Origin of the sequence: Bradyrhizobium genosp. SA-4 str. CB756, from assembly GCF_000473125.1 — a bacterium.
Classification (GTDB): Bacteria; Pseudomonadota; Alphaproteobacteria; order Rhizobiales; family Xanthobacteraceae; genus Bradyrhizobium; species Bradyrhizobium arachidis.
Genome location: NZ_KI421499.1, coordinates 9276620 through 9325444, shown reverse-complemented (window position 1 = coordinate 9325444; position 48825 = coordinate 9276620). Strand labels below are relative to the sequence as shown.

At 63.5% G+C, this 48825-nt stretch carries 45 protein-coding genes, 1 tRNA gene and 5 pseudogenes (1 of these 51 running past the window's edge); 18 read left to right on the top strand and 33 right to left on the bottom strand.

The genetic code is table 11. The annotated features are described in order from the left end of the window. The first annotated feature begins 246 nt into the window (after positions 1 to 246). Both BRAGE_RS0145090 and BRAGE_RS0145085 read left to right on the top strand, forming a co-directional pair. Positions 247 to 459 carry a hypothetical protein gene (locus BRAGE_RS0145090; RefSeq protein WP_027565091.1) on the top strand — a complete coding sequence of 71 codons (213 nt, stop codon included), beginning with the start codon at positions 247 to 249 and terminating at the stop codon, positions 457 to 459. Positions 460 to 570: 111 nt separating this feature from the next. Next, a complete protein-coding gene (locus tag BRAGE_RS0145085) occupies positions 571 to 867 on the top strand; it encodes a hypothetical protein (RefSeq protein ID WP_141263470.1) in 297 nt (98 codons plus the stop codon). A 166-nt stretch (positions 868 to 1033) separates the two neighbouring features. Here the strand turns inward: BRAGE_RS0145085 and BRAGE_RS0145080 are convergent, their stop codons facing one another. Then, positions 1034 to 1258, bottom strand: coding sequence for a hypothetical protein (locus BRAGE_RS0145080; RefSeq protein WP_027565089.1), 225 nt, complete (start codon positions 1256 to 1258; stop codon positions 1034 to 1036). Between the two features lie 281 nt (positions 1259 to 1539). Between BRAGE_RS0145080 and BRAGE_RS0145075 the strand changes: the two genes are divergently transcribed. Together BRAGE_RS0145075 and BRAGE_RS0145070 are read left to right on the top strand one after the other, a co-directional pair. Then, positions 1540 to 1803 carry a hypothetical protein gene (locus BRAGE_RS0145075; protein ID WP_035730715.1) on the top strand — a complete coding sequence of 88 codons (264 nt, stop codon included), beginning with the start codon at positions 1540 to 1542 and terminating at the stop codon, positions 1801 to 1803. 424 nt (positions 1804 to 2227) lie between these two features. After that, positions 2228 to 2911: a helix-turn-helix domain-containing protein gene (locus tag BRAGE_RS0145070; RefSeq protein ID WP_027565087.1), complete on the top strand. Its 684-nt coding sequence runs from the start codon at positions 2228 to 2230 to the stop codon at positions 2909 to 2911. 524 nt (positions 2912 to 3435) lie between these two features. Here the strand turns inward: BRAGE_RS0145070 and BRAGE_RS0145065 are convergent. After that, positions 3436 to 3615, bottom strand: a complete 180-nt coding sequence (locus tag BRAGE_RS0145065; RefSeq protein WP_035730713.1) for a hypothetical protein — start codon at positions 3613 to 3615, stop codon at positions 3436 to 3438. A 1157-nt stretch (positions 3616 to 4772) separates the two neighbouring features. On the opposite strand from BRAGE_RS0145065, the gene BRAGE_RS0145055 reads away from it, so the two are divergent. From BRAGE_RS0145055 to BRAGE_RS57455, 4 genes and pseudogenes are all read left to right on the top strand, one after another. Then, positions 4773 to 4991 (top strand): DUF6894 family protein, encoded by a 219-nt coding sequence (locus BRAGE_RS0145055; protein WP_027565084.1) that lies wholly within the window; start codon positions 4773 to 4775, stop codon positions 4989 to 4991. Between the two features lie 1166 nt (positions 4992 to 6157). After that, complete coding sequence (locus BRAGE_RS51260; protein WP_051378339.1) at positions 6158 to 6469, top strand: ribbon-helix-helix domain-containing protein; 312 nt, start codon at positions 6158 to 6160, stop codon at positions 6467 to 6469. A 150-nt stretch (positions 6470 to 6619) separates the two neighbouring features. Next, positions 6620 to 6823 (top strand): annotated as a pseudogene (locus BRAGE_RS57835) (hypothetical protein); the annotation flags it as partial. Between the two features lie 102 nt (positions 6824 to 6925). Beyond that, the gene (locus BRAGE_RS57455; protein ID WP_231164421.1) at positions 6926 to 7252 is read left to right on the top strand and encodes a LysR substrate-binding domain-containing protein; all 327 of its coding nucleotides are present in this window, start codon (positions 6926 to 6928) and stop codon (positions 7250 to 7252) included. A gap of 319 nt (positions 7253 to 7571) precedes the next feature. Here BRAGE_RS57455 and BRAGE_RS51250 read toward each other — a convergent pair. From BRAGE_RS51250 to BRAGE_RS0145015, 5 genes and pseudogenes are all read right to left on the bottom strand, one after another. Further along, a pseudogene (locus BRAGE_RS51250) lies at positions 7572 to 7757 on the bottom strand (DUF2274 domain-containing protein); the annotation flags it as partial. A gap of 109 nt (positions 7758 to 7866) precedes the next feature. Continuing rightward, entirely contained in the window at positions 7867 to 8292 is a 426-nt protein-coding gene (locus BRAGE_RS0145030) for a CopG family transcriptional regulator (protein ID WP_027565186.1), read from the bottom strand. Between the two features lie 6 nt (positions 8293 to 8298). After that, positions 8299 to 8514 (bottom strand): annotated as a pseudogene (locus BRAGE_RS0145025) (conjugal transfer protein TraG); the annotation flags it as partial. 4 nt (positions 8515 to 8518) lie between these two features. Next, positions 8519 to 9437, bottom strand: a pseudogene (locus BRAGE_RS52015) (relaxase/mobilization nuclease domain-containing protein); the annotation flags it as partial. A 546-nt stretch (positions 9438 to 9983) separates the two neighbouring features. Beyond that, on the bottom strand, positions 9984 to 11048 hold the full coding sequence (locus tag BRAGE_RS0145015; RefSeq protein WP_027562538.1) for an IS110 family transposase: 1065 nt from the start codon (positions 11046 to 11048) through the stop codon (positions 9984 to 9986). Between the two features lie 640 nt (positions 11049 to 11688). On the opposite strand from BRAGE_RS0145015, the gene BRAGE_RS57450 reads away from it, so the two are divergent. Both BRAGE_RS57450 and BRAGE_RS57445 read left to right on the top strand, forming a co-directional pair. After that, positions 11689 to 12147 (top strand): hypothetical protein, encoded by a 459-nt coding sequence (locus BRAGE_RS57450; protein WP_231164143.1) that lies wholly within the window; start codon positions 11689 to 11691, stop codon positions 12145 to 12147. A 168-nt stretch (positions 12148 to 12315) separates the two neighbouring features. Beyond that, positions 12316 to 12870 (top strand): tyrosine-type recombinase/integrase, encoded by a 555-nt coding sequence (locus BRAGE_RS57445; protein ID WP_231164144.1) that lies wholly within the window; start codon positions 12316 to 12318, stop codon positions 12868 to 12870. Positions 12871 to 13084: 214 nt separating this feature from the next. On the opposite strand, the gene BRAGE_RS0145000 is transcribed toward BRAGE_RS57445, so the two are convergent. The 3 genes from BRAGE_RS0145000 to BRAGE_RS0144990 all read right to left on the bottom strand — a co-directional run bounded on the left by BRAGE_RS0145000 (position 13085) and on the right by BRAGE_RS0144990 (position 14638). Then, positions 13085 to 13161: transfer RNA gene (locus BRAGE_RS0145000), tRNA-His, on the bottom strand. Between the two features lie 198 nt (positions 13162 to 13359). Then, complete coding sequence (locus BRAGE_RS0144995) at positions 13360 to 13794, bottom strand: phasin (RefSeq protein ID WP_027565117.1); 435 nt, start codon at positions 13792 to 13794, stop codon at positions 13360 to 13362. A 460-nt stretch (positions 13795 to 14254) separates the two neighbouring features. Beyond that, the gene (locus BRAGE_RS0144990; RefSeq protein WP_027565116.1) at positions 14255 to 14638 is read right to left on the bottom strand and encodes a phasin family protein; all 384 of its coding nucleotides are present in this window, start codon (positions 14636 to 14638) and stop codon (positions 14255 to 14257) included. Between the two features lie 319 nt (positions 14639 to 14957). On the opposite strand from BRAGE_RS0144990, the gene BRAGE_RS0144985 reads away from it, so the two are divergent. Then, positions 14958 to 18368: a PAS domain-containing sensor histidine kinase gene (locus BRAGE_RS0144985; protein ID WP_027565115.1), complete on the top strand. Its 3411-nt coding sequence runs from the start codon at positions 14958 to 14960 to the stop codon at positions 18366 to 18368. Between the two features lie 196 nt (positions 18369 to 18564). On the opposite strand, the gene BRAGE_RS0144980 is transcribed toward BRAGE_RS0144985, so the two are convergent. The 11 genes and pseudogenes from BRAGE_RS0144980 to BRAGE_RS56310 all read right to left on the bottom strand — a co-directional run bounded on the left by BRAGE_RS0144980 (position 18565) and on the right by BRAGE_RS56310 (position 30307). Further along, positions 18565 to 19737, bottom strand: a complete 1173-nt coding sequence (locus tag BRAGE_RS0144980) for a thiolase family protein (protein ID WP_027565114.1) — start codon at positions 19735 to 19737, stop codon at positions 18565 to 18567. A 344-nt stretch (positions 19738 to 20081) separates the two neighbouring features. Next, positions 20082 to 21671 carry a phosphoglycerate dehydrogenase gene (gene serA, locus BRAGE_RS0144975; RefSeq protein WP_027565113.1) on the bottom strand — a complete coding sequence of 530 codons (1590 nt, stop codon included), beginning with the start codon at positions 21669 to 21671 and terminating at the stop codon, positions 20082 to 20084. Positions 21672 to 21946: 275 nt separating this feature from the next. After that, on the bottom strand, positions 21947 to 23119 hold the full coding sequence (locus tag BRAGE_RS0144970; protein WP_027565112.1) for a phosphoserine transaminase: 1173 nt from the start codon (positions 23117 to 23119) through the stop codon (positions 21947 to 21949). A 79-nt stretch (positions 23120 to 23198) separates the two neighbouring features. Next, positions 23199 to 23405, bottom strand: coding sequence for a hypothetical protein (locus tag BRAGE_RS0144965; RefSeq protein ID WP_027565111.1), 207 nt, complete (start codon positions 23403 to 23405; stop codon positions 23199 to 23201). 255 nt (positions 23406 to 23660) lie between these two features. Beyond that, positions 23661 to 24125, bottom strand: coding sequence for a GNAT family N-acetyltransferase (locus BRAGE_RS0144960; protein ID WP_027565110.1), 465 nt, complete (start codon positions 24123 to 24125; stop codon positions 23661 to 23663). 137 nt (positions 24126 to 24262) lie between these two features. Continuing rightward, positions 24263 to 24852: pseudogene (locus tag BRAGE_RS51235) on the bottom strand (glutathione S-transferase family protein). Positions 24853 to 24927: 75 nt separating this feature from the next. Beyond that, on the bottom strand, positions 24928 to 25818 hold the full coding sequence (locus BRAGE_RS0144950) for an outer membrane protein (RefSeq protein ID WP_027565109.1): 891 nt from the start codon (positions 25816 to 25818) through the stop codon (positions 24928 to 24930). A gap of 170 nt (positions 25819 to 25988) precedes the next feature. Then, complete coding sequence (locus BRAGE_RS0144945) at positions 25989 to 26825, bottom strand: outer membrane protein (RefSeq protein WP_027565108.1); 837 nt, start codon at positions 26823 to 26825, stop codon at positions 25989 to 25991. A gap of 227 nt (positions 26826 to 27052) precedes the next feature. Further along, the gene (locus tag BRAGE_RS0144940; RefSeq protein WP_027565107.1) at positions 27053 to 28303 is read right to left on the bottom strand and encodes an MFS transporter; all 1251 of its coding nucleotides are present in this window, start codon (positions 28301 to 28303) and stop codon (positions 27053 to 27055) included. 267 nt (positions 28304 to 28570) lie between these two features. Then, a complete protein-coding gene (gene glmM / locus BRAGE_RS0144935; RefSeq protein WP_027565106.1) occupies positions 28571 to 29917 on the bottom strand; it encodes a phosphoglucosamine mutase in 1347 nt (448 codons plus the stop codon). Positions 29918 to 30139: 222 nt separating this feature from the next. Next, positions 30140 to 30307, bottom strand: a complete 168-nt coding sequence (locus tag BRAGE_RS56310; RefSeq protein WP_167336552.1) for a hypothetical protein — start codon at positions 30305 to 30307, stop codon at positions 30140 to 30142. A 104-nt stretch (positions 30308 to 30411) separates the two neighbouring features. On the opposite strand from BRAGE_RS56310, the gene BRAGE_RS0144925 reads away from it, so the two are divergent. Next, complete coding sequence (locus tag BRAGE_RS0144925; RefSeq protein ID WP_027565105.1) at positions 30412 to 31548, top strand: alpha-hydroxy acid oxidase; 1137 nt, start codon at positions 30412 to 30414, stop codon at positions 31546 to 31548. A 227-nt stretch (positions 31549 to 31775) separates the two neighbouring features. Here BRAGE_RS0144925 and BRAGE_RS0144920 read toward each other — a convergent pair whose 3' ends face one another. The 9 genes from BRAGE_RS0144920 to BRAGE_RS0144875 all read right to left on the bottom strand — a co-directional run bounded on the left by BRAGE_RS0144920 (position 31776) and on the right by BRAGE_RS0144875 (position 42063). Beyond that, positions 31776 to 32717 (bottom strand): IS110 family transposase, encoded by a 942-nt coding sequence (locus BRAGE_RS0144920; protein ID WP_028146463.1) that lies wholly within the window; start codon positions 32715 to 32717, stop codon positions 31776 to 31778. Between the two features lie 291 nt (positions 32718 to 33008). Then, positions 33009 to 33614 (bottom strand): hypothetical protein, encoded by a 606-nt coding sequence (locus BRAGE_RS0144915; RefSeq protein WP_027562979.1) that lies wholly within the window; start codon positions 33612 to 33614, stop codon positions 33009 to 33011. Between the two features lie 98 nt (positions 33615 to 33712). Next, positions 33713 to 34339: a hypothetical protein gene (locus tag BRAGE_RS0144910; protein ID WP_027562980.1), complete on the bottom strand. Its 627-nt coding sequence runs from the start codon at positions 34337 to 34339 to the stop codon at positions 33713 to 33715. A 56-nt stretch (positions 34340 to 34395) separates the two neighbouring features. After that, positions 34396 to 35229, bottom strand: coding sequence for a shikimate dehydrogenase (locus tag BRAGE_RS0144905; protein ID WP_027562981.1), 834 nt, complete (start codon positions 35227 to 35229; stop codon positions 34396 to 34398). 85 nt (positions 35230 to 35314) lie between these two features. After that, positions 35315 to 37069, bottom strand: a complete 1755-nt coding sequence (locus BRAGE_RS0144900) for a SulP family inorganic anion transporter (protein WP_028146511.1) — start codon at positions 37067 to 37069, stop codon at positions 35315 to 35317. Between the two features lie 82 nt (positions 37070 to 37151). Beyond that, a complete protein-coding gene (locus tag BRAGE_RS0144895; protein ID WP_008566993.1) occupies positions 37152 to 37424 on the bottom strand; it encodes a helix-turn-helix domain-containing protein in 273 nt (90 codons plus the stop codon). Positions 37425 to 37741: 317 nt separating this feature from the next. After that, entirely contained in the window at positions 37742 to 39790 is a 2049-nt protein-coding gene (locus tag BRAGE_RS0144885; RefSeq protein WP_027562983.1) for an elongation factor G, read from the bottom strand. A 200-nt stretch (positions 39791 to 39990) separates the two neighbouring features. After that, positions 39991 to 40473, bottom strand: a complete 483-nt coding sequence (locus tag BRAGE_RS0144880) for a DUF992 domain-containing protein (RefSeq protein WP_027562984.1) — start codon at positions 40471 to 40473, stop codon at positions 39991 to 39993. Between the two features lie 387 nt (positions 40474 to 40860). Beyond that, on the bottom strand, positions 40861 to 42063 hold the full coding sequence (locus BRAGE_RS0144875; RefSeq protein WP_027562985.1) for a pyridoxal phosphate-dependent aminotransferase: 1203 nt from the start codon (positions 42061 to 42063) through the stop codon (positions 40861 to 40863). Between the two features lie 647 nt (positions 42064 to 42710). Between BRAGE_RS0144875 and BRAGE_RS0144870 the strand changes: the two genes are divergently transcribed. The 6 genes from BRAGE_RS0144870 to BRAGE_RS0144845 all read left to right on the top strand — a co-directional run bounded on the left by BRAGE_RS0144870 (position 42711) and on the right by BRAGE_RS0144845 (position 46915). After that, the gene (locus BRAGE_RS0144870) at positions 42711 to 43361 is read left to right on the top strand and encodes a glutathione S-transferase family protein (RefSeq protein ID WP_027562986.1); all 651 of its coding nucleotides are present in this window, start codon (positions 42711 to 42713) and stop codon (positions 43359 to 43361) included. Positions 43362 to 43515: 154 nt separating this feature from the next. Then, entirely contained in the window at positions 43516 to 43692 is a 177-nt protein-coding gene (locus BRAGE_RS56305; RefSeq protein WP_167336551.1) for a hypothetical protein, read from the top strand. Positions 43693 to 43764: 72 nt separating this feature from the next. After that, positions 43765 to 43923, top strand: coding sequence for a hypothetical protein (locus BRAGE_RS55535; protein ID WP_035730709.1), 159 nt, complete (start codon positions 43765 to 43767; stop codon positions 43921 to 43923). Positions 43924 to 44140: 217 nt separating this feature from the next. Continuing rightward, positions 44141 to 44947, top strand: coding sequence for a PAS-domain containing protein (locus tag BRAGE_RS0144855; RefSeq protein WP_027562987.1), 807 nt, complete (start codon positions 44141 to 44143; stop codon positions 44945 to 44947). Between the two features lie 307 nt (positions 44948 to 45254). After that, the gene (locus BRAGE_RS0144850) at positions 45255 to 45710 is read left to right on the top strand and encodes a GNAT family N-acetyltransferase (protein ID WP_027562989.1); all 456 of its coding nucleotides are present in this window, start codon (positions 45255 to 45257) and stop codon (positions 45708 to 45710) included. Between the two features lie 263 nt (positions 45711 to 45973). Further along, positions 45974 to 46915, top strand: coding sequence for an aldo/keto reductase (locus tag BRAGE_RS0144845; protein WP_027562990.1), 942 nt, complete (start codon positions 45974 to 45976; stop codon positions 46913 to 46915). A 31-nt stretch (positions 46916 to 46946) separates the two neighbouring features. On the opposite strand, the gene BRAGE_RS0144840 is transcribed toward BRAGE_RS0144845, so the two are convergent. The 3 genes from BRAGE_RS0144840 to BRAGE_RS0144830 form a co-directional block, all read right to left on the bottom strand. Further along, positions 46947 to 47270, bottom strand: coding sequence for an antibiotic biosynthesis monooxygenase family protein (locus BRAGE_RS0144840; RefSeq protein ID WP_027562991.1), 324 nt, complete (start codon positions 47268 to 47270; stop codon positions 46947 to 46949). 87 nt (positions 47271 to 47357) lie between these two features. Then, positions 47358 to 48575, bottom strand: a complete 1218-nt coding sequence (locus BRAGE_RS0144835; RefSeq protein ID WP_035732083.1) for a DUF1501 domain-containing protein — start codon at positions 48573 to 48575, stop codon at positions 47358 to 47360. Between the two features lie 2 nt (positions 48576 to 48577). Continuing rightward, positions 48578 to 48825, bottom strand: partial view of a DUF1800 domain-containing protein gene (locus BRAGE_RS0144830; RefSeq protein WP_027562993.1) — the final stretch only. 1309 nt of this gene lie beyond the right edge of the window; only the last 248 of its 1557 coding nucleotides appear in the window; its start codon lies off the right edge, out of view; the stop codon is at positions 48578 to 48580.

Here is a 48825-nt window from a genome sequence, read left to right as displayed (position 1 = left end):
CGCGCAGCCTCTCGCTCCACAGCGTCCATGTTAAACAACTCTGGGATCCAGAACGATCGGCCGCAGGCGCCGCTCTGGAACAGCTCCTGCGGCCGGGGCCGCGACGTTCCGCACGATCGGCGCGACAGGCCAATTTGCCAGCACAGAGGTCCACCAGCGTGAACCGGCGAGGTGCGGCAATGAGCACCCCGCAGTGTCTCGCCGTTCTTAGGAACACTCCCTCAAACCGATGCTTGAGCGATTATCATGTTGGTTCTATCGCCAGAGGTACGTAGGATTCTGCGGCGGGCCCGGCTCTACGGCTACCTGATCGAGCGAAACGGCCAGATCTATCAGTTGGCCGCCTTTCATCCAGTTTGCACGAAAGCGTTTGCACTCAGGTTGGTCGAGGGCGGCTGGCTGACGAAGAACGGCGATCGATACGAGCTGACTACCCAGGGGCGTGAAGCGCCGGACTGAATTCCGGCGGCAGCCAACAGGCAGTGAACTCGGGCGTCTATTCTTTTCGGTACGGGTGATTAACGGAGTACAGGCGCGCGAGCGTGAACCCGCGGCTAAGGAGTAGAGATATTGGCGGAGACTGCATGGCTATCGCCGGTCGCAATGCTGAAGTTGCCCCACTGGCTGATGATCGCAGGGGCGTTTCTTGTGGTCGCCGGCTTTATTGGTGTTCTCGTCGGCGCAAAGAAAACAAAGAACACGGTCTACGTGAATACACATCCCGACGCTGCTGCCGACACGCCGCGCCGGCAGATGGCGCCTTTGCCAAAGCTTCTCGATTCTAAAAGAAGCCCCCGCAAGGACGACGACGGCAGGACATTAAGAGAGCAAGGCCCTAGCGTGAAGCGGCGCAGCAGAGGCACATAAAAACGGCTCCAGTCTTGGGGGGCCGGAGCCGCTATTTCCAGTCTTCTGACCACGGAGTCGGGGACGGGCGGCCAGAAGCGAACGGTAAACCCTTGGACCTGGAGATCGGTTCCTCGGCCGGTCAACAGGGAAGCGAAGGCCCGCCCAGGCCGTCAATTGAGGCGGCTCAACGCGCGCGTCGTTCTTCATCCTCGATAGCGGCGAGCATATCGTACTGCTTGGCCAGTCCTATGAGGCTCTTCGCGATGTTCCTAAGTACGGTGGCGGTTCGTGGAGTGACGCCCGCCACCTCCGCCTTGCTCCGATAATCCATCGCTAGCGTCAGACATTCTTCGGCAGTCCGCATTCCAAGCCCCGTGCGCATCGAACTGAGATTGGCGATGTACTGCAACGGATGACTCAGGAAAGTTCACAAATGAACTTAGGGCATCTCAGTTCAAGGCTCACCAGCGTGAACCGGCGGCCCTGCTCTCGTCACCGGCCAGCCGGCGGGCGTGCGCCCTACTTTGAAGCTTGCTGAAATCAAGGGGCCGCAGCGATCGAGTTCGCAGCCTTCTTCGCCGAGGCCTCGACCGAGAAGAACCGCTGCTCGCAGCCAGCTGGTGGCCTTGCGTACCACCAAGATATCCGCCACTAACCCGCTTTCATTGGCCGGGGGAGCGCTGATTGAAGATGACTGGAGAACGTCCCTACTCTGACCCAGGAGCCGCGGCGCGCAAGCTGGTGGAAATCGCCGCTACCACGCCTGCCGTGCAGGACGGCCGGATCTACATCGAGCGGATCAACGCGCAATTCGTGGCCCTCTTGAAGGGCAGTCGTGGCCATCCGGAGTTCGGGAACGGCCTCCGATATGCAATCGAGCGAGGCTGGCTCGAGCTTCACGAGAGCGGAACTTACGCCAGGTTGCTCAACAAAGACGGAGCGCGGCCTCTCTGAAGCGACATGTCAGCTTACCCCCGACAGCGGCGTAGGAGCTGACATTGCACGAGGTCCGAGAAGGGCAGAAGCAGACCTCAGCCGAACCGGATAGTAAAAGTCCGGGCTTTTGATCTAGCTCAAAAGAACTGACCGGCGCTCCAGCAGCATGCCGGTATGAAGGCCGCCCGCAGCCCAAAGGTACGCAGGCGCCGACTTGGTCGTAGCGCGAGCAGGACCGAGGAAGCTCTGCGCGTGATTTCCGAGTACGCGAAGGAGTTGCGGAGACTAATTGAGAAGCTTCGGCGGCGTCTAAATTGAGGGAGAAACCGCTCATTCCGCGCCTGAATTCCCCTGTACCTTGGTACAATGTTCCTTAGTACAGGCGCCAATTACGCTCCTACTGGCAACTACGGTTCTACTGGAAAGTGCGATGGAGCGACCCATGTTTCTGCGCACCACTCGAAACAGTAAGCCCCACATCAATACGCTCGGCGACTTCGGTATAGCGAGCCATTCAGGCGCCGCGGTAAGCCTGAACGAAATCACCTATAGAAAAGGCACGGAAGTTTACGGCGAAAAGGAGCCGGCCGAATACGTCTATCAAGTTAAAAAAGGCGCCGTGCGAACATACAAGCTGCTCTCCGATGGCCGACGGCAGATTGGCGCGTTTCACTTGGTGGGAGATATTTTTGGTCTCGCCGATGACGATGCCCACCGGTTCACTGCGGAAGCAATCATTGAGACCACACTGCGGTTGATCAAGCGTCAGACGTTGGAGACGGTCGCCGAGACCAACAACCTCATAATTCGCGAACTCCTCAGCATGGCTACGCTGAATTTGAAGCACGTCGAGGACCATATGTTGCTCTTGGGTCGCAAAGACTCAATTGAAAGGGTGGCCGCTTTTCTCGTGGAAATGGACGAACGCGTAGCTTCGCAAGTTATGGCTCTCCCGATGACGCGACGGGATATCGCCGATTATCTCGGACTGACGCTAGAGACTGTATCTCGCGCCTTGTCCAAAATGCGCCGTGTGGGACTACTCGACTTCGTGGGCTCGACGCAGCGTAAAATCATTATCCTGGATCGGGCGAGACTTCGCGCAGCTGATTTCCAGCGTCAGTGAGTCGCCCGTCCGCTGCCGCGAGCAACCGGCATACTCTGATTGAGCAGAAAATATCTGCTTAGACCCGGGAAGCGGACCGCCCTAGGACACCGACTGAAGTGAAACAAAAACGCCGCCCGCTTGAAAATCAGCGCAGGCGGCGGCATTCCAGCCCCGGGAGGGAGATTGTAAAATCCAATCTTATATGTCTGGCTGGGGCGCTCCAACGTTCAACGCGACACCCGCGGAGGGGGATCAAGACACCAGATGTCGCCGGACTTCGCCGGGCTGCATGTTCAATGAAGCTGTCAGGTCCGCATCCAGCTCCCGTTCAACTAGGCTCGCTGCCCAGCCTTCCGGAATGGCGTCTAGCACTCGATCAACAGCGGCGCCTCGCTCCGTCGCTGCTAGCCAGAGCTGGCGTTCGCCGCTGTCGGTTGTGACCCGAACCAAATAAACCTGTTGCATCCGCTATAAGCAACAAAACGGGCTTGGGTTTCTAGAGCCCCTGTAGAGGGGAAAAGAGGCCGCAAACTGAGGCGGCCTTACTGCCTTGTGTGGTGCTTGAGCCTAACGACGTGTCGTTCTAGCTGCCAAACATCAAGGTCGTGCCCATCGAGCAATTGGGCCGCCTTCTCTTTGGCTTCTTCGTCGTTGGCGCAATCCAGCTCATGCACGCCGGTAATGCGCCCGTCATCATCGATGATGTAAGCGCGGTAATCCATGGCAGTCGTTCCCCCGATGGAACGATTATACCACCGTGACTGAAAACAACATAGGACAGGTGGAGTCAAAATACGGACAGCACCCGACCTTACTTCTTACGGTCCTGTGCTATGGCCTCAAGGGTCTGGCCGGATCGATTTAGAACGGCCGTGCTTTCGGCAAGGACCGCGGAGCTGCGGGCCAAGGCTTCGAATTGGGACTTAGAGATTGGGTCCCGAGCCCGATCTGCGGCCCGGGCGAAGCGATCTGCCAATTCCAAGTATTCCGCTGGTGTCATCATAGCCGCCAGGGAAAATGCAGATACAACGCGCTCGTTCCGGTGAAAGCAGCGCTCTCGCTCGCTTCGGCCTCCCGCCACAAACAAGGGCCGCTGCTCTGGTACAGCGGCCCCCGACGGGTTTCAATCATTCCGAAATAAAATGGCTCGCCGGCCCCGGATCTAAAGAATTCGCTTTCACATATGTTAATCGAGCCCCAATCGCTCTGGAGCGCTGAGAGCCGCCAGGAGGTTGTCAACAGGGCGGCGACTCGCTTTTGCAGCTGAGGTCCTACCTTGGACTCTGGTCACTGGAGTCTCGCGTATGGCCTCGCCTTCGATTATTCCGAACGAATCGCTTGGATAAGGCCTTCTATCTGGTCTTAGAAGAGTACCGAGACGGCGCCGCGTCCGAAAACGGATGAAGGCATCGACCACCGGGCCTTGATCGAAGACCTGCTTGCCGGTCAGTACGGTCAGGTACTGCGTGTCGTCGCTTTCGCGCGATCGGCACGGCACGCCACCGACTGACAAGAAGCGCGTTTAGCGTGAGCCGGAACCCAGGGAGCGGAGTTGAGAGGGCCAGCACCGCTCTCCATCAGGAACTAGCATCTATTTCATCGCTTATGGGAGTCATAGCCGAACGACGGCCATCGCCGCTGCTGAGGCTACGGGCCCGGCCTCCTAGGCACACCGGGCCCATTCCTTATCGGCTATCAGCGTCTGCCTCTTATTTCCGCGCCTTGCACAACATTTTTTATGCCCCGTTAAGTCGAGCCGGCGTTTCAATGATGCGGGTCCTTGGGGCGACACCTCCACCGCGAGCCTCGCGCCATCCACCCGCGAGCCCCTGCCTGCCTTACTCTGGCGGGGGCTCTGCGCAGGGAGGCTCCAATCCCGATGCCCCTTTTTAGCTACAGGCTCATCGAGGCGCACTTTGTCGCGGACTTCGGCACGCATGACCTGCCTGGCGAAACGGAGGCGCAAATAGAGGCTATCAAGCTCGCTCGGTCGCTGCGCGAGGCTCGGCCGGAATTGGTTGGCAGATGCTATTCGATCGTCGTTCTCGATGATAAGGGCGTCACGTTTTGTAGCATTCCACTAGACGCCATGCTGTGATGGTCGATGAGCGACCTTGCGGCCCACGAGAATCTCCGCCAGGAAGCCGCACGGTGTGCCAGCCCTGAAGGCCACCCCAAGGAGGTATTGATGAGCGTTTGTCCTATTTGCGGATCTGATTCAGGTGAGCTTCCGAGAACTGGCGATGCCGAAGGCTTCGGTTGTCACCAACACGGACGGTTCAAGGTTTCGGATAGCGCCTTGCGGTCAGAGCCGAGCAAGAGCGCCTCACGAAGCAGTTGGGAAAGCGCGTTGGACAAGGCCAAGGGGCGTGTAAGGCCGGACGAGGTCCCAACAATCACAACATATGATTTTTAGTGATTTTTAGCTGCTCGCCATGAGGTAAACAATGGACCCGTATGCGGCCCCAAAAGCCGCCGCCCGCAGGCCGCTCGAGCTCGCTGCCCAGGTGAGCCGGTCCAGAACGGCCGCATTCATATCGAGAAGATCAACGCGCTCAATTCTCTTCACCATGAAGGCCACCGGCGCCGAATTTTGCGCCGGCATGGTATGCGGTTGAACGCGGCTGGCTCGAACTGCACGAGAGCGGGAACTTACGTGCCGCTAAACAAGACAGCTGATCAGATGTAATCGAAAACGGCCTCGCGCATCCCCTGGCTGGCACCTAATGCTGAGGCCGGCGCGTGCGAATCAGAACGCGCGCACTGCCAGATTCTCCCAAACTAAAGCGGCCGGGACACTAACAAACGTTGGTTGAAGTCTCTTTGCCGCGTCAGTCGAAGGCAATGCCTGGATGGCGTTCTTTTCGCAAGACGATGTGACATGATCGCCTGAAAATCAGGACACTCAGATTGCCATATTTTCCCGATATGTAACGCCTTGGTGAACGAAGCCGTTTTGACGGGGTCTCGAAACGCTCCGGAAACAAACCGCGCTCACTCTGAAGTTTGGAATTAAGAGGGGAGTCCAAAATGATTACTCCCAAAGTGATTGCATCCGCGATTGGTGCCGGAATTTTGTTTTCGATCTTTTCGGGAGAGTTCGGCGCAGATCTCGTTCTGGCCGTGGTCGCGTGCCTGACATAAGGCTCCCGGCCTGCGGCGGAAAGGACCTTGGCTCGTCGCCCGCTAGCGCGCAGGCTTCACGCAAAATGATGATCGTCACAAGGGCAGCGAGCGCAAAGCCATCGAGCGCCAGGAACAGCCATGAAATCGCACGTCGCGAAACGATCCATCATCGTCGGCGGCCATAAGACCAGCATCAGCCTGGAAGAGGCATTCTGGACGGCTGTGAAAGAGATTTCCCACCAGCGCGACATGTCGCTGTCGGATCTAGCCAGCGAGATCGAGCGCAACCTGCAGCATGGCAATCTGTCGTCTGCCATACGCGTCTACGTCCTTGGCTACTTCAAGAACCGCGCGGCTGACGCGATCACCCAGAAGGATCATGGGATACCGACAGCCGCAAAGTCGGCCCCGGCTGCCCCGGGCTGTGGCCCAACTACCAAGGAAACGTGAGGTCGCGGAGCGCCCGCCGAAGTCGGGCAGCAGATCGGCCCCGGTCTGGAGGCTTCGATCCGGGGGGTCTCAGGGCTGGGGCCGATCGTCCATTATCACCGGCAGGAAGTCCAATCTTGCATCGATGGCGACAGCTCGCATTAGACCAGGTTGAAAAGGCCGTCGTGTGAAGCGGCGGACGTTGTCCCACGCACGACCGCAGTAGCTCGCGCGCGTTCCGCGGTCCAAGGCGTTAATAATTTGCGAGGTGGGTGGGACGGTCGATGCGGGAAGCAAGCGAGTCTAAGAGCCGCAGAAGAACCTTCGATCAAGCACACCGTTCTCAGTCGCACAGTTAGCGAGCTCGAGCATCTCGTCGGAGCTTCTTTGTTCGAGCGCTCAAGCGGCGGGATCAAGCCTACTATCACAGGCCGAACGGTTCTCCGAATTGCACAGTCAATATTGGAGGAGCTTGACGTGCTCGTCGACGCCGGTCAGTCTAATGCTCGCGGTGACTCTGGCCACCTTGCCATAGGCTTCTGCACGTCCATCGCTAATGGAAAACTGCGGGATGCCGTAGCGGAATTCAAGAGACGGTTCTCGCAGATCGGGCTCGGAACGACAGAGCTCTCCCGTCTCCGCCTGATGACCACACTTCACAGCGGAGCCATCGATGTGGTCATCAGCCCGGGACGCCCACTTTCAAAAGAGACCAGCACGCTACGGCTTTGGAGCGAAAACATTGTGGCATTGCTGCCTCAGAACTACTGCCTTCTCGCGAAGTCATTTACTGGAGCGATCTAGTTAGTGAAACAAATCTCTTGAGCCAGCATGATCCAGGCCAGGAGCTGGAGGATATATTAGTCTCAAAGTTTCTTGCTCCAGATCGCCGTCCCTCGCTTTCGCGTCATAACGTCGGCCGTGGCGTTATCAAAAGTCTCGTAAGCATGGGAATGGGGCTGAGTCTGACAATCGAGTCCGATATCACAAAGACATTTGCCGGATTGGTATTTCGAGAACTGATGGACGGAACAGGGACAAGCCGGCTGAATTTCTATGCGCATTGGCGACCTGACAATGAGAACCCGGCTCTGAGGAATTTCCTCGATCTCCTTTCGGAGCGTTATTCTTCACCTCCGCGGGTCTTCTCCGACTGAATTGCCCGGCGCAGTTTCGCAAAGCCGCGGTCCGTGGCCATGAAGCGCGCCAGCATGGGTGCGATCAGCTTTGATGGATCGACGCTCTGCCGGCTTTCGCGCGCCAGAGCCTCCGCATAGGCGACGAGATCCCGATGGACTGACGCTGGAAGGCTCCCTCAGATGGGAGTGAATAGAAAGGGGACGGGATGACTTATCGCAACAAGCCCTTGCCGGCATCGTAGGACGGCGTAGAAAAAGAAGCGCTGGCGGAACGTTCAATCAAGCGTCGCTGCCCGGCTCGATACGCACGAAATCGTCCGGAATTTCGCGCAGGAAATTCTGACCCTTCTGCAAGCGGCGGCCGAGCGCTTCGACAAATCCTTCAAAGCGCTCGCGGCCCTTTGCCTGCGCGGCCGCCTGCGCGTCGTTGGGTAATGGCGGTGTGATCGTCAGCCAGAAGCGGATGAAGAGAGCTAGGGTCTCGGCCGTTAAACCAACGTCACGCTCGAGCCTCTGCATCTGACGCGACAGCCGATCAAGGCGCCGGGCAAACGCCGCTTCCCGCCTGTCCGCTCCGTCGGGCGAAAGAAAGCAGGCGACCGCAGCTTCCACGATGGAAGACCGGGATAGCTTCTTGCGATCGGCGAGCTCCGAGATCTGCTTCAGTAATTCTGGCGGGAAGTAGACGTTCATCCCGTCGCGCATATTGGCTCAGAGCTCCATACCGTCGTTTGGGTCCATGACGACTTGACGGGCAACACCGCGCATCTGTTGGCGTATGAGCCGGGTCTGACGGATGGCGTCCTCATCATCGTCAAGAACGGCAGCAAATTCCTCCGCCGGCGTCGGTTCGGTCGTCTCCTTGGCGATTGCGACGTGATCGGGGAGTTCAGGCTCACGACGCAGCCCGCTGTTCGCCGCAGCCTCGAGCAACCATCCATTCCCCCGGGGCGGGTGCCGCGGCAAGGCCCATCTTCTCCAGGTGCTGAAGGCGGCCGACCATCAGGCGTCGGATCTCGGGATCGGACTGGCCAGGGTTCTCGGGACGAAGATCGATAGAGCCGGTCTCATCTACCGCCAGCCGGATTTCCCGATCGAGCCGCGTCCATCGTTCCGCCGTGACTTCTCTCTCCATCGAATTCCGGATCTCGTGCTCAGGCTTTGGACCCAGTTCGATCGCGACCAATTCCTCGGCGCGTGAGCGAAGGCCCTGACTGATGTAGTCGCGGGAGATCACGAGATCCGTCCCCTTCTCATCTACTCCCCGAACGAGCAGATGGACGTGAGGGTTGTCGGTATTCCAATGATCGACAGCCACCCAATCGAGCCGCGTGCCGAGGTCGGTTTCCATTTGCCTGGCGAGGTCCCGCGTGAAGGCCTTGAGGTCGGTCATGTCACCGGCATCCTCTGGCGAGACGATGAACCTGAAATGATGCCGGTCGTCCTTGCAGCGTTCCGCGAAAGCCGCGCTATCGGCGCGGTCGCGGCCCTCATCGAACATCTCGGCCCGCTCGCCACTCCGGGTCACGCCATCGCGCTTCAGTTATGAAAGATGGGCTGTCAGCGGCGCCGAGCGGAAGGCTCTCCCTTTGTGACGAACCACGCGCGTCTTCACCACGACGCGCCGGGTTGGGCTGAATAATCTTGCGCGGCTGAACGCGAGGCGCCCGCGGCCGAACGTCGAGCGCCCGTAGGCCGCCAGACCGCCTGCCAGCCCCGGTCTGCCCCGAGTTATGTCCTGCCTTCTTCGCCGCCCGCAGCACCTGATTGATGAAGCTCTTTTGCTTCGGCGCGCGGGTACTGCGGATGCGCCCAGGCCGAATACGCAGGTCGCTGTCGCCCACGCTCACGGCAGGGCCTCCAAACTATCACAAGCACGCACAGTGCCGAAAACGCCTTTGATTGCCTTCGTCAAAATACAAGGCGCGGCACGCGCCCCGACCGACCGGCACGCCAGAACCCAAGCCATGCCAATGGCTTGCGGTTCGACCGGCGAGCCCCTTTTATCTCGCCTTCCTAATCGGGCGTTCAAAGTCAACTCATTCCTACGCTTTTCTTCGACTCTTCGCACTTCAGCCATTGCAGACTCCCTGCATCGACAACGCACACACGTCACCACATCGCGCTCGCGATCAGCATTCACCAGGCGGGGTCCATGCGTTCCTTCGCGTTCAGCACTTTGGCCGTCGCATGCTCTTCATCAGGTTCGTAAACAGGGCTGTCCAAGCAGTCTGGCGCTCTCATCACGTAGATGGCAGCAGGCAAGAGATAGCGGACATTCCCCGTTTCGCGGCCCCGCCAGGGGACGCTCACCGCGCGCGCGGATCTCTAGTCGTTACTCCTTCTCTCCATGCTGGCTGCAACACCAGCACCAATCTTTTGCGCCCCTGCTGCAACTACTGCGCAGGCCTCAAACGAAGTCGTTGCGTAACCTTGGCACCGAACCCGACGTGGAAGTCGGTCTGATTGATCCACATCCTGTGCAGGATGCTCGCAAGTTTGCGTGCGACCGCGACGATCGCGCACAGCATGCTCGACCGTTTGGCGATCCGCAGGCCCCAGGCCCGCAAGGCCGACCATTTCCTGACCCGCAACAGAAGGCTTGCGGCCGCCTCGCAGAGCGCTTCGCGAACTGCGACGTCGCCCTGTTTGGTAATTCGGCCTTCGAAGTCGATGGACGTTCCAGACTGGTGTCGCCCTGGCGTCAGGCCAAAATGCGCGCCAACCGTTCGAGATCGCGCAAAACGGAGAGGGTCATCAACACCAACCTTGAACGAAAGGGCGGCAACGGGACCGACGCCGGGTACGGTCATTAGTCGACGACAGATCGCATCATGCTGGACCACCTGCAGGAGCACCTTATGCAATCGTTCGTAGCCCTCGAAGATCGCTCGCCGCACGTCCAACATGGACTCAATCATCATGGAAAATACCGGATCGCTGTGCTCGATGAGCTCGCGGACCCGCGCTTCGTATTCCCCGCGGCCGACCGCTCCAACCATCAGACCGTACGCCCTCAGCGTGCCACGAATGTGGTTCTCAAGGTCGATCAGCTTGCGCTTGAGGAGCTTCCTGTTGGCCAGCAGCGAGCGCATCTTCTGCATCTCGATGTTCTTGACATGGACGGCGCGGTACCAGCCCAGCCGCATCATCTGCGCGATGCCGCGCGCATCGTTGCGGTCGGTCTTGTTGCGCATCGTTGACAGAGAAACGCGCATGTGGCGCGCCTCCACGACAATGACTGGAAGCCCAGCTGGCTGCAATTCGCGATGCAGCCAGATGCCTAGCGATGACGCCTCGACCCCCACTCTATCGAGGCGATCCGCGTAGCCCTCTACAGCGGAGCGGATCGCCTCTGGCTCCGTGCTGACTTTGACTTCGCGAACCGTGAGACCCTCGCCATCGACGATGCAAACGCTGGTTTCTTCCAGGCCGACGTCCAGTCCAACGTACAATTTCATCGGAGCTCTCCCTTGTTGCAACGACGTTCCAAGTCGTTGCACCAGGCTCCGGATTCGGCCACGACCGTCTTATCCCCGTGCACCGGTATCTCGAAGCCCGATTTGAAGAGCCTTCCTAATCGGGCGGGCATCCTACAGAGCAGATTGGAAACATCTCAGAATCTTCGATCGTGTGGATGCGCAACCTGAAACTAACAAGATCTCCCATTGTTGCGTCTCGCTGACACAAGAGCCAGGAATGTGCTGATGTGGCCGCAATCGTGCCTTTTTGCTTTGCCTGACGAGTGCAAAGCTTGGAGAAGAGGCGACCCAGCCCATACACATGCGAGCCCAAGTTCGCACGAGCGGCAACAGCCCAACCGATTGCGGCGATTCAAGTCAGGGTCGTGATGGCGCGCCAGATCGCATTGCCGCCAACGCTTCCTCCCCGGCTGATCGGCCGTGAGGCGGCCGCTGCGTATGTATCAGTTGCACCGAATACATTCGACGCGATGGTGCGAGAGGGTCGCATGCCGCCGCCGCGAGTTCTGACCTCTGGCCGCAAAGCGTGGGACGTGAGGTTGCTCGACAAGGCGATCGATAGCTTGCCTCTCGAGGGCACAATCACCAATTCCTCGGACGATGGTTGGGATGAGTAGTGATGCGTCGCAAGCTTCCTCCGAATGTGGAGAAGAATGTCGTCAAGGGGCATGTTTACCTCTCGTACCGTGTCGGCAAAGGACCACGGACAAAACTTCCCGCCGATCCCGCCTCGGACGAGTTTAAGCTTGCGTATGCCGCCGCGGTTGCCGGCGAGGCTGCGAGCCGGCCTATGATCACGAAGGATGCGGCGCGCTCGATCGGGGCCCTTATAACTTCCTATCTAAGCAGCGATGCGTTCAGCTCGCTCAGCGAAGGTAGCAAGAGCGGCTATCGAAGTCGCTTGGATCAGATCAGGCGCGATCATGGCCACCGCGCAGTAGCCGGTCTCACCAAGGATCGAATTGAGGAGAAGATTCTCAAGCCGCTTCACAAACAAGCCCGGTGCGAAGATAGATACGCTCAAGAAGCTCCGAATCCTCATCAGGCACGCCAAGGACCTGAAATGGCTCACGACTGATCCGTCCGATGGCATCAAGCGAGGGAAGTCAAAGGAGATACGGGCCTGGACAGATGCAGAGCTGGCGGCGTTCGAGAAGCGATGGTCCTTCGGAACAAAGCAGCGAGCTGCCTACGAGCTAATGCTCAACGTTGGTACTGCTCGCGTTGACATCATCTAACCACATGGATGCAAGCTGACGCGGAGGACTTCGAATATACGCGCCGCAAGACGGGGGTTCCTGTCCTGGTGGAGAAGGCAGACTCGCTGCGTCAAGCGCTCGCCGCGTTGCCCCGGAAACACGTTTGCATTCTAACAACCGAATATGGAAAGCCGTTCACCGTCGACGGGTTCAGCGGCTGGCTGAGAGCCGCGGTCACATCGGCCGGGATCGCAGATCTGAGTTGTCAGCCGCACGGTCTCCGCAAGACGTTCGGGCGACTGCTCGCAGACGCTGGAGCGACAGCGCACGACATCATGGCCGCGATGGGCCACTTAACTCTGGCCGAAGCCGAACGTTACACGCGCGAAGCGGATCGTAGGCGCGGCGGACGGCGCGCGATCGTAAAGCTCGAGGACCCACAAGGCGAACAGAAAACCCCAAACCCATTCTACAGGTTTGGGGAAAGTGGCAAAAACGATAGGAAAATCAAAATGAAGAAGAAGGCCTTGGCGCTCCTAGGGGAATCGAACCCCTGTTTCAGGCTTGAGAGAGCATTGGTATCAACGCTCGTAACAAGTTGAATTCGATCAACCGGCGCATCCGAGACGATGCCGGTGCGAGTCAGTTCATCTTCATTCACACCGACCGGACTAAGTGGCATCTGGACCACGTGCCTAGCACGTGAATTTCGGTCGGGCGCAAGCGAGCGCAATGCACCGGCGCTCTGGTGGTAGCTATCTGGTAGCTACAACAACTCATAAGCCCTCGACGATCGTCGTAAGTATTTGATCTTTTTGGTACAGTTGGGTGGGCTCGAACCACCGACCTCCTGTTCCACAGACAGGCGCTCTAACCAACTGAGCTACAACTGCATCCTTGCGAGCCGCGCCTTGGGACGCCCTGGGAGGGCCGGTCACCGAGGGGGCTGGACGGGGCGGAAACTAGGTGCAACGGGGGTTTTTGGCAAGGCCGCAAAACCCGATAATTCCCGCCTTAAGCAACGTTATTTCCAGAACAAAACCCGGGCCTCGCGGCCCGGGTTTCCTAGAGCGTGCGATCCGCCGTTTTGATCAGGCGGCGGGCTTGTAGAGCTTCGAGGCGCTGGCCTTGATCGGCTCGGCGGTCTCGTTGGCGATGCGCTGGGTCAGCTCGACCAGCTCCTTGGCCTGGGCCTGGAAGGTCTCGAGCTGGGTGCGGGCGTGGCCGGTCCACAGCGTGAACGCATCGGCGGGGTTCTTGGCGGCGAGCAGCTCCTGGGCGAAGTCCAGCGAGGCCGAAGAGTTGGCCTTCATGAACTCGACCAGCTTGGCGGTGTACTCGCTCGCGCCCTTGCTGGCGGTGGTGAACACGGCCTCGACGGTGCCGTTGTGGGTCTCGGCGGCATCCTTGAACTTGGCGTAGTTCTCGCGGGCCTGCGACACGCCCTTCTCGGCGAACGCACGCATCTGCTCGGGGACCTCGAACGGAATGATCGAGGCAGAAAACGGATCAGTCGCACCTGTCATGGTCGTCCCTCACGATGATGAAAAAATGGAGTGAGCCTTCTGGCGCGCCCGCCGGGCCCCGAAGGCCTGACATTCAGCGGGTACGAAAGACTGGAAACGCGAAACAAAGAGATGGCTCGCCCAGCGCCCAGACTATTGCTCTCCATCATGTCAACATTGTGCACCGCAATGTGATCCGGAGGTGCGACGCGATAATTTAATCTTGAAGATGAGGTTCCCCGGGTGGGGAACTCTGGGTTGCGGTATTTTGATGCTGACCATGGACCCGGTTCACTCCCTCTCCCGCTTGCGGGAGAGGGTTGGGGAGAGGGGTGCCACACGGGGATTCTGTCGTTCGCGCACTCTCCGGTGCATCAACAACCGGCACCTTTTCCAGGGCCACCCCTCTCCCTAGCCCTCCCCCACAAGGGGGGAGGGAACGCACCACCGTCGGGGCGCGAGTGCCTCATCCGATCAGGCTTCAGTGCTTCGCCCGGGTCGCGTCCATCGCGGCGCGGCCGACGATCTGGCCCATTTCGCTGGCCTGCTCGGCCAGGGTCTTCATCTGGCCCTGGACGTATTCGCCGTGCAGCCGCATCACCTCGGACAGATCCCTGGCGTGGACCAGCGACTGGGCGTAGTCGAGCGAGGCCTGCACATTGGTCTCGGCGAAGGCGATCGCGCGGGCGCCGATGTCCCTGGCGCCGGAGCGCATGCTGGCGCCGCGCTCCTCGATCGAGCCGGCGGCGGCCTCGGCATTGGCGAGCAGCTTCTCAAAGGCCTCGCGCGCCTGCCTGAAGCTCGTTTCCGCCATCGAGCGCATCTCCGGCGGAAGCTCGAAACGCTCGTGTCCCTGGTCGGTCATCCCATCCACTCCTGTCCTGCTGCTGTCGGCCATGTCGGCCGTCCCCCGGCGCGCCCACGCCAAGACTAGCGGCCGACGGTATTGCCGGTATGACGCGAGCCACCCGTCTCCGCCGATTCCTGCGGATGCAACCGGGCTTCGCCTTGCGGGTTCAGCCAGATTAAGGTTATCGCGGCTTAAGGCCGCCCCTGCGGACGGGGGGCCGTGGACCTGCCCGCGCCCGCGGGCGATACTAACCCTTTCTTAAGGCTGTCATTCCCGGCAGTCTTGGCCCTGTTCTTGGCCCTGATACAGACACGCAGGACTTAAAGCCGGTCGGATGACGAGTTCGGATTTCCAGTTGCGAGGCGTCGGCGATCCCCGGCTTTCCGTGCACGCGACCTCGCCATTGTCGAGCTGGCTCTGGTCGACCGATGGCGCCCGCGTGCTGTGGGCCAATCCGGTCGGCGCAAAATTCTTCGGCGCGCCCCATGCCGCGGCGCTCGCGGAAAAAACCTTCGGCCCGGCCGAGCGCCATCGCCGCCAGGTGGCGCGGCTGGCGCGGCGGCTGCCGGTCGGCGGCGCGGTCAGGCTGGAACGGCTGCAAGGCTTTGGCGCCCGGCTCGGCATGCTGATGACCTGCGCCTGTGCGCGGCTCGAGTTTGCCGATGGAAGCACCGGCGTGCTCGTCACCGCGATGGATGCCGCGACGCGCAGCATGCCGCTGACCGAGCGGCTGCACCGCCTCATCGCCGGCGCCAAGGTGCCGATGGCGGCGTTCGCGCCCGACGGAACGTTTGCCGGCGGCAGCGAGGCCGCCCGCGCCCTGCTCGGCTGCCAGGATCTGCGTGATGCCGGGCTCGACCGGGCCCGCAGCGATGCGCTGAGATACGGCCGCGCCGAGGTGGCGATCGCCAACGGCCGGATGGTGCTGCAACGGGTCGGTACGGGCGCCGATGTCGCCCTGGTCGCGCTGATCACGCCGGCCGTGCAGCAGGCTGCGCCTGCGAGCGCGCCGGACCCCGCGCCGGATGCGGTGGCCGAAGCGCCGGTTCAGGCTGCTCAGCAAGCGGCGGCCAGCGAAGAGTCGCCATCGCAGGATGCGCCTGCCGGTATCGACCTGTTCGATGCCTTCGCGGAGCCGGTCGAGACGGTGCACGACACCATCGAGAGCACGCCCGAGCCGCTTGCGGGCGAAGCGGCGGCGGAGATCGTCTCGATCCAGCACGCTGTCAAGGCGGCGGCTGAGGAGCCCGTCCAAGAAAGCGTCCACGACTCGCACAACGACGGCGCCCAAACTCCGGTTGAAAACCCGCCCGCAGCCATTGTGCCGCCCCAAGCCGCGCCGATCACATCCGGCATGGGCGAGTCGCCGTCAGCAGCGTCACCGCGCCAGCATCCGCTGCGCTTCCTGTGGCAGATGGATGCAGAGGGGCGCTTTGTGCTCGGCTCCGACGAGTTCATCCGCCTGATGGGCGCGCACACTGCCGCCGGCTTCGGCCGGCCCTGGCGCGAGATCGCCGAAGAATTCTCGCTCGACCCTGATGGCCGCGTCGAACAGGCGCTGGCGAGCCACGACACCTGGGCCGGCATCACCGTGAGCTGGCCGGCCGATGGTGGCGAGCACATTCCGGTCGAGCTCGCGGGCCTGCCGATCTACGACCGGATGCGCAACTTTGCGGGCTTCCGCGGCTTTGGCGTCTGCCGCGATCTCGACGGCCTCAACCGACTCGATGCGCTGCGCCGCTTCGAGCTGTTCGTCGAACCAATGGCGCCGCAGCGTCTCTCGGCGGATGTCGTCGAGCTCGAATCGGAGCCGGAGAACTCGCCGGCAGCGGAGGCGCCTATGCCAATCGAACCGCCTGAGCCTGAGCCCACACCTGAGCCTGTCGCCGAACTGCCCGACCCCACCCCCGACGCGAATTCACATCCAACCGATCCGGAAACGCCAGTGGAAACGCCCTCGGAAATTCCCTCGGAAACTCCCTTGGAAAGCTCGCCCAATGTCGTGCCGTTCCGCCCGCCCGGCGATGCCAGATCGCCGACGCTGACGCCGGTCGAGAACAGCGCGTTCAACGAGCTCGCCCGGCAACTGTCCGAACGGCTCGAGCGCGAGCGCGAGGCGATCGGTGCCGCCGCGGCCGAGCCGCCGGCCGCCGAGATCACGCCGACGGCCGAGGCCGAGGCACCGCACGCGCTGGCGGAATGGCTGACCGAGCCCGCGCCGCCCGCATACGGCCACAGCATGCGCGACCGCGCGCTGCTCGATCTCGTGCCGACGGGCATCCTGATCTATCGCCTCGACCGCCTGCTCTACGCCAACGCCGCCTTCCTCGCGCGCATGGGCTATGCCAGCATCCACGCGCTGGAGGATGCCGGCGGGCTCGATGCGCTCTATGTCGAAGTGGGCGTGTCCTCGGCGAGCAGCACCTCGCAAGGAGGCACGCCGATCACGATCAGCGCGGCGATTGCCAATGGCGAGGCGCCGCTCGCGACCACCGAAGCGCATCTGCACACCATCGACTGGGACGGCGACAGCGCGCATGCGCTGATCTGCGCACTGCCGCAGGCCGTCGTCGCGCCGCCTGTGGTCACAGAAGCCGTCGCGAAGGTGCCGGTCGAGCCGGAGCCCGAAGCCGGCGATGCCGATGCCGAGGATCTCGCCGCGATCCTGGACACCACGGCCGAGGGCATCGTCATGTTCGATGCCGAAGGCAACATCCACGCCTGCAACCGCAGCGCCGAGGCGCTGTTCGGCTATGACGGCGCAGCGCTGCTCGAGCAGAACCTCGTCAGCCTGTTCGCGCCCGAGAGCCAGCATGTCGTCGTCGACTATCTCGAAAGCCTCAAGAGCCAGGACATTGCGAGCCTGCTCGACCATGGCCGCGAGGTGCTGGGCCGCGAGAAGAAAGGCGGCGTCATTCCGCTCGCGATGATCATCGGCCGCACCCGGCCGGACGGGCCGAACTTCTTCGCCGTGTTCCGCGATCTCTCGCAGGCGAAGAAGGGCGAGAGCGAATTGACGCAGGCGCGCCGCCTCGTCGACGGCGCGGCCAATGCGAAAGCCGACATGCTGGCGCGGATCAGCCACGAGATCCGCACGCCGCTCAATGCCATCATCGGCTTTGCCGAGGTGATGATCTCCGAGCGCTTCGGCGCGCTCGGCAACGAGCGCTACGGCGAATACATGAAGGACATCCGCGCCTCCGGCGAGCGCGTCATCGCCATCATCGACGATTTGCTGGAGCTGTCGCGGATCGAGACCGGCAAGCTCGATCTCAATTTCGCCAACCTCAACCTCAACGACCTCGTCGAGGCCTGCGTCGCGGTGATGCAGCCGCAGGCCAACCGCGAGCGCATCATCATCCGCACCTCGCTCGGCCATGCGCTGCCGCAGGTCGCAGCCGATGCGCGCGCGATGCGGCAGATCACGATGAACCTGATCTCGAACTCGATCCGGCTGGCGAGCGCCGGCGGGCAGGTGATCGTCTCGACCGCAATGACCGACCGCCGCGAGATCGCGCTGCGCATCCGCGACACCGGCCACGGCCTCTCCGAGCGCGAGCTCGCCGCCGCGATGGAGCCGTTCCGCACCCCGCCGCCGGGGGATGCCTCGGACAATTCGGCGCTCAGCCTGTCGCTGACGAAAGCGCTGGTCGAAGCCAACCGCGCCCGCTTCAACATCAAGAGCGCAGGCAGCTCCGGCACGCTGATCGAAGTGGTGTTCGCGCCGGTGGTGGCGGGGGCGTAGGAGCGGAATTCGAGCACAGCGTCATTCCGGGGCGCGCCTCTTGGCGCGAGCCCGGAATCCATCAGGCTGCAACGACGGTGGCACGATGGATTCCGGGCTCGTCGCTTCGCGACGCCCCGGAATGACGCGCACAAGTACCACCCAAACAAAAAGGGCACGGCGCGCGCCGTGCCCTTTCGCATTCCTAACGCTGCTCTCAGCTATAGATCTCGAACAGCCCCGCGCCGCCCTGGCCGCCCCCGATGCACATCGTCACCACGCCCCACTTGGCCTTGCGGCGGGCGCCTTCCTGCAGCAAATGGCCGGTGAGACGGGCGCCGGTCATGCCGAAGGGATGGCCGATCGCGATCGAGCCGCCGTTGACGTTGTACTTGGCGGGATCGATCTCGAGCTGGTCGCGACAATAGAGGCACTGGCTGGCGAAGGCCTCGTTGAGCTCCCACAGATCGATGTCGTCGATCTTGAGACCGGTGCGCTTCAAAAGCTTCGGGATCGCGAACACGGGACCGATGCCCATCTCGTCGGGCTCGCAGCCGGCGGTCGCCCAGGCGACGAAGCGGCCGAGCGGCTTGAGGCCGCGCTTCTCGGCGTCCTTGGCTTCCATCAGCACCACGGCGGCCGCGCCGTCGGAGAGCTGGCTGGCATTGCCGGCGGTGACGAACTTGCCGGGGCCCTTCACCGGCTCGAGCTTGGCCAATCCTTCCATCGTGGTCTCAGGCCGGTTGCATTCGTCGCGGTCGACGACGTAGTCGACGATGCTCTCGGCCTTGGTCTGCTTGTCCACGACCTTCATCTTGGTCTTCATCGGGACGATCTCGTCCTTGAACTTGTTCGCCTGCTGCGCCGCGGCCATGCGGCGCTGCGATTCCAGCGAGAATTCGTCCTGGTATTCGCGGCTGAGCTTGTAGCGCTCGGCGACGATGTCGGCGGTGTCGATCATCGCCATGAAGATATCGGGCGCGACCTTGAGCAATTCAGGATCGATCGATTCCTTCGGCGTGCCGCCGCCCGGCATCGAGATGCTCTCGACGCCGCCGGCGACGATGCAGTCGGCGCCATCCGAGCGGATCGAGTTGGCGGCCATCGCGATGGTCTGCAGCCCCGACGAGCAAAAGCGGTTCACCGAGACGCCGGCGGTGGTCTTCGGCAAGCCGGCGAGCAGCGCGGCCTGGCGGCCGATGTTCGGCGCGCCATGGGCGCAATTGCCGAGATAGCAGTCCTCGACATAGTCCTTGTCGACGCCGGCACGATCGACCGCGTGCTGGATGGCGTGGGCCGCCAGCGACATCGGCGGCGTGATGTTGAACCCGCCGCGGCCGGATTTCGCGAGGCCCGTGCGTGCATAGGAAACGATGACGGCTTCACGCATTGTTTTCTCCCTTCGACGATTTTGAACAGAGCGTCCTGGGCGCCATTGGTACACAAAGTTGGGGAGCGCGGGGAGAAATAAAGCGCGCCAGTCGATCAACAAAAACGCCGCTCCTTACGAAAAGGGCGGCGCTGTTCCGCAGCTCGGAATATATGATATGATGATCGTCATCCCGCAGGTTGCGGGCGCCGCTCTATCCACTCGTCATGCCCGGGCTTGACCCGGGCATCCACGTTCTTCGTGCCGCGAGGAAGCGCGTGGATGGCCGGGTCATAGGCGAGCGGAAGCGACGCCGTGCTTCGGACGGCTATGCCCGGCCATGACGGCAAGAGGTGAAGGCGCGGCTAGAACGTCAGCGCCTTGGCCTGCTTGACCTGCGGCAGGGCCTGCACCTTGGCGAGCAGGTCGGCCGGCACGGCGCCGTCGACCTCGACGAGGGCGATGGCATCGCTGCCGGGCGCGGCGCGGCCGAGATGGAAGGTCGCGATGTTGATCTTGGCATCGCCGAGGAGGCTTGCGAACCTGCCGATGAAGCCCGGCTTGTCCTCGTTGGTGATGTAGATCATCGACTTGCCGAACTCGGCATCGATGCGGATGCCCTTGACGTCGACGAGGCGCGGCTTGCCGTCATGGTACACGGTGCCGGAGACCGAGCGCTCCTGGCGTTCGGTCGCCACGGTGACGGTGATCAGGCTCTCGTAATCGCTCTGGGCGGCGCGCACGATCTCGTCCACCACCATGCCGCGCTCCTTGGCGACAACAGGCGCGGACACCACGTTGACCTCACCCAGCATCGGCCGCAGCAGGCCCGACAGCACCGCGGAGGTGATCGCCTTGATCTTCATCTCGGCGACGTGGCCCTCATAGGTGATCTCGACCTTGAGGATGCCGCTTTCAGTCAGCTGGCCGGCGAACGAGCCGAGCTTCTCGGCGAGCGCGATGAAGGGCTTGAGCTTCGGCGCTTCTTCCGCGGTGATCGAGGGGAAGTTGACCGCGTTCGAGATCGCGCCGGTGAGCAGATAGTCCGACATTTGTTCTGCGACCTGAAGCGCGACGTTCTCCTGCGCTTCCGTGGTGGAGGCGCCGAGATGCGGCGTGCAGATCACGTTGGGATGGCCGAACAGCACGTTGGTATTGGCGGGCTCCTCGACGAAGACGTCGAAGGCGGCACCCGCAATGTGCTTTGAATTGAGCGCATCGACCACCGCCTGCTCGTCGACGAGGCCGCCGCGGGCGCAGTTGATCAGGCGCACGCCCTTCTTCATCTTGGCGATCGCGGCCGCGTCGATGATGTTCCTGGTCTTCTCGGTCAGCGGCGTGTGCAGCGTGATGAAGTCGGCACGCTTGAGCAGCTCATCGAGGTCGACCTTCTCGACACCGATGTCCTTGGCGCGCTCGGGCGACAGGAACGGATCGAACGCGACCACCTTCATGCGCAGGCCGAGCGCGCGATCGGCGACGATCGAGCCGATATTGCCGCAGCCGACGACACCGAGCACCTTGCCGGTGATCTCGACGCCCATGAAGCGGTTCTTCTCCCACTTGCCGGCCTGGGTCGAAGCGTCGGCCTGCGGGATCTCGCGGGCCAGCGCCAGCATCAGGGTGATGGCGTGCTCGGCGGTCGTGATCGAATTGCCGAACGGCGTGTTCATCACGATGATGCCCTTGGCGGTCGCCGCGGGAATCTCGACATTGTCGACGCCGATGCCGGCGCGGCCGATCACCTTGAGGTTGGTCGCCTTCTCCAGGATCTTTGCGGTGGCCTTGGTCGCGGAGCGGATCGCAAGGCCGTCGTAATTGCCGATGATCTCGGCGAGCTTGTCCTTGTCCTTGCCGAGGTTGGGCTGGAAGTCGACCTCGACGCCGCGATCCCTGAAGATCTGCACGGCGGCGGGAGACAGAGCGTCGGAAATGAGAACTTTGGGTTTGGTCATGGGGATGTGTCCTTCACCGTCCCTAAGGGAGGATCGGCCCGAGAGCCGGAAATTCGTGAGTGACTTGGAAGCTTGTTGCTCTCCCTCTCCCCGTCCTTACGGGAAGAGGGCATAGGCGGCCTTCGGCCGCCGTTTTTTAGAAAGGACGCCGATGCAAAGCACCGGCTATGGTGAGGGGCAGCCACAGGCGAAGTGCTCGCGGAGAGAGCCCCTCACCCGGATCGCTGCGCGACCCGGCCTCTCCCCGTAAGAACGGGGAGAGGCGAAGAAAACAACTACGCCGCCTTGGCGAGCGCGGCCTTGGTCTCGGCGAAGGCCCAGTCGATCCACTGCGTCAGCAGCTCGACGTCCTTTGCTTCCACCGTGGCGCCGCACCAGATGCGCAGGCCGGCCGGCGCATCGCGGTAATAGGCGAAGTCGTAGCCTGCGCCTTCCTTCTCGACCAGCGCCACCAGCTTCTTCGAGAATTCCGCCTGCGCGTCGTCGGAGAGCGAGGTGATCGCGGGATCGGTGAACTTCAGGCACACCGAGGTGTTGGAGCGGATCGAGGCGTCCTTGGCCAGGAAGTCGATCCACGGCGTCTTCGCCTTCCAGTCGGCGAGCACCTTGGTGTTGGCGTCGGCACGGGCGATCAGCGCCTTGAGGCCGCCGATCGACTTGGCCCAGTTCAGCGCGTCGAGATAATCCTCGACGCAGAGCATCGACGGCGTGTTGATGGTCTCGCCGACGAAGATGCCTTCGTTGAGCTTGCCGCCCTTGGTCATGCGGAAGATCTTCGGCAGCGGCCAGGCCGGCTTGTAGGTCTCGAGCCGTTCAACGGCGCGCGGCGACAGGATCAGCATGCCGTGCGCGGCTTCGCCGCCGAGCGCCTTCTGCCAGGAGAAGGTGACGACATCGAGCTTGGCCCAGTCGAGCGGCTGCGCGAACGCGGCGGAGGTTGCGTCGCAGATGGTCAGGCCTTCGCGGGTCGCGCTGATCCAGTCGGCGTTCGGCACGCGCACGCCCGAGGTGGTGCCGTTCCAGGTGAAGACGACGTCGCTCGCAGGGTCCACCTTCGAGAGGTCGGGGATCTCACCGTAAGCCGCGTTCAGCTTGGTGACGTCCTTGAGCTTCAATTCCTTGACGATGTCGCTGACCCAGCCCTCGCCGAAGGATTCCCAGGCGAGCGTGGTGACGGGCCGTGCACCGAGCAGCGACCACAGCGCCATCTCGACCGCGCCGGTGTCGGAGGCCGGCACGATGCCGATGCGATAATCGGCGGGCACCTCAAGCACTTCGCGCGTCAGATCGATCGCGAGCTTGAGCTTGGTCTTGCCGACCTTCGCGCGATGCGAACGGCCGAGCGCTGCGTCCTTGAGATTTTGGGCGTTCCAGCCGGGGCGCTTGGCGCAGGGGCCGGAGGAGAAATGCGGCACGGTCGGCCGCGAAGCGGGCTTCGCTACAGTCATGATCTACCCTTCCAGATAGTAAGCCTCCCGTTGGGGGGAGGTGTCCCGCCGCGGCTGATACGGGAATCGGGCAGACCAGTCAAGAAAGTTCCGGCGGCTCACGGCGGAGTGATGGCGGCTCGGCTGCGATATCGGGGGATTCAACCGGCGTGAGCGCATTCAGCAAGTCCGTGGCCTCGCTGATCAATTGCGCGGCCCGGCGGCGGCTGCTCACTTTCAGAATGCACTTGTCATTGGCCTGCACAACGTAGCCGTTGCCGACCTTGATCATGGAATAGCTTGTCATCGAAATCCCCGAACCGACCGAGCCCGGTGTCTGACGCTGCCTAGCACCGTTCGTTCCTGCTGAAACGTGAACGACGGGCGGGTAGTTTATCAGCTCTTAAGATGAACGAACGCGCGATCCGATTGTGCAGCTTATGCAATGTCCGCGACCAGAGCCCCATTCCGATACAATCGGAATGGGGCTCTGGATTTTTCTATTGACGCGTTTTCTTGATGCGAACCGGTATCCACTTCGCTCGAAAACGCTCCTGCTGCCTCAAAAGCGGACAGTCATGCCGACGTGACTGCGTGAGAATCCGAGACGCTCGTAAAAGCGCTGTGCATCGACGCGGCTCGCATGCGTCAGCAATTCGACCAGATTGCAGCCGCGCGCCTTCGCTTCCGCGATCGCCCATTGCACCAATTGCTCGCCGATGCCGCGGCTGCGGCAATCCGAAGCAACGCGGACATCCTCGAGCAGTCCGCGCACGCCGCCTTGCGAGCTGATGCCTGCGAGCACCGCGAGTTGCAGGCAGCCGACCACCCTGCCCTCGCTCTCGGCCACCACGAGCGTCAGGTTCGGATCGTGCGCGACCCGCTCGAACGCCGCGTAATAGGACGCAGGCAGCGGATCCTCGACGCGCTCACGCCCGCGCCCGAGATGATCGTCGGCGAGCATCTCAACGATCGCCGCGACGTCCTCGCGGCGCGCGGGACGGATGGAGACGGACTTTTCGTTCATATCGAAACTCCAGCCTAGAGCGCGATGAGATCAGGATCGTCATCTCGCTTAGCTTGTTGTTTGCGCATGATCTCCGCGCAAACGCGTTCCGCGTTTGTCGCGAGGGAAAACCGCTGCGCACTTTTCCGGATCATGCTTTAGCGTGCCGGCGGCAGGCCGAGAAAAGCCTCGGCCTCGCCGATCCAGCGGCGGACGGCCGCATGACGGCCGAGATCGAAGCCGCCTTCATGCGCAACGCGGGTATAGGCGAGCAACGAGACGTCGGCCAGCGACATTGCCTCACCGGCGAAGAAGCGGCTGCCGGAAAGATGCTGCTCCATGCGGTCGAGTGCCGCATAGCCGCGCTTGACCTTTTCAGGGTCGAGCTCGGAGGCAGCCTTGCCGAGGTAGACGATGAGGAAGCGGCACACCGCGATGTAGGGCTCGTGACTGTACTGCTCCCAGAACAGCCATTCGTCCATCTTGGCCGCCGTGAAGACCTCGCGCGGGATCAGCGCGCTGTCGCGGGCGAGTAGCGGATGATGGCGTTGGACTGCGCCAGCGTGCGGCCGTCGTCGAAGGCGACGGTCGGCACCTGGCCGGCGCCGTTCATCGCCAGAAATTGCGGCGTGCGCGTCTCGCCTTTGCGGGTGTCGATCTCGATCCACTGATAGGGCACCGCGAGCTTGTCGCAGACCCACTTCACCTTCAGACAATTGCCGGAATTGCTGTCGCCGTAGATCTTCATCGCTGCCGCCCCATTTTGGAACGACAGAGCATCAGGACAAGGAGAGCCTGTCAACCGCGGCGCAGCGAGGCCGTGTCAGAACTTGTAGCCAACGCCGAGGCGCGCATTGTTCAGCGTCACCGACGTGTTCATGACGGGCGAGAACCGGACGTACTCGTACTCGATGCGGGCGAAGAGCCCATCCCAGATGCAGTATTCGAGGCCGAGGCCGGCGGTCCAGCCGACCGCGAAGGTGTTGGTCCGATGCTGGCCCTGCGTACCCGATTGCGACGGAACAGGTACCCACGTCGTTCCGATCGTGGTGTTCTGGTTGCCGAAGATGTCCGTTGTCGTCACGTCCGTGCGCAACCGCACGTCGCTCGTCACCGTGCGGGTGATGTCCATCCGTCCGACGGCAGCGCCAAAGAACGCGTAGGGCATGAAGGGTCCGCCGTCCCAACCGGCGCGGCCGCGCAGCGTGATCATGTCCTTGACCTGGGCCGTGGCGGTGCCGGTGAGCGAGACGGCATAATTGTGGGTGATGCCGGCCGGCCGTACCTCGCCGGCCGGGTTGACGATCACGAGCGCGTTGGAGCCGGTCGATCCCGTCGAGAGGTTGCCGAAATAGCTGTAGGTGCCTTCGAGACTGAGAATGGCATCGTACCACTGCCAATTGCGGCCGATGAAGCCGCCGTAATTGACGCCTTGCGTGTTGGCCTTTTGCAGCAGCGACCACGTTGACGTCGGCCCCTGCAGCACACTGTCGCGGAAGATGTAGTTGGTCAGGCCGACGACGCTCTGGCCGAAATCGGTCGCGTCGGCCGTGTAGCCGGCGGTGCCGCCGACATAGAAGCCATCCCAATTGTGGCTCGTCCTCGACAGACCGTCGGTGACGCTGCCGCGCAGGATCGGCAGATCCGGCATGTCGGCCGCGTGCGCGGCAGATACCGTCCCCAACATCGCCGCCGCCAACAAAAGCCCACGCATCGCAACGCTCCAAATAAACTCGAACTTTCGCCATGATCATGGCTCGTTAACCTTAACCAATGGTTGCGCTGGAGCTTTTCGTCGCCGCGAAGCCATGAAAAATACGCAAAGCAAAACGGCGCGGGATGATCCCGCGCCGTTAAGAGAGTTTAACCGGTGGGCTTGAAGGATCAGCCCTTGGTGACGAGCGGCGGCGGCACGTAGGCCGGCGGGCTGTTGAGATCCCAGCGCACGCCGAGCTTGACGTCGTGCGACGTGATTTCCTTGACTTTGATTGTCGAGGGGCCCGAGATGCTGTTGTCGTAGGCGCGGAAGTTGCCGGGATTGGCGTCGCCGAGATCCATGTAGCTGTAGGCGAGTTCGACGGTGAAGCCGGGGGTGACCTTGTAGGCGAGACCGGCGTGGGCGGCCCAGGCGAAATTCCACTTACCGTTGTCGGCGAAGTAGGTCACGCTGTTGCTGAGGCCACCGGGATTGATGCGGGTGCCGTCGTCACGGAAGCCGCTGAGCTTGTTGTAGGAGCCGCCGACGCCGGCGCCGATGAACGGGGTGATGCACCACCAGGTGCCGAGGTCGACATAGGCGTTGGCCATCACGACCCACTCGGACTTGCTGCCGGAGTAGTTGTTGGCCTCGAAATCGGTAGCGCTGAGCGTGACGTTGTCCGAGCCGTGCAGATTGGCTTTGCCGCGATACTGTCCAATCACGTCGGCGCGGAACCAGTTGTTGAAGCGATAGCCGACGCCGAGGTCGAACAGCGGCGAGGAGTCGAAGCCAAGGCCCACGGTCTGGGTGGGGAATTGCTGCGCGGTCGCGCTGTCGATGCGCTTGGCGCTCTGGTTGGTCATGCCGATGTCGCCCCGGAGATACCAGCCACCGAAATCGGCGGGCGGAGCCGGCGGCGCGTACATGGGAGGCGGCGCCGCGATCGGCATATCGGCGGCAAACGCCATCGACGAGATCAGGGATGCCGCACCCGCGGCAAGGAGAGACTTAACGCTACGCATTGGCTTCGTCCTTATGGCCGGTGAGGCAAAATGCAGACGCCCCACGTTCTGGAAACTCACGGGAGGACGATGGCACCAAATGCTTAAGCGCCACTTAACCCTAATTTTTAAGGTTGATATTTTCTCACTGCACACGCGGATGCAGCGCGAGCGTTGCAAAAATGCCAGCGCTCAGGACCGCAATTGCTAAGGATGTATGAAGCCGCAACGCTGCGGCGCAGATTTTGTTAACGCGCGTGCTGCGGCAGTTTTGGCAGGAACACGGCAAGCAGGCCGATCGCCGGCAGGTACGCGCAGACCTGATAGACGAACGCGATCGAGGTGTGGTCGGCGAGCTTGCCGAGCACGGCGGCGCCGAGGCCGCCGATGCCGAAGGCGACGCCGAAGAACACGCCGGAGATCATGCCGAAGCGGTGCGGCACCAGCTCCTGCGCGAACACGATGATCGACGACGTCGTCGAGGAGATGATGAGGCCGATGATCACTGACAGCACCGCGCTGGTGTAGAGCCCGGCATAGGGCAGCGCCAGCGTGAACGGCAACGCGCCGAGGATCGAGATCCAGATCACGATCTTGCGGCCGAAGCGATCGCCCAGCGGACCGCCGAAGAAGGCGCCGACCGCATTCGCTGCGAGGAAGATGAAGAGATAGATCTGGGCGGCCTGTGTCGACACGCCGAAACGATCGATCAGGTAGAAGATGTAGTAGCTCGACAGGCTTGAGACATAGAGCTGCTTCGAGAACAGCAGCGCCACCAGCACGAGCAGTGCCACCGCGACGCGGCGCGAGCTCGGGCCGCCTGGCTGGGTGTGGGCCGGCGCAGCTTTCTTCGCCGTGATCTGCGGTGCGTACCAGCGGCCGATGCGCCAGAGAATGACAATGGCGAGAAACGCGATCGACGAGAACCAGGCGATGCTGCCCCGCCCGAACGGCACCACGATCAGCGCGGCCAGCACCGGCCCCATCGAGGTGCCGAAGCTGCCGCCGAGCTGAAACACCGATTGCGCAAAGCCGTAGCGGCCGCCCGAGGCGAGCCGCGCGATGCGCGCCGATTCCGGGTGAAACACCGCCGAGCCGAGACCGACCAGCGCGGCGGCGACGAGGATGACGAGATATTGGTGGGCGGCGCTGAGCAGCAGCAGGCCGAAGAAGGTCGAAGCCATGCCGATCGCCAGCGAATAAGGCTGCGCCTTCTTGTCAGTGTAATGCCCGACCACCGGCTGCAGCAGCGAGGCCGTGAACTGGAACGCCAGCGTGATCATGCCGATCTGCGCGAAGTCGAGCGCATAGGTGTCCTTCAGGATCGGATACACCGAGGCGATCAGCGACTGCATGGTGTCGTTGAGAAAGTGCGAGAAGCTGATGCCGGCGAGCACAACATAGGCCGGCCCCGCCGCCTTGGCGACGGCGGGCGCGACATCGCTGACGACGACGGGCTCGGTCAGCGTTTCCTTGGAGACGACGACAGGCTTGTTCAATGGAGCATCCCGGCAGGCGCGGCGAACCGCCGCATCCACTCATTACGATGCAGGCGGTGGCGGAACCAGCGCCAATCGCAAATGGCTGGAATGCGTGGGTCTTACCCTCTCCGCGAGTCCGATATCGTAGGGTGGGCAAAGGCGCATTTGCGCCGTGCCCACCATCTCTCTGATACGGCGACAGACGTGGGCACGCTTCGCTTTGCGCTACCCTACGATACTGCCCGTGGGATGAGATCGCCCCACGCCGCTCGCGCTTGAAGGACCTTACGCCGCCGCGGCCTGGCCCAGCGCGGAGACGATGGTGTCGACGACGTCCTCGACCAGGATGCGGTCCTCGCCCTCGCCCATGACGCGGATCACGGGCTCGGTGCCGGAGGAGCGGATCAGGAGGCGGCCGTGGCCGTTGAGGCGCTTCTCGCCGTCGGAGATCGCTGACTTGACCTCGGAATCGTCGAGCGGCTTGCCGCCCTTGTGGCGGACGTTCTTGAGGATCTGCGGCAGCGGATCGAAGCGGTGGCAGACTTCCGACACCGGGCGGCGCAGCTTCTGCACCACCGCCAACACTTGCAGTGCGGCGACAAAACCGTCGCCGGTGGTGGCATAGTCGGACAGGATGATGTGGCCGGACTGCTCGCCGCCGAGATTGTAGCCGCCGCCCAGCATCTGCTCGAGCACGTAGCGGTCGCCGACCGGCGTGCGCACGAGATCGAGCCCCTGCCCTTTCAGGAAGCGCTCGAGGCCGAGATTGGACATCACGGTCGCGACGATGCCGGGCCGCGACAGGCGTCCGTCTTCCTTCCAGCTCTGCGCGATCACCGCGAGCAGCTGGTCGCCGTCGACGACATGGCCGCGCTCGTCGACCAGGATGACGCGATCGGCATCGCCGTCGAGCGCGATGCCGATGTCGGCGCGCATCTCGCGCACCTTCTTCGACAGCGCTTCCGGCGAGGTCGAGCCGCAATCCTTGTTGATGTTGAAACCATCGGGATCGACCCCGATCGGCACCACGTCGGCGCCCAGCTCCCACAGCGCTTCCGGCACCACCTTGTAGGCGGCGCCATGGGCGCAGTCGACCACGACGCGCAAGCCGTCGAGCGAGAGGTCGCGCGGCAGCGTGCGCTTGGCGAATTCGATGTAGCGGTCATGCACGCCGTCGATGCGGCGGGCGCGGCCGAGGCTCGCGCTCTGCGCAAGACGCTTCTCGATGGGCTCGTCGAGCAGCTGCTCGATCTGCTTCTCGACGTCGTCGGAGAGCTTGAAGCCCTGCGGGCCGAACAGCTTGATGCCGTTGTCCTCGAACAGATTGTGCGAGGCCGAGATCATCACGCCGAGATCGGCGCGCATCGATTTGGTCAGCATCGCCACCGCGGGCGTCGGCATCGGGCCGACCAGCAGCACGTCCATGCCCACCGAGGTGAAGCCCGCGACCATCGCATATTCGATCATGTAGCCGGACAGGCGGGTATCCTTGCCGATCACGACGCGGTGGCGGTGATCACCGCGCTGGAATGCAAGGCCCGCGGCCTGGCCGACCTTGAGCGCGAGCTCCGGCGTGATCAGTCCGTTGGCGCGGCCCCGGATCCCGTCCGTCCCGAAATATTTGCGACTCATATCGTCCCCCAGAGCAACAACCAGGGGACCCCTCTACAACCACGGGCTGCCCGTTCGGGCCCCGCATCCCTGATTTGCTGAGGGTCTTATAAGCCCAACGCGGTCAACTTGGCTTCAAAAAATGTGATCAATCGTTACGGAACAGGGGTACTCCCTCCGTCGATAAGGGGTTGTTAACATTATATTTCCTGCCGCAGCGCCGCAATCGGAGTGGAACCCGGCCTAGCCCGAGCGCTTGACATGGCCATCGTCGCGGCTCGGCGGCGGCTGGGTGACGTTGACGGGATCGGAGCCCGGGAAGGTCTCCTCCAGCCCCTCTTCCAGTGCGTCCTCGAGGGCCTGTTTCTCCTTGATCTGTTCCGGCGAAGGTCCCGTCTGCGGCTTCGTCATGGCGCCCTCCTCTCAAACGATTTGGCTGTGCATCCAACCATGCTAGATGACCCCTCAATCATCCGATGCAAGACTTCCGAGACGAGACGGGCCGGGGAACGTTCATGAAGCACATCACCTGTATCGACGATCTTCGCGCGCTGCATAAGCGCCGCGTGCCGAAGGCGTTCTTCGACTATTGCGACCGCGGTTCCTATGCCGAGGAAACGCTGCGCGCCAACCGCGAGGACCTGCAGGCGATCAAATTCCGCCAGCGCATCCTGGTCGACGTCTCCAAGCGCGACACCTCGACCACGATTTTGGGCGAGCCCTCGACCATGCCGCTGATCCTCGCGCCGGTGGGCCTGCTCGGCATGCAGCATGGCGACGGCGAGATTTACGCCTGCCGCGCCGCGCAGGCCGCCGGCATCCCGTTCACGCAATCGACCATGTCGATCTGCTCGATCGAGGACATCGCCGCCAATGTCGAGAAGCCGTTCTGGTTCCAGCTCTACGTCATGAAGGACCGCGGCTTCATCAAGGAGCTGATCCAGCGCGCCGCCGCCGCCAAGTGCAGCGCACTGGTGCTCACCGTCGACCTGCAGGTGATCGGCCAGCGCCATGCCGACATCAAGAACGGCATGACGGTGCCACCGGAATGGTCGCTATCGAAGCTTTTGGACTTCGCCAGCAAGCCGGCCTGGGTCTCGGGCGTGCTGCAAGGCAAGCGCCGCACCTTCGGCAACATCGCAGGCCACGTGAAGAACACCGAGGATCTCAACCGTCTCGCCGAATGGACGGCATCGCAATTCGACACGTCGTTGAACTGGAAGGACGTCGAGTGGGTCCGCAGCATCTGGCCGGGCAAGCTCATCATCAAGGGCATTTTGGACGTCGAAGACGCCGAGGAAGCGGCGAAGACCGGGGCGCAGGCGCTGGTGGTGTCGAACCATGGCGGCCGCCAGCTCGACGGCGCGCCATCCTCGATCGAGGTGCTGCCGGAGATCGCGGATGCGGTCGGCGACAAGATGGAGATCATGTTCGACGGCGGCATCCGCTCCGGCCAGGACGTGATGCGCGCGCTCGCGCTCGGCGCCAAGTCCTGTATGATCGGCCGTGCCTATGCCTATGGGCTCGGCGCCGGCGGCCAGGCCGGCGTCGCCAAGGCGATCGACATCATCCAGAAGGAGCTGCTGACCACGATGGGTCTGTGCGGCGTCAACCGGATCGACGAGATCGACGATCATATCATTGCGGTGTAGCCGCAGCGGCGGTGCCGTAGTGCCGTAGGGTGGGCAAAGCGTAAGTGTGCCCACCAACTTTCCTAGAGCGAGAGAAGACGTGGGCACGGCGCAAGTGCGCCTTTGCCCACCCTACCGGTTCTCGGCGTAATCGAAGATCGCGGCCACAATCTCCGCTGTCGTCCCGGACAAGCGTAGCCTTGGCAACGCGTAGCGTTGTCCGGGGCGGAGCGCCGATCCGGCAACTGTTATGTTGGGTTGGCTTTCAGGTACGGCTTTCTGTCACGCATCATGGCATTGAGGACCGTTAGCAGCTTCCTGGCGACGGCAATGAGGGCGAGCTTGGCTGGTTTGCCGGCCCGTCGCAGCCGTGCGTAGAAGGCCTTGAACGGATCGGCCCTGCGAACCGCGTTGAGCGCAGCCATGTAGAGGGCGTCACGGACGCGCTTTCGGCCGCCGGCAATCTTGCGTTTGCCGCGGAAGGCTCCGCTGTCGACGTTGAAGGGAGCCAGGCCGGCGAGCGCCGCGATCTGCTTGGCTCCCACATGTCCGAGTTCCGGCATCTTCGCGATGAGTTGCATGCAAGCCACGGGACCCACGCCAGGCAGTGAGCGCATCAATCGCGCATCGTCCGCAATCTCTCGCTCGGCTTTGATTAGTCCCCTGATGTCGGCCTCGATCTCGGCGATCTCGCCGTCGAGGACTTCAATGAGGCGACCGATGCGCTCGGCCATGGCACGGTCGTCGGTCTCGCTGCGCCGGTTCTTCTCCTGCGCGCGCATGCGAACCAGCTGATCTCGCCGTTTTGCAAGTCCCGCCAAGGCGTTGCGGGCGGGATTGGCAGTCGGCTCCGTTGCTGGCTGCATGGCCCGCGCAAAGGCTGCCAGCATTCGCGCGTCGATCGGGTCGGTCTTGGCGAGCTGCCCGCTGGCGCGCGCGAAGTCACGAGCCCGGGCCGGGTTGATCCGGGCGAAACGGATGCCGGCCTCGCTCAGCGCTTCGCGAAGCTCGAGGTCATAAACACCCGTGGCCTCGAAGACGACCAGCACATCGCATCGCCAACGCGCCGCGATCTGGGTGATGGCCTGCGTCGCGTTGGCGATGCGCTCCGGCACGCCCAGGCCTTCATCGAAGATATCGAGATATTGTTTGGAGACGTCGATTCCGACGCAACGAAGGGGTATGATCACGGTGCCTGTCCCTGTGATGCGAGGTCTGTTGGCGCAGCCTCGTGCAACTGTTCAGGTTGGTAATGGAACGGGCGGGAGACCGAGCCGGCTCACGGCGTCAAGCGCCAAGGACCCAACGGCTTCCCGCCCAACCCATCCTGACAGACTTCCAAGACACAGGGACCCATAACCACAGGGAGTGGTTTGGCGAAGACTCGGAGTTGCCAGCCTCCGCCTCACGCCTCCCTGCGGTTATGGGTCCCTGCTTTCGCAGGGACGACAGCGAGGACGTGGCTGCAGCTCGCGCACCCCTCACATCGGCGGCGTGATCCCGTCCCGCCCGACATTCACCCGGTTCGCCTCCAGCGAGCCGTCCTCCTTCTTCGCCGCGCCGAAGATGATCAGCTTGGCACCGGGCTTCACTTCCGATTTGTCGCTGGCAACGAAGGTGACGATGGGCGTCTCCGGCGGCACCACGACTTTCTTCTCGCCGTCCTTGTATTTCACCGTGATGTTCTGGCCGTCGGTGCCCTTCACCGTCTGCGCCACGGTCGCGTTGGTCATCGTCGAGTTGGCGCGGGCGTCCCAGGGGCGGAAACCTTCGGCGGCGCCGCGCTGGTTCTCCGGGAAGATGTGCACGGCAATCGCCTTCTGGGTGCCGTCGGGCTCGGGCATGGCGGTGACGCCGATATAGGAGCCTTCCTTGATCTCGGAGAGCTCGGTCTTCACCACGGCGAAGACCGCGACGTTGTCCGTCATCTTCACCTTCACGTCGCTGCCCTCGCGGGTCTTGATGCCGAGCGTGTTGCCGTCGACGCTCTCGATGGTGCCGCGGATGCGGACCGTCGGCGCCTGTTGCGCCGAGGCGGATGAAACGGCGATAAAGGTGGCGAATGCAGCCACGGCGGCGCGTGGCATCCAGATGGTCAGTGTCGGCATGGCCTTGTCCCTCCAGGACGTTGCGGTGGTCAGACACGGCAACCCCGCGTAACCACCGCTATTCCATGCTCGGCCGATCACATCGGCGGGGTCAGGCCGTCGCGGCCGACGCTGACGCGGTTGGTCTCGAACGAGCCATCGGGCAGTTGCTTCATGAAGGCGATGACTTTCGCGCCGGCCTTCAAATCGGATTTGTCGCCGGGCACGAAGGTCACGACCGGCGTGTTGTCGGCGACGAACACCTTCTTCTCGCCGTCCTTGTACTTGACCAGCAGCGTGTGGCCGTCATTGCCGACGACGCTCTCCGAGACCGTGGCGTTGGTCATGCTGGAGTTGGGCTTGAGGTCATAGGGCCGCGAACCTTCGCCGGTGCCGCGCATGCTCTCAGGAAACACATGCACCTCGACCGCGTTCTGGCCGCCGTCCGGTCCCGGCACGGTGGTGGCGCCGACGAAAGAGCCGACCTTGATGTCGGCGAGTGAAATCTTTGTAATGCCTGAAACGTTGACGTCAGGCGCGATGCGCAGCTTGACGTCTTCGCCGCTGCGCGACTTGACCTGCATGGTGTCGCCGTTGACGCTCTCGATCGTGCCGCGCACGCGCGTCGGCACCGGCGCCTTCTGCGCGAAAGCATAGAGGGTGGAAGCGGCCACCATCGCAACAGCGATGAGCGGGCGCGTGAAAGTTTGGCGTTGAACGGTCATGACGGTCTCCGATTGTCCCCACGGATGGAGAACGCCGAAGAGTGCCGACTATTCTCTCAAGTCTTTGTGAGATCAGCCTCGACCAATGCGCGCAGCTCGGCCGTCACCTCGGGCCTGCGGCCGAACCACAATTCGAAGCCACGCACCGCCTGGTGCAAGAGCATGCCGAGCCCGTCGGCGGTCTTGAGCCCGCGCGCTTGCGCGGCTCCAAGCAGCGGCGTCACCAGCGGGACATAGACGAGATCGGCGACGACGGCCTCGTTCGGCAGCCGCGCGACATCGACATCGAGTGACGGCTGGCCGTGCATGCCGAGCGAGGTCGTGTTCACGAGAAGTTTTGCGCGCGGCAGCACGTCGTTGACCGCGTCCCACGTAACGGGATGCACGTTCGGCCCGAACTGTCCTGCGAGAGTCTCTGCCCGCGCGATGGTGCGATTGGCGAGATGGATGCGCTTGATGCCGCGCTCACGCAGGCCGAACACGACCGCGCGCGAGGAACCGCCGGCCCCGAGCACCAGCGCTTCCTCCGCTTTGTCCCAGCCGGGCGCGCTGGCATCGAGATTGCCGATGAAACCCTCGACATCGGTGTTGGTCGAACGCAACTCGCCGTCTTCGAACCACAGCGTGTTGGCTGCGCCGACGGCTTTCGCACGCGCATCGGGTGTCGAGAGCGCGAGCACCGCTTCCTTGTGCGGGATGGTGACATTGGCGCCGACAAAACCGCGCAGCGACAGCCGCAGCACGAAATCGCGCAAATCGTCGGGCGGAACCGCCTCGATGACATAGCCGCCGGCGATGCCGAGCGTGCGCAGCCAATAATGATGGATCAGCGGCGAGCGCGAATGCGCGGCCGGCCATCCGATCAAGCAGGCTGCGGGAGCCTTGGTCACTGTCGTCGTCTCCTTGGGGTCGTATTTGGAGGCGATCCATTTCGCGTCCCGCGGGCTCTGTCAAGCCGGGAGGCTCAGTACGACATCAGCTCCCGGCCACATCATCGGCCACGGGCCGCGCCGCACCGCCCTTGATGTCCGAGACCGCGCGCTCGATCGTCTCGCGATAGCGGGCGCGCGGCGGCGTCACGCCATGGGTGAGCAGCGCGCGGCGGACCGCGGGCGTGGCTCCGGTGATGAACAGGCGGATGCCCTGGCGATGCGCCTTGGCGGCGACGCGGCCGAGCACGTTGGCCGCGGTTGAATCCAGGAACGGCACCGCGGCGAAGTCGACCACAAATCCCTTGCGCTTGTCGGCGACGCCGTCGAGCACGTTGCCGATGGCCGACGCCGCGCCGAAGAAGAACGCGCCGGTGATGCGATAGACCAGCACGTCGCGATCGACCGCGAGTGCGGGATCGTAGGGAACGCGCTCGCCATTGCCGTCATCGGGGCGGTCGGCGGCCACGAGCGGCGTGCGCTCCTCGATGCCGGTCATCTCCGCCATGCGATGGATGAACAGCACCGCGCCGAGCGAAAAGCCGACCAGAATGCCTTCGGTGAGATCGCGGAAGATCGTGAGCAGGAAGGTTGCGAGCAGCACGATGGCGTCGCCCCAGGACGAGCGCAAGAGCGTCGCGAACTCCTGCTTTTCCGCCATGGTCCAGGCCACCACCACCAGCACGGCGGCGAGCGCAGCGAGCGGGATGTAGCTCGCAAGCGGTGCCGCGATCAGCATGAACAGCAGCAGGAACACCGCATGCAGCATGCCCGCGAGCGGCCCGCGCGCGCCGGCGCGGATGTTGGTCGCGGTGCGCGCGATCAGGCCGGTGACGCAGATGCCGCCGAACAGCGCCGAGCCGATATTGGCAACGCCTTGCGCCACCAGCTCGCAATTGGAGCGGTGACGGCGTCCGGTCATGCCGTCAGCCACCACCGCCGAGAGCAGCGATTCGATCGCGGCGAGCAGCGCGAAGGCGATCGCATCGGGCAGCACGCCTTTCGCCTTGTCCAGCGAGAATGCGGGCAGCGCGGGTGACGGCAATTCGCGCGGAATGCCGCCGAAGCGCGAGCCGATGGTTTCGACCGGCAGCGAGAACACCGCGCACGCGATCGCGGCGAACACGACCGCGATCAGGATGCCGGGCCAGGACGGACGCCAGACCCGCAAAGCACCGATGATGGCGATGCTGACGATCGCAACGGCAACCGCGGACGGGTTGATCGTGTGCAGGCCGCCCGCGAGCGCAATGATCTTTGGCACGAATTCGCTGGGCTCTTTCCCCGCCAGCGTGATGCCGCCGAGGTCGTGCAGCTGGCTGGCGAAGATGATCACGGCGATGCCGGCGGTGAAGCCGACGGTGACGGGATAGGGAATGAACTTGATGTAGGTGCCGATCCGCAGCAGGCCCGCGGCAATCAGGATGACGCCCGCCATCATGGTGGCGAGGATGACGCCGTCGACGCCGTGCCGCTCTGCGGTCACTGCGACCAGCACGATGAAGGCGCCGGCGGCCCCGCCGATCTGGAAGCGGCTGCCGCCGAGCAGCGACACGATGAAGCCGCCGACGACGGCGGTGTAGAGGCCGCGGTCCGGTGTCACGCCGGAAGCGATCGCGATCGCCATCGACAGCGGCAGCGCGACGATCGCTACGGTGAGGCCGGCGAACACATCCGCGCGGAAATCCGATAGGCCATAGCCCTCGCGCCAGACCGTGACGAGCTTTGGCAGGTACAGTTCAGCGAAGGTTGGCCGGCGCAGCCGGTGCAGCCCGCTTGCGTGATCGCTTGTGATGCTCATGTCCCACAATGCTCCATGCATCGTGCGGCGTATTGCGCAGCGATGCGCTAGCTCATCCTGATCCCAAGCACGACCAATGCGATCATGCCCCCACGCGGCGCGGCGGCCCCGGCTCCTTCAGGCGAACGCCGCGTCCGCCGCTGTCGCTGCGCGCCTGCTCGCCGATCAGCTCGACACCGGCCCGGTCGAACGCCTCGACCACCTTGATCAAGGTCTCGACCACGCCGCGCACATTGCCGGTCGAGGCCTCCATCCGTTGGATGGTCGGCAGCGACACGCCGGCGAGCTCGGCCAGGGTTTTCTGGTCAATGCCAAGCAGCGCGCGGGCTGCCCGCATCTGGAACGACGTGATCACCGTGGCCTCACGTATCAGGAGTTATAAGTGATATCTGGAGTGTGTACAATGATGTAAAATACATCATCAGGAGGCGAACGCAAGCATCCTCTCCGCCTCCTCCGTGATTGTGAGCACTTGTCCCCTCGCCGTCACCCTGAGGTGGGCCGAGCATCCTTCGAGGCTCCCCATGTGGCGCTCTGCGCCCCATGGCTCGCACCTCAGGATGACGGAGTTTAAGACTTTGCTGCGCTCGCAATGACGAATGAAGAGGGCCCGAACTTACGTCTCCTCTCCCCGCAAGAGCGAGGAGAGGAGAAAGCAGCGCTCGTATCTGATCACGCCGCGTGCTGATGCGCGGCGATGATCTGGTCGGCGGCGCGGCCGGTGACTTCGGCCATGTGGTCGAACTGGCGGGTGAAGCTGCCCGCCCCTGCCGTGGCCGAGCGCAGCTCGACGATCAGCTCGCCGATCTCCGCTTCCGGCATCATGGCACGGACGCAGTCCCATCCGCTCCAGCCGTCGCGGGTGTCGAAGCCGAGGATCTGGCCGCGCCGTGCCGACAGGATCGCGTTGATCTTGGCGGTGGCGTCGGTCGGACAGACGATCTCGACCACGTGGATCGGCTCCAGCAACACCGGCTGGCATTGCGGCAGGCCTTCGTTCAATCCGATCCGCGCCGCGGTGCGGAAGGCGAGATCGGAGCTGTCGACGCTGTGATAGGAGCCGTCGGTCAACGTTACCTGCACGTCGGTGACGGGGAAGCCGAGCGGACCGCGCGTCAATCCGTCGACGACGCCCTCCTCCACCGCCGGGATGTAGTTGCGCGGCACCGCGCCGCCGACCACCTTCTCGGCGAACTTGAAGCCGTCGCCGCGCGGCAGCGGCTTGATGTCGAACACGACGTCGCCGAACTGGCCGTGGCCGCCGGACTGCTTCTTGTGGCGGCCGCGCTGGGTGATCGGCTTGCGGATGGTCTCCTGATAGCCGATGGCGGGCGGATGCGAAGAGATCTTCACGCCGAAGCGGTCGCGCAAGCGCTCGACCTCGACGCGCAGATGCATCTCGCCTTGCCCCCACAGCACGGTGTCGTGGGTCTGGGGATTCTGCACGACAACCAGCGAGGGATCCTCCTCGTGCAGGCGGGCCAGCGCCTGGCCGAGCTTCACATCGTCCTTACGGTCGGTGGACGCGATCGACATCGCGAGCACCGGTGACGTCGGCTCGGGGGCGGTGAGCGCGGCCGGCGGGGTCTTGCCGTTCGAGACCGTGTCACCGGTCTTGAACGGGTCCAGCTTGGCGAGGGCGACGGTGTCGCCGGCGTCCGCCGCGGCGCGCTTGGTGTCGTAGGCGCCGTTGACGGCAAGGATGCCGGAAATGCGGCTGGTCCCGCCGGAGGAGCATTGCAGCGTCGCGCCGTCGTCGAGATGGCCGGCGAGCAATCGCGTCAGCGACAGCTTTCCGCCATGCTGCGAATGCAGCGTCTTGAAGACGTAGCCGACCGCATCCTTGCTCTCGGGAACGCCGAGCCGCTTCGCGGTCTCCGCAACACCAGGCGCCTCGTGGCGCAACGCCTTCATCAGCCGCAGCACGCCGTTTTCGCGCGCCGCCGAACCCAGCAGCACGGGGCAGATCTGCCCTTCGCGGAGTTCGCGGGCGAGGTCGTCGAACACGGCATCGCGCGGCGGCTGGATGTCTTCGAGCAGCTGCTCCATCAGCGCATCGTCGTGGTCGGCGAGCTTCTCCAGCATCGAGAAGCGCGCCTCCTTCTCGCGATCGAGATCGCCGCCTTCGAGTGCGACCACCTCGGAGGCCTTGTGCTCGCGATAGACGAACGCGCGCTCCAGCGCGAGATCGACAAAGCCCTCGATCAGGTCGCCCTTCCAGATCGGGATCTGGCGCAGCACCAGCGGCACGCGCGAGGCGGGCTGGAGCATCGCGAGCGTCTCGCGGATGCGCTGGCTGGCGCGATCGATCTTGTTGAGGAACAGGAAACGCGGAATCTTCAGCTCTTCCAGCTCGCGCAGGATGATCTGAAGCTGCGGCAGCTTCTTCTCGTCGGCCTCGCAGACCACGACCGCGGCATCGACCGCGGGCAGCGCGGCGCGCATGTCGTGGGCGAATTCGACGGAACCGGGACAATCCAGGAAGGTGTAGCTGTCGCCCATGAAACTCGTGGTGGCGGCAGTCAGGCCGACGGTCATCTTGTGATGACGGGCCTCGGCTGTGGCGTCGCCGACGGATGTTCCGGCATCGACGCTGCCGGCGCGCGGGATTGCGCCCGTTCGCGCCAGTATTGCTTCGAGAAGTGTTGTTTTACCGCTTTGGAAAGGGCCCACCAGTGCAATGCACCGTGGACCTCGGGGACTTCTGACGTCTTGTCCCATTCGCCGCCTCCTTGGTGTGGAGCTCGGCCCATGATTGGGTCGGCAAACGGTGATGCTCTGCCCGTCCCAAAGATTTGGCAAGCATCAAACGTCGCTGCGGTGCGTCGTCGGTTAGATCCGGTGTAACGTCTTGGAGATGAGCCGCGGTGTTCCACCTCTCCCCGACGGGAAGAGGTGGAAAACAGCACTGCCCTTGGCGCTTAGCGTCCGGGGCGGAGTTCCAGGCTCTCGAGGCCGGCGGCGACGTTGAGGCCGACCTGGCCCTGCACGCTGAGCGGCTGGAGCGCGATCGAATTGTTGGAGCCGCCGACCAGCACGTTGCCGCCGAGGCCGACGCCGACCGAGGCGCTGCCCTGCGCGCCCGCATAATTGCCGGAGAGATCGCCGGGGCCCAGCCGGTCGACCGGCGCGAACACGCCCCAGGCCAGCGTGGTCTCCTGGGTGATGCCGATGTCGAGGCCGACTTTCCGGATCGTCGCGACGTAGCGATCTTCGGGCACGCCCTCGGCGCGCAGCACGCAGCCGAGATTGGTCACCGATCCCACGATGAAGCCAACGCTGGCGCCGCCGCGGCATTCGAGCACGCCGACGCGAACCATCCGCTGCTGCTGCGCATCGCTGTTTGCGACGGAGGCAACGAGGCTGGCGGCAGCGAGCCCGGCGAAGATGAACGAACGGCGCATGAAACGTCTCCGGCTATGAATGTGATGCGAGCAGAGAGAGCGCCCCACCCGTGTTGCGTGATGGTCTATGCCACAGGAATTTTGGAGTTGCCAGATCGGACGTATCTGAAATGAACGCTTGGAGAGAGGCCCCTCACCCCACCCTCTCCCCGTAAGAACGGGGAGAGGGAGTGAGAGAACCGAGCGTCCCTAACAGCAAAAATTCGCGCTATCGGCGGACTAACCTCTCCCCGCTCTTTGCGGGGAGAGGTCGGATTGCGAAGCAATCCGGGTGAGGGGCAAGGCACAACGCCAACCAAAGCAATAGTCCATCCGACTCCACCTCATCGAGCCACCAAATAAAAAGGCCCGCGCGAAGCGGGCCTTTTCGTTTCGATTGGAATGAGCTTACCGCAGATTGCCGCAGAAGCGCTGGATGCGCTTGCAGGCGTCTTCGAGGTCGGAGGTCTTGGTCGCGTAGGAGATGCGGAAGGCCGGGCCGAGGCCGAAGGCCGAGCCCTGCACCACGGCGACGCCTTCGGTCTCGAGCAGCTCGGTGACGAACTGCTCGTCGTTCGAGATCACATTGCCCGACGGCGCCTTCTTGCCGATCGTGCCGGCGCAGGACGGATAGACGTAGAACGCGCCTTCCGGCCGCGGGCACTCGATGCCGTTGGCCTGGTTGAGCATGGAGACGACGAGGTCGCGGCGCTCCTTGAACACCTTGTTGTTGGCGGGGATGAAATCCTGCGGACCGTTCAGCGCCTCGACCGAAGCCCACTGCGCGATCGAGCAGGGGTTCGAGGTCGACTGCGACTGGATGGTCGACATCGCCTTGATCAGCTGCGCCGGGCCGCCGGCATAACCGATACGCCAGCCGGTCATGCAATAGGCCTTCGACACGCCGTTCACGGTGAGCGTGCGGTCATAGAGACTGGGCTCGACCTGTGCGACCGTAGTGAACTGGAAGTCGTCATAGACGAGGTGCTCGTACATGTCGTCGGTCATGACCCACACATGCGGATGCTTGACCAAGACGTCGGTGAGCGCTTTCAGCTCGGCCCGGGTGTAGGCGGCACCGGTCGGGTTCGACGGCGAGCACAGGATGACCCATTTGGTCTTCGGCGTGATCGCGCGCTCGAGCGCCTCGGCCCCGAGCTTGAAGCCGGTCGCGGCGGTGCAGACCACCGGCACCGGCTCGCCGCCGGCGAGCGCAACCATTTCAGGGTAGCTGACCCAATAGGGCGCGGGGATGATCACCTCATCGCCCGGATTGATGGTCGCCATCAGCGCATTGTAGAGCACCTGCTTGCCGCCGGTGCCGACGATGATCTGGTTCGGCTTGTAGGCGACGCCGTTCTCGCGCTGAAACTTCGCGATGATGGCGTCCTTCAGCTCGGGAATGCCGTCGACCGCGGTGTACTTGGTCTTGCCGGCTTCGATGGCGCGGATCGCGGCCAGCTTGATGTTGGCGGGCGTGTCGAAGTCGGGCTCGCCGGCGCCAAGGCCGATGACGTTGCGGCCCGCCGCTTTCAGCGCGCGTGCTTTATCCGTGACCGCGATGGTCGCGGACGGCTTCACACGGTCGAGCGCAGCGGCAAGGAAGGACATCGTCATCTCCTGACAAGCGTCGTGAAGCCTTTCGCCTCACGACTCTGATTGTGGGAATGTGACCACCCTAAAACGTGTGCCGCTGCGCCGCAAGAAACTTCGGCCCGATCTCGCAAAAGTTTACGGATTTGGAGCGTTTCAAGGCGCGATTTCCCGCAATTTTCCGCAACTTTGCCGGGCAAACCCCTCATATCCGGCAAGGCTTGTCCTCGGAGCAATTTTGCGTGTTGCGTGCCGTTATGAAAGCAGCACGCCGTCATGCCCAGCCTTGTCCCGGGCATCCACGTTCTTCTTGCCGCGTGGCAAGGCGTGGATGGCCGGGTCATAGGCGAGCGGAAGCGACGCCGTCCTTCGGACGGCTATGCCCGGCCATGACGATCGTGGAGGCGTCAACGCCCCGCCTCAACTGGATCGATCAACCCTCTGGCACCAATGCACGGTCGAATGCGTCCACGCGTTGACGCAAGCGTGAACTCATTTGCATCGTCGCGCGAAAATGATCTTCCGCGGCGTTGCAGTGCGGTAGGGTTTTCGAGTTTTTCTATCGGCTGGCTCTTGCGGCGGATTCGCATCGGCATCATTGTTTATCCGCGCTGCGGGGCAACACGTGCCGCGCCTTTCCCAACCACGGATTCGAAACTCCCCGAATGTACAAGCTCTATTCGATGCAACGCTCGGGCAACAGCTACAAGGTCCGCCTTGCGCTGGCGCTGCTCAACGTGCCCTACGAAGCGATCGAGGTGGACATTCTGCGCGGCGAAAGCCGCACGCCGGATTTTCTGACCAAGAATCCGTCGGGCCAGGTGCCGCTGCTCGATGTCGGCGACGACCGCTTTCTCGCCGAGTCCAACGCCATCCTCTGGTACGTCGCCGTCGGCACGCCGCTCGCGCCGGAGAACCGCATCGATCGCGCCGAGGCGCTGCAATGGATGTTCTTCGAGCAGCACGCGCTCGAGCCGAACATCGGCGCCGCCTATTTCTGGCTGTCGCTGGTCAAGGGCGGCCGCGACCTGCAGACGCACGCGCTGGAGGACTGGATGGAGCGCGGCTATGGCGCGCTGCAGGTGATGGAGAACCATCTCAAGACCAACGCCTATTTCGCCGCCCGCCAGCTCACGGTCGCCGACATCGCGCTGTACGGCTACACCCACCTCGCCGATCGCTGCGACTTCGACCTCTCGACCTTCCCGGCGATTCGGGACTGGCTGAAGCGGGTAGAAGCCACGCCCGGCTTCGTGTCGATGGACTGGCGGCCAGCCGACATCGACGATCCCGCCAGCATCGCCGCGGGCGCCTGAGGGCGCGCCCGCGCTGGCGAATAACGGGTATAAGGTTCATCTTCGCCGCAATCTCGCCATTTTCGGCGCGATAGCCGCCGCAATATTGCCCGTTGAAATAGTGAAATTGTTCGATGTCGCGGGTGATTCGCTCGCACGTTGAAGGATTTAGACCATGATTCGGGCGTCCGGCACGGCAGGCTTTCAGGGCCATACCGATACCGTTTCGTCTTCCCGGCTGACCAACGCGGTCGCGGCCTCGCTCGCCGTCGCCGCGCTCTCGCTGTGCCTGATCGTCACCCTGACGGTGCTGTCGACCAAGGCGACCATGGCGATGGGCCTGCCGGTCTGATTCCCGTCTCATCCTCGACCAGCCTTCAAGGCGCCGCGTGGCCCCGCCAACCGGCATCGCGACAGGACGTCGATGAAATCACCTGTGGTCATCGTTGCAATCACCCTGACCGCGGCCATCCTGGTCGCAGCGTCGCTGCTGATCTTGGTCGGCACGCGCAAGGGTCCGGGAACGTCGACGCTCAATGTCCCGGCGCAGCACCAGCGCGTGAAGCAGATGCATTTGGGCTAGAGCCCCGCTCCGCCGGAATCGGAACCGGGCTCCGGATTCTTGTGTTGACGCGTTTTCTTGACGCGAACCGGTATCCACTTCGCTCGAAAACGCTCTAAATCATCCGAAAGCTTTGCCCGGAACCACAAGCGCCTCTTAAGCGCACCGCACGAAATCGGATTGCGCTCGCGCAACGGTAGGTCAGTCTGACCGCCTTACTCGTTCAGGGAGGAACGAGATGCGGTTCGGATGGCGTGCGATCTCCGGTCCGGTGCTGACGGCAGCGATTGCGCTGCTCGCGATCCTGCTCGATCGCACCATTCCCCTTCCCTCGCCTGCGCCGGTGTTCGTCTGTGTCGTCGCGCTTGCCGGCGCGCTGTCGGGTTTCGCCTCCGCGATGACCAGCGCGGCGCTCGCCGTGATCGGCGCGGCGCTGTTCTGCCTCGGCCATCGCGCCATGTCCCTCCATGCCGCGGCCGACCTAGTCGGCCTCCTCGCCGTGACCGCCTTCGGCACTGCAGGCATCACCGGCCTGATGCGCGAGCGGCTGCTCGCCACCTTCGCCGCCGAGCGCCAGAGCCACGCCACCGCCGCGCGGCTGTCGGCCGCGCTCGACCAGGTCGACATCGGCATCGTGCTGCTCGATGCCGAGACGCGGGCCGAATTCATCAACCGCGCGTTCCGCGATTATTTTGCGCTGCCGGACGAGATCGCCGACGGCAAGCCGCCGTTCATCGCGCTGATGTATCACGGCCGCGACACCGGCGCGTTCGAGCTGCCCGAGGACGAGCTCAGCACCTTCATCGCGCAGCGCATGGAGATGGTACGGGTCGGCGATGCCACGCCGATCAACATCAAGCTGCGCAATGGCGAGGTGCTGCGCTTCGTCTGCAACGTGCTGCCCGACGGCGGCCGCATGCTGAGCTACACGCCGGTGACTGACCTCGTCCGCCACACCGACGCGCCGGAACGCGCCGACTACTACCGCTCGCTGCGCGATCCCCAGAACCGCAAGCTGATCCGGTATCTTCGCGTCGCGGAGTGATGCGACTGCGCCATCCGCTGCGTTACAATCCGAACCGGCGCTCGCGGAGACAGCCCCTCACCCCACCCTCTCCCCGCAAGAGCGGGGCGAGGGGGTGTGAGAGCGGCGCGTCCCTTACCCAAGCGAGCGTTGCTCGTCTTAACCTCTCCCCGCCTTTCCGCGGGGAGAGGTCGGATTGCGAAGCAATCCGGGTGAGGGGCATGGCACACTGTCGCCACGACTGAATATCCATCCGTCTCGCAAGACATTTGATCATCTGCACGAACATCCCGTATGAATGAAGTTCAATCTCTCGCGGAATTCTCACATGTCGCTCGCCATTCGCGCCGTCACGAAGCAGGACTACGACCAATGGCTGCCGCTTTGGGACGGCTACAACGCCTTCTACGGCCGCTCCGGCCCGACCGCGCTCGCGCCCGAAATCACGAAGGTGACATGGCAGCGCTTCTTCGATGCCTACGAGCCGGTGCATGCGCTGGTCGCCGAGAGCGACGGCAAGTTGCTCGGACTGACGCACTATCTGTTCCACCGCAGCACCACCGCAATCGAGCCGTCCTGCTATCTGCAGGACCTGTTCACGCTGGAAGCCGCGCGCGGCAAAGGCGTCGCCTCGGCGCTGATTTATGGCGTCTACGAGCGCGCGAAGCTTGCGGGATCCCCGCGCGTCTATTGGCAGACGCACGAGACCAACGTCACCGCGCAGAGCCTGTACGACAAGGTCGCCGAGCGCTCCGGCTTCATCGTCTATCGCAAGATCTTCTGATTTTTGCCGGCTTTTCCCGAACCACGCGGCCTGTGGATAACTTTGCCTGTCACTGGCGCGTAACACACCGGGATTAAGTTGCAGCTGCGTCTGATCAGGCCCCCCGTCACCGATCAAGCGCCCCAAAGCGGTCCCCGTCAGTCGCCGCGTCTGACAGGGGCCGCATTTTTTTGGCCGCATGGCAGCAGCGCAGGTGGGCTCCTTGCCGGTCGCGTGCACCGCGGTCACAATACACCGCTGTAGACTTCTGACAGGGATCTCCCATGGAAATTCGTAATCTCGGCGCCTCCGGCCTTCGCGTGTCCGCGGTCGGGCTCGGCTGCAACAATTTCGGCCAGCGCACCGACCTCGAGGCCTCGCGCAAGGTGATCCATCGCGCGCTCGATCTCGGCATCACGCTGTTCGACACCGCCGACGTCTATTCCAACATGGGCGGCTCGGAAAACGTGCTCGGCACCGTGCTGGGCGATCGCCGCAAGGACATCGTGCTGGCGACGAAATATTCCAAGCCGATGGCGGAGGACGGCACCAAGCAGGGCGCCTCGCGCCGCTACATCATGGAGGCCGTGGAAGCGAGCCTGAAGCGGCTGAAGACCGACTACATCGATCTCTACCAGCAGCACGATTACGATCCGCTGACGCCGATCGAGGAGAGCCTGCGCGCGCTCGACGATCTCGTCCGCCAGGGCAAGGTGCGCTACATCGGCAATTCGAACTTCCCGGCCTGGCGCATCGCGGAAGCCGAATACGTCGCGCGCGCGATGAATGTCAGCCGCTTCGTCTCCTGCCAGGACGAATATTCACTCGTCGTGCGCGACATCGAGAAGGACCTGCTGCCGGCAGCCGTGGAATACAAGCTCGGCCTGTTGCCGTTCTTCCCGCTCGCGAGCGGCCTTCTCACCGGCAAATACCGGAAGGGCGAGGCCGCGCCCGGCGACACCCGCTTCGGCCAGACGCCGCGATTGCGCGACCGCTACGTCACGCCGCGCAACGAGGCGATCGTCGAGAAGCTGCAGGCATTTGCGACCGCGCGCGGGCACAGCATGCTGGAGCTCGCCTTCTCCTGGCTCGCCGCGCGTCCGCAGGTGTCGAGCGTGATCGCGGGTGCGACCCGCGTCGAGCAGATCGAGCAGAACGTCAAGGCGATCGCCTGGAAGCTCAGCGCGGAGGAGATGGCGGAGATCGACAGGATCACGCTGGGCTGATTTTTGCGGCGCTGATCTCTCCGGCGCGGCGCTATCTGGCGCCGCGTCCCACGGTCTGCATCACCTCAAACCCCTCGAATTGGGGATGGCCGAGATAAAGCGGCTTGTTGTCGCCCGCCTTGTGATGCGCGGCGCGAAACGCCTCCGATTTCGTCCAGGCCTCGAACGCGGCATGGTTCGCCCACACGGTGTGCGAGGCATAGAGCGTGTGGTCCTCCAGCTCCGGCCCGCGCAGCAGATGGAATTCGACGAAGCCCGGCACCTTGTCCAGATGCGTGTCGCGCGTGAGCCAGACCTGCTCGAAGGCAGCCTCGGAGCCTTTGGCGACGCGGAAGCGGTTCATGGCGATGTACATGCGGTGATCTCCTGATGTCCGGCTCATCATGTCGTCATTCCGGGACGCGCCGCAAGGCGCGGGCCCGGAATGACGAGCGTTTGTGGGTTAGGCAACCAATCCCTTCATCGGCCGTGCCGCCGCGCTATCGGGGAACACCGTTTCCGCCAGCACGCGATCGGACAAGCCGAACTGGCCTTGCAGCACGCCCTTGATCACGGAGCGCAGATCTGTCGTCGGCTTGAGGTCGCGGCCCTCGTAGAGATTGGCGAGCTTGAGGCCGGGCCAGTCGGAAATGACGCGGCCGCCTTTCACGGCGCCGCCGGCAAGCAGCGCGATGGTGCCGGTGCCGTGATCGGTGCCGTCGGTGCCGTTGATGCGCGCGGTGCGACCGAACTCGGTGGCGACGACGACGACGGTATCGCGCCAGCGATCAGCGAGGCCGCTTTCGAATTCGGCGAGCGCGCCGTCGAGGCCGCCAAGCAGGAAAGCGAGACGCCCGACCGGACCGCCTTCATTGGCGTGTGTGTCCCAGCCGTCGAAGGCGAGCGCGGCGATGCGCGGGCCGTCATCGGCCGCCATCAGTTTTGCCGCGCCGCGCGCGACCTGGCGCATCTGCACGACCTGGTTGCCGGGCTTGCGCTTCATGTCGTCGCCGTTCGCTGCCTTCTCGAGCTGGAGGCCTTGCGACAATGCCGCAGCCAGCGCGGGATCGCGGTGGCGGTAGAGATCGGCGAGGCGCATCGCGGTGTCGTCATCGGCCTGCGGCAGCGCCACCGGCGCCCAGCCGACGGTCGGCGCATTGCCGCGCAGCACCAGCGGCGTGGTCGGGCCGACCGCAAGCCCGCTCGACACGCGCTCGCCGCGCGGCAGCGCTTCCAGCGCGCGGTTGAGCCAGCCGGATTGCACGCGGCCCGGGCCGGCATAGCCGCTTTCAAGCACGTCCTGGCCGTCGAAATGCGAGCGATCGCGATAGGGCGTTGCGACCGCGTGGATCACCGCGGCATGCATGTCGCGATACATGCGCGCGAATTCCGGCATCGACGGATGCAGCGCGAAGAAAGGATCGAGCATGATCGCGGGATGCGCACCATCCGCGGTGAGCGCGATCGAGCCGTGCAGGCCGGCATAATCGGGATCGCCCACCGGCGCGACGGTCGAGAGCCCGTCGAGCGCGCCCCGCAGGATCACGACAATCAACCTGGGATCGCGCCCGTCGGCCGCGCGCGCGAATTTCGGCAAATAGGCCCAGGCCGCGAAGGAGGCGCCGCCGAGCAAGAGGCCGCGGCGCGAGGTGAGGAGCCGGTTCTCGACGCAGTCGATCATCATCATCTCCTCTGCATTTCCGGCGACATCAGCAAGAGCGCCAGCGCCTGCTGGCGCGACTCCGCGCGCTCGATGGTCTTGCGCGTCTCGACGGACGCGGCATCCGCAGCAGCGAATTCGAGCAGGTCGAGCGGATCGATGTTGTTGCCGAGCCGCGCGCCCATTTGCGCGGCGATGTCGAGCCGGAGCTTGATGCCTTCCGGCGCAGCCCATGCGGCGCTGGTGTCAGGAAAACCGTTGGGGCCGGCCG

Coding starts and splice junctions, on each gene's coding strand:
- BRAGE_RS0145090 (WP_027565091.1), top strand. CDS start 247: ATGTTGGTTCTATCGCCAGAGGTACGTAGGATTCTGCGGCGGGCCCGG.
- BRAGE_RS0145075 (WP_035730715.1), top strand. CDS start 1,540: ATGACTGGAGAACGTCCCTACTCTGACCCAGGAGCCGCGGCGCGCAAG.
- BRAGE_RS0145070 (WP_027565087.1), top strand. CDS start 2,228: ATGTTTCTGCGCACCACTCGAAACAGTAAGCCCCACATCAATACGCTC.
- BRAGE_RS0145065 (WP_035730713.1), bottom strand. CDS start 3,615: ATGGATTACCGCGCTTACATCATCGATGATGACGGGCGCATTACCGGC.
- BRAGE_RS0145055 (WP_027565084.1), top strand. CDS start 4,773: ATGCCCCTTTTTAGCTACAGGCTCATCGAGGCGCACTTTGTCGCGGAC.
- BRAGE_RS51260 (WP_051378339.1), top strand. CDS start 6,158: ATGAAATCGCACGTCGCGAAACGATCCATCATCGTCGGCGGCCATAAG.
- BRAGE_RS0145030 (WP_027565186.1), bottom strand. CDS start 8,292: ATGCGCGACGGGATGAACGTCTACTTCCCGCCAGAATTACTGAAGCAG.
- BRAGE_RS0145015 (WP_027562538.1), bottom strand. CDS start 11,048: ATGAAATTGTACGTTGGACTGGACGTCGGCCTGGAAGAAACCAGCGTT.
- BRAGE_RS57450 (WP_231164143.1), top strand. CDS start 11,689: ATGCGTCGCAAGCTTCCTCCGAATGTGGAGAAGAATGTCGTCAAGGGG.
- BRAGE_RS57445 (WP_231164144.1), top strand. CDS start 12,316: ATGCAAGCTGACGCGGAGGACTTCGAATATACGCGCCGCAAGACGGGG.
- BRAGE_RS0144995 (WP_027565117.1), bottom strand. CDS start 13,794: ATGACAGGTGCGACTGATCCGTTTTCTGCCTCGATCATTCCGTTCGAG.
- BRAGE_RS0144990 (WP_027565116.1), bottom strand. CDS start 14,638: ATGACCGACCAGGGACACGAGCGTTTCGAGCTTCCGCCGGAGATGCGC.
- BRAGE_RS0144985 (WP_027565115.1), top strand. CDS start 14,958: ATGACGAGTTCGGATTTCCAGTTGCGAGGCGTCGGCGATCCCCGGCTT.
- BRAGE_RS0144980 (WP_027565114.1), bottom strand. CDS start 19,737: ATGCGTGAAGCCGTCATCGTTTCCTATGCACGCACGGGCCTCGCGAAA.
- serA (WP_027565113.1), bottom strand. CDS start 21,671: ATGACCAAACCCAAAGTTCTCATTTCCGACGCTCTGTCTCCCGCCGCC.
- BRAGE_RS0144970 (WP_027565112.1), bottom strand. CDS start 23,119: ATGACTGTAGCGAAGCCCGCTTCGCGGCCGACCGTGCCGCATTTCTCC.
- BRAGE_RS0144965 (WP_027565111.1), bottom strand. CDS start 23,405: ATGACAAGCTATTCCATGATCAAGGTCGGCAACGGCTACGTTGTGCAG.
- BRAGE_RS0144960 (WP_027565110.1), bottom strand. CDS start 24,125: ATGAACGAAAAGTCCGTCTCCATCCGTCCCGCGCGCCGCGAGGACGTC.
- BRAGE_RS0144950 (WP_027565109.1), bottom strand. CDS start 25,818: ATGCGTGGGCTTTTGTTGGCGGCGGCGATGTTGGGGACGGTATCTGCC.
- BRAGE_RS0144945 (WP_027565108.1), bottom strand. CDS start 26,825: ATGCGTAGCGTTAAGTCTCTCCTTGCCGCGGGTGCGGCATCCCTGATC.
- glmM (WP_027565106.1), bottom strand. CDS start 29,917: ATGAGTCGCAAATATTTCGGGACGGACGGGATCCGGGGCCGCGCCAAC.
- BRAGE_RS56310 (WP_167336552.1), bottom strand. CDS start 30,307: ATGACGAAGCCGCAGACGGGACCTTCGCCGGAACAGATCAAGGAGAAA.
- BRAGE_RS0144925 (WP_027565105.1), top strand. CDS start 30,412: ATGAAGCACATCACCTGTATCGACGATCTTCGCGCGCTGCATAAGCGC.
- BRAGE_RS0144915 (WP_027562979.1), bottom strand. CDS start 33,614: ATGCCACGCGCCGCCGTGGCTGCATTCGCCACCTTTATCGCCGTTTCA.
- BRAGE_RS0144910 (WP_027562980.1), bottom strand. CDS start 34,339: ATGACCGTTCAACGCCAAACTTTCACGCGCCCGCTCATCGCTGTTGCG.
- BRAGE_RS0144900 (WP_028146511.1), bottom strand. CDS start 37,069: ATGAGCATCACAAGCGATCACGCAAGCGGGCTGCACCGGCTGCGCCGG.
- BRAGE_RS0144885 (WP_027562983.1), bottom strand. CDS start 39,790: ATGGGACAAGACGTCAGAAGTCCCCGAGGTCCACGGTGCATTGCACTG.
- BRAGE_RS0144880 (WP_027562984.1), bottom strand. CDS start 40,473: ATGCGCCGTTCGTTCATCTTCGCCGGGCTCGCTGCCGCCAGCCTCGTT.
- BRAGE_RS0144875 (WP_027562985.1), bottom strand. CDS start 42,063: ATGTCCTTCCTTGCCGCTGCGCTCGACCGTGTGAAGCCGTCCGCGACC.
- BRAGE_RS0144870 (WP_027562986.1), top strand. CDS start 42,711: ATGTACAAGCTCTATTCGATGCAACGCTCGGGCAACAGCTACAAGGTC.
- BRAGE_RS56305 (WP_167336551.1), top strand. CDS start 43,516: ATGATTCGGGCGTCCGGCACGGCAGGCTTTCAGGGCCATACCGATACC.
- BRAGE_RS55535 (WP_035730709.1), top strand. CDS start 43,765: ATGAAATCACCTGTGGTCATCGTTGCAATCACCCTGACCGCGGCCATC.
- BRAGE_RS0144855 (WP_027562987.1), top strand. CDS start 44,141: ATGCGGTTCGGATGGCGTGCGATCTCCGGTCCGGTGCTGACGGCAGCG.
- BRAGE_RS0144850 (WP_027562989.1), top strand. CDS start 45,255: ATGTCGCTCGCCATTCGCGCCGTCACGAAGCAGGACTACGACCAATGG.
- BRAGE_RS0144845 (WP_027562990.1), top strand. CDS start 45,974: ATGGAAATTCGTAATCTCGGCGCCTCCGGCCTTCGCGTGTCCGCGGTC.
- BRAGE_RS0144840 (WP_027562991.1), bottom strand. CDS start 47,270: ATGTACATCGCCATGAACCGCTTCCGCGTCGCCAAAGGCTCCGAGGCT.
- BRAGE_RS0144835 (WP_035732083.1), bottom strand. CDS start 48,575: ATGATCGACTGCGTCGAGAACCGGCTCCTCACCTCGCGCCGCGGCCTC.